The 57,671-nt window shown below is 73.1% G+C and carries 39 protein-coding genes (1 of these 39 running past the window's edge); 21 read left to right on the top strand and 18 right to left on the bottom strand.

Annotation, left to right across the window (positions count from 1 at the left end):
* Window positions 1–493, top strand: the 3' end of a protein-coding gene (gene murB / locus FJ694_RS21795; protein ID WP_157269433.1) for a UDP-N-acetylmuramate dehydrogenase. It extends 536 nt beyond the left edge of the window; only the last 493 of its 1,029 coding nucleotides appear in the window; its start codon lies beyond the left edge, outside the window; it ends in the stop codon at window positions 491–493.
* A gap of 22 nt (window positions 494–515) precedes the next feature.
* On the opposite strand, the gene FJ694_RS21790 is transcribed toward murB, so the two are convergent.
* The 3 genes from FJ694_RS21790 to FJ694_RS21780 all read right to left on the bottom strand — a co-directional run bounded on the left by FJ694_RS21790 (window position 516) and on the right by FJ694_RS21780 (window position 4,320).
* The gene (locus FJ694_RS21790; protein WP_157269426.1) at window positions 516–2,849 is read right to left on the bottom strand and encodes an ATP-binding protein; all 2,334 of its coding nucleotides are present in this window, start codon (window positions 2,847–2,849) and stop codon (window positions 516–518) included.
* Between the two features lie 264 nt (window positions 2,850–3,113).
* Entirely contained in the window at window positions 3,114–3,695 is a 582-nt protein-coding gene (locus FJ694_RS21785; RefSeq protein ID WP_157269425.1) for a DUF924 family protein, read from the bottom strand.
* 73 nt (window positions 3,696–3,768) lie between these two features.
* Complete coding sequence (locus FJ694_RS21780; protein ID WP_157269424.1) at window positions 3,769–4,320, bottom strand: YaeQ family protein; 552 nt, start codon at window positions 4,318–4,320, stop codon at window positions 3,769–3,771.
* Window positions 4,321–4,434: 114 nt separating this feature from the next.
* Here FJ694_RS21780 and FJ694_RS21775 point away from each other — a divergent pair, with 114 nt between their 5' ends.
* Window positions 4,435–5,355 (top strand): ion transporter, encoded by a 921-nt coding sequence (locus FJ694_RS21775; protein ID WP_157269423.1) that lies wholly within the window; start codon window positions 4,435–4,437, stop codon window positions 5,353–5,355.
* 31 nt (window positions 5,356–5,386) lie between these two features.
* Complete coding sequence (locus FJ694_RS21770) at window positions 5,387–6,130, top strand: 2OG-Fe dioxygenase family protein (RefSeq protein ID WP_157269422.1); 744 nt, start codon at window positions 5,387–5,389, stop codon at window positions 6,128–6,130.
* Window positions 6,131–6,171: 41 nt separating this feature from the next.
* Here the strand turns inward: FJ694_RS21770 and FJ694_RS21765 are convergent, their stop codons facing one another.
* The gene (locus FJ694_RS21765; protein WP_232540165.1) at window positions 6,172–7,416 is read right to left on the bottom strand and encodes an MFS transporter; all 1,245 of its coding nucleotides are present in this window, start codon (window positions 7,414–7,416) and stop codon (window positions 6,172–6,174) included.
* Between the two features lie 169 nt (window positions 7,417–7,585).
* Between FJ694_RS21765 and FJ694_RS21760 the strand changes: the two genes are divergently transcribed.
* On the top strand, window positions 7,586–8,158 hold the full coding sequence (locus FJ694_RS21760) for a 2'-5' RNA ligase family protein (protein ID WP_157269421.1): 573 nt from the start codon (window positions 7,586–7,588) through the stop codon (window positions 8,156–8,158).
* 22 nt (window positions 8,159–8,180) lie between these two features.
* Here FJ694_RS21760 and FJ694_RS21755 read toward each other — a convergent pair whose 3' ends face one another.
* Together FJ694_RS21755 and FJ694_RS21750 are read right to left on the bottom strand one after the other, a co-directional pair.
* On the bottom strand, window positions 8,181–8,948 hold the full coding sequence (locus FJ694_RS21755; protein WP_157269420.1) for an SDR family NAD(P)-dependent oxidoreductase: 768 nt from the start codon (window positions 8,946–8,948) through the stop codon (window positions 8,181–8,183).
* A 57-nt stretch (window positions 8,949–9,005) separates the two neighbouring features.
* On the bottom strand, window positions 9,006–9,644 hold the full coding sequence (locus tag FJ694_RS21750; protein WP_157269419.1) for a pseudouridine synthase: 639 nt from the start codon (window positions 9,642–9,644) through the stop codon (window positions 9,006–9,008).
* 261 nt (window positions 9,645–9,905) lie between these two features.
* Between FJ694_RS21750 and FJ694_RS21745 the strand changes: the two genes are divergently transcribed.
* Complete coding sequence (locus FJ694_RS21745) at window positions 9,906–10,118, top strand: cold-shock protein (protein WP_157269418.1); 213 nt, start codon at window positions 9,906–9,908, stop codon at window positions 10,116–10,118.
* A gap of 119 nt (window positions 10,119–10,237) precedes the next feature.
* Here FJ694_RS21745 and FJ694_RS21740 read toward each other — a convergent pair whose 3' ends face one another.
* Window positions 10,238–10,789: a protein-tyrosine phosphatase family protein gene (locus tag FJ694_RS21740; protein ID WP_157269417.1), complete on the bottom strand. Its 552-nt coding sequence runs from the start codon at window positions 10,787–10,789 to the stop codon at window positions 10,238–10,240.
* A gap of 25 nt (window positions 10,790–10,814) precedes the next feature.
* Window positions 10,815–11,813: a Tim44 domain-containing protein gene (locus FJ694_RS21735; protein WP_157269416.1), complete on the bottom strand. Its 999-nt coding sequence runs from the start codon at window positions 11,811–11,813 to the stop codon at window positions 10,815–10,817.
* A gap of 117 nt (window positions 11,814–11,930) precedes the next feature.
* Between FJ694_RS21735 and FJ694_RS21730 the strand changes: the two genes are divergently transcribed.
* A complete protein-coding gene (locus tag FJ694_RS21730) occupies window positions 11,931–14,174 on the top strand; it encodes a TonB-dependent receptor plug domain-containing protein (RefSeq protein ID WP_198320929.1) in 2,244 nt (747 codons plus the stop codon).
* Window positions 14,175–14,181: 7 nt separating this feature from the next.
* Here the strand turns inward: FJ694_RS21730 and FJ694_RS21725 are convergent, their stop codons facing one another.
* Both FJ694_RS21725 and FJ694_RS21720 read right to left on the bottom strand, forming a co-directional pair.
* Window positions 14,182–14,436, bottom strand: coding sequence for an RNA-binding S4 domain-containing protein (locus FJ694_RS21725; RefSeq protein WP_375140245.1), 255 nt, complete (start codon window positions 14,434–14,436; stop codon window positions 14,182–14,184).
* The gene (locus tag FJ694_RS21720) at window positions 14,433–15,449 is read right to left on the bottom strand and encodes an LLM class flavin-dependent oxidoreductase (RefSeq protein WP_157269414.1); all 1,017 of its coding nucleotides are present in this window, start codon (window positions 15,447–15,449) and stop codon (window positions 14,433–14,435) included. Before FJ694_RS21720 ends, FJ694_RS21725 begins: the two co-directional genes overlap by 4 nt.
* Window positions 15,450–15,551: 102 nt before the next feature.
* Here FJ694_RS21720 and dbpA point away from each other — a divergent pair, with 102 nt between their 5' ends.
* From dbpA to FJ694_RS21695, 5 genes are all read left to right on the top strand, one after another.
* A complete protein-coding gene (gene dbpA, locus FJ694_RS21715; protein ID WP_157269413.1) occupies window positions 15,552–16,973 on the top strand; it encodes an ATP-dependent RNA helicase DbpA in 1,422 nt (473 codons plus the stop codon).
* A 43-nt stretch (window positions 16,974–17,016) separates the two neighbouring features.
* Window positions 17,017–18,945, top strand: a complete 1,929-nt coding sequence (locus FJ694_RS21710) for an ABC transporter ATP-binding protein (protein ID WP_232540164.1) — start codon at window positions 17,017–17,019, stop codon at window positions 18,943–18,945.
* Between the two features lie 167 nt (window positions 18,946–19,112).
* Window positions 19,113–21,164 (top strand): TonB-dependent receptor plug domain-containing protein, encoded by a 2,052-nt coding sequence (locus FJ694_RS21705; RefSeq protein ID WP_198320928.1) that lies wholly within the window; start codon window positions 19,113–19,115, stop codon window positions 21,162–21,164.
* Window positions 21,164–21,709, top strand: coding sequence for a YfiR family protein (locus FJ694_RS21700; RefSeq protein ID WP_157269410.1), 546 nt, complete (start codon window positions 21,164–21,166; stop codon window positions 21,707–21,709). The genes FJ694_RS21705 and FJ694_RS21700 overlap by 1 nt, the downstream gene beginning before the upstream one ends.
* Window positions 21,710–21,980: 271 nt before the next feature.
* The gene (locus FJ694_RS21695; RefSeq protein ID WP_157269409.1) at window positions 21,981–22,745 is read left to right on the top strand and encodes a ParA family protein; all 765 of its coding nucleotides are present in this window, start codon (window positions 21,981–21,983) and stop codon (window positions 22,743–22,745) included.
* 9 nt (window positions 22,746–22,754) lie between these two features.
* Here the strand turns inward: FJ694_RS21695 and FJ694_RS21690 are convergent, their stop codons facing one another.
* The gene (locus FJ694_RS21690; protein ID WP_232540163.1) at window positions 22,755–24,077 is read right to left on the bottom strand and encodes a PQQ-dependent sugar dehydrogenase; all 1,323 of its coding nucleotides are present in this window, start codon (window positions 24,075–24,077) and stop codon (window positions 22,755–22,757) included.
* 198 nt (window positions 24,078–24,275) lie between these two features.
* Here FJ694_RS21690 and FJ694_RS37810 point away from each other — a divergent pair, with 198 nt between their 5' ends.
* The 3 genes from FJ694_RS37810 to FJ694_RS37805 all read left to right on the top strand — a co-directional run bounded on the left by FJ694_RS37810 (window position 24,276) and on the right by FJ694_RS37805 (window position 36,824).
* Window positions 24,276–26,258: a calcium-binding protein gene (locus tag FJ694_RS37810; RefSeq protein WP_157269407.1), complete on the top strand. Its 1,983-nt coding sequence runs from the start codon at window positions 24,276–24,278 to the stop codon at window positions 26,256–26,258.
* Window positions 26,259–26,346: 88 nt separating this feature from the next.
* Window positions 26,347–27,588: a glycosyltransferase family 4 protein gene (locus FJ694_RS21680; RefSeq protein WP_157269406.1), complete on the top strand. Its 1,242-nt coding sequence runs from the start codon at window positions 26,347–26,349 to the stop codon at window positions 27,586–27,588.
* 128 nt (window positions 27,589–27,716) lie between these two features.
* A complete protein-coding gene (locus tag FJ694_RS37805; protein ID WP_157269405.1) occupies window positions 27,717–36,824 on the top strand; it encodes a putative Ig domain-containing protein in 9,108 nt (3,035 codons plus the stop codon).
* Window positions 36,825–36,837: 13 nt separating this feature from the next.
* On the opposite strand, the gene FJ694_RS21670 is transcribed toward FJ694_RS37805, so the two are convergent.
* Window positions 36,838–38,061, bottom strand: a complete 1,224-nt coding sequence (locus FJ694_RS21670; protein WP_157269404.1) for an aminotransferase-like domain-containing protein — start codon at window positions 38,059–38,061, stop codon at window positions 36,838–36,840.
* 151 nt (window positions 38,062–38,212) lie between these two features.
* Here FJ694_RS21670 and FJ694_RS21665 point away from each other — a divergent pair, with 151 nt between their 5' ends.
* The 4 genes from FJ694_RS21665 to FJ694_RS21650 all read left to right on the top strand — a co-directional run bounded on the left by FJ694_RS21665 (window position 38,213) and on the right by FJ694_RS21650 (window position 46,433).
* Window positions 38,213–39,622: an aminotransferase-like domain-containing protein gene (locus FJ694_RS21665; RefSeq protein ID WP_198320927.1), complete on the top strand. Its 1,410-nt coding sequence runs from the start codon at window positions 38,213–38,215 to the stop codon at window positions 39,620–39,622.
* 59 nt (window positions 39,623–39,681) lie between these two features.
* Window positions 39,682–39,912 carry an addiction module protein gene (locus tag FJ694_RS21660; RefSeq protein ID WP_157269402.1) on the top strand — a complete coding sequence of 77 codons (231 nt, stop codon included), beginning with the start codon at window positions 39,682–39,684 and terminating at the stop codon, window positions 39,910–39,912.
* A gap of 384 nt (window positions 39,913–40,296) precedes the next feature.
* Window positions 40,297–42,759, top strand: coding sequence for a YgiQ family radical SAM protein (locus FJ694_RS21655; RefSeq protein WP_157269401.1), 2,463 nt, complete (start codon window positions 40,297–40,299; stop codon window positions 42,757–42,759).
* Window positions 42,760–43,007: 248 nt separating this feature from the next.
* The gene (locus FJ694_RS21650; RefSeq protein WP_157269400.1) at window positions 43,008–46,433 is read left to right on the top strand and encodes a DUF4347 domain-containing protein; all 3,426 of its coding nucleotides are present in this window, start codon (window positions 43,008–43,010) and stop codon (window positions 46,431–46,433) included.
* A 13-nt stretch (window positions 46,434–46,446) separates the two neighbouring features.
* Here the strand turns inward: FJ694_RS21650 and FJ694_RS21645 are convergent, their stop codons facing one another.
* The 3 genes from FJ694_RS21645 to FJ694_RS21635 are packed head-to-tail and all read right to left on the bottom strand — an operon-like array spanning window position 46,447 to window position 48,533.
* Window positions 46,447–47,013, bottom strand: a complete 567-nt coding sequence (locus FJ694_RS21645) for a nucleotidyltransferase family protein (RefSeq protein ID WP_232540166.1) — start codon at window positions 47,011–47,013, stop codon at window positions 46,447–46,449.
* A gap of 5 nt (window positions 47,014–47,018) precedes the next feature.
* Window positions 47,019–48,035 (bottom strand): XdhC family protein, encoded by a 1,017-nt coding sequence (locus FJ694_RS21640; RefSeq protein ID WP_157269398.1) that lies wholly within the window; start codon window positions 48,033–48,035, stop codon window positions 47,019–47,021.
* A 39-nt stretch (window positions 48,036–48,074) separates the two neighbouring features.
* A complete protein-coding gene (locus FJ694_RS21635) occupies window positions 48,075–48,533 on the bottom strand; it encodes a metallophosphoesterase family protein (protein WP_157269397.1) in 459 nt (152 codons plus the stop codon).
* A 169-nt stretch (window positions 48,534–48,702) separates the two neighbouring features.
* Between FJ694_RS21635 and ypfH the strand changes: the two genes are divergently transcribed.
* The 3 genes from ypfH (at window position 48,703) to FJ694_RS21620 (ending at window position 51,275) form a co-directional block, all read left to right on the top strand.
* Window positions 48,703–49,401 (top strand): esterase, encoded by a 699-nt coding sequence (gene ypfH / locus FJ694_RS21630; protein WP_157269396.1) that lies wholly within the window; start codon window positions 48,703–48,705, stop codon window positions 49,399–49,401.
* Between the two features lie 144 nt (window positions 49,402–49,545).
* Window positions 49,546–50,331, top strand: a complete 786-nt coding sequence (yaaA, locus tag FJ694_RS21625; protein ID WP_157269395.1) for a peroxide stress protein YaaA — start codon at window positions 49,546–49,548, stop codon at window positions 50,329–50,331.
* Window positions 50,332–50,417: 86 nt separating this feature from the next.
* A complete protein-coding gene (locus FJ694_RS21620) occupies window positions 50,418–51,275 on the top strand; it encodes a 2OG-Fe(II) oxygenase (protein ID WP_157269394.1) in 858 nt (285 codons plus the stop codon).
* Window positions 51,276–51,302: 27 nt separating this feature from the next.
* Here the strand turns inward: FJ694_RS21620 and FJ694_RS21615 are convergent, their stop codons facing one another.
* From FJ694_RS21615 to FJ694_RS21605, 3 genes are all read right to left on the bottom strand, one after another.
* Window positions 51,303–53,456: an HlyD family efflux transporter periplasmic adaptor subunit gene (locus FJ694_RS21615; RefSeq protein WP_157269393.1), complete on the bottom strand. Its 2,154-nt coding sequence runs from the start codon at window positions 53,454–53,456 to the stop codon at window positions 51,303–51,305.
* Complete coding sequence (locus FJ694_RS21610) at window positions 53,453–54,757, bottom strand: efflux RND transporter periplasmic adaptor subunit (RefSeq protein ID WP_157269392.1); 1,305 nt, start codon at window positions 54,755–54,757, stop codon at window positions 53,453–53,455. Before FJ694_RS21610 ends, FJ694_RS21615 begins: the two co-directional genes overlap by 4 nt.
* Window positions 54,758–54,857: 100 nt before the next feature.
* Window positions 54,858–57,671: Ig-like domain-containing protein (locus tag FJ694_RS21605; RefSeq protein WP_157269391.1), on the bottom strand; the 2,814-nt coding region annotated here is incomplete at its 5' end.

The following is a 57,671-nucleotide window of genomic DNA, read 5'->3' as shown; positions in this document are numbered from 1 at the left end:
GAGCCTCATCACGCGCGTGCGCTTCAGGCTGCCGCGGCCCTGGCAGCCGGTGCTGGGCTACATCGACCTGGAAAAGAAGATGGCCGAGACCGGCATCCGCGAACCCGACGCGCGCCAGATCGCGGACTGGGTCTGTGCCATCCGCAAGATGAAGCTGCCCGACCCGGCGGCGCTGGGCAATGCCGGCAGCTTCTTCAAGAACCCGGTGGTCAGCGCCGAGCAGTGCCGCGACATCATCGGGCGCGACCCGCACATCGTGCATTACCCGCTGGCCGACGGCCGCGTCAAGCTGGCCGCGGGCTGGCTCATCGACGCCTGCGGCTGGAAGGGCAAGAGCATCGGCCGCGCCGGCGTGTACGAGAAGCAGGCGCTGGTGCTGGTCAACCGCGGCGGCGCCAGCGGCGCGGAGGTGCTGACGCTGGCGCGCGCGATCCAGGAAAGCGTCTACGGCCGCTTCGGCATCCGGCTGGAGCCGGAGCCGGTGGTGGTGTAGGGCGCCTTGCGGCGACCCTCCCTCAAACCGTCGCGTCCGGCGCGGCGGCCAGCAGCCCGCACTGCCGCAGCGCCTCGCGCGTGGCCGGCAGCAGCGCGCCCCAGCGCTGCAGCGAGGCCAGCAGCGCGGCCGGCTCGGCGCCGGCGGCGCTCTTCTCGATCTCCAGCGCGGCCTGCGCCAGCCCGGGCAGCCCCAGGTTGAGCGCGGCGCCCTTGGCCGCATGCGCGGCCTCGCGCAGCCCGGCGCGCAGCGTCGGCGCCTGCGCGCGCACCTCGTCGGCCGCGGCCAGGTCCACGCCGGACTCGCCGGCTGCGGCCGCCTCTTCCGCGGCCTGCGCGTCCTGCAGCGACTGCACCTGCGCATTCAGCCCGGGCAGCTGCGCGGCCAGGTCGTCGAGGTAGCGCTGCACCAGCGAGCGGTAGTTGGCGGCCGAGAGCACCTGCGCCACGCCGTTGGCGGTGGCCTCGTCCACCAGCACCGGGGCGGCGCCGGGGGCGGCAGCGGCCGGGGCGGCCGGCGCGGCGGCGGAAGCGCCGCCCTCGGCCGGCACGCCGTGGCCTTGGCGGGCGTGCGCCTGGCGGCGCATGACTTGGGCGAGTTGTTGCAGCGTCACGGGTTTGGTCAGTACGTCGTTCATGCCGGCGCCCAGGCAGCGCTGGCGGGTTTCGGGCAGGGCGTCGGCGGTGAGCGCGACGATGGGCACCTGGCCGGCGGGGGCGGGCAGGGCGCGGATGGCCTGCGTGGCGCCGGCACCGTCGAGCACCGGCATGTGCAGGTCCATCAGCACCAGGTCGAAGCGCTGCTCGGCCACGGCCTGCACCGCGTCCACGCCGTTGCGCACGATGCGCGCGCGGTGGCCGAGCCGGTCCAGCAGCGCCCCCAGGTAGCGGCGGTTGATCTCGTGGTCTTCGGCCACCAGCACGCGCAGCCCCGTCACCGGCAGCCGCTCGTCGGCTTCCAGCGCGGCCGGTGCCTGCGCCTCCACCAGCGGCAGCACCAGCGTGAAGGTGCTGCCCGCGCCGGGGCTGCTCTGCACCAGCAGGTCACCGCCCATGAGCCGCGCCAGGTGGCGCGAGATCTCCAGACCCAGCCCCGTGCCGCCCTGGCGGCGCGGGCCGCCGGCCTGCACGAAGCGCTGGAACAGCCGGCTCAGCGTGTACTCGTCCATGCCGATGCCGGTGTCGGTCACGGCGCATTCCAGCGTGCCGCTGACGTTGCCCAGGCGCACCTGCAGCGTCACGGAGCCGCTGTCGGTGAACTGGATGGCGTTGTTCATCAGCTTGGTGAGCACCTGCTTGAGCCGCGTGCCGTCGATCTCCAGCGCCGCGGGCAGCTCCGGGGCCACGTGCACGCGCAGCGCCAGCCCCTTGGCCATGGCGCGCGGGCGCATCACCTGCTCGACCTCGCCCACCAGCGCGCGCAGGCTCACCGACTCGGCCAGCAGCGCCAGCGTGCCGGCCTCCAGCTTGGACATGTCCAGGATGTCGTTGAGGATCGACAGCAGGTGGTCCGCCGCCTCGTTGGCCGTGCGCAGGTACTCCTGCTGGCGCGGCTCCAGCGGCGTGTCGCGCAGCAGCGCCAGCATGCCCAGCAGGCCCTGGAAGGGGGTGCGGATCTCGTGGCTCATGTTGGCCAGGAAGGCGCTCTTGGCCTGGCTGGCGGCCTCGGACTCCTGGCGCGCCTCGCGCAGCCGCTGCGCCAGCAGCTCCACGCCGGCGCTGCGCTGGTCGAGCATGCGGCGCTGGCGCAGCAGCGCCAGCGCCAGCGCGCCGACGGCCACCACCAGCAGCGTCGTCAGCAGCAGCTCGACGCGGCCATGCGCGTCCACGGCGTCCTGGCGCTGCGCGATCTGCGCCGCCACTTCCTGGCCGCTGGCCCCGGCCAGCGCGACGATGGGGTCGTCCAGCGCTTCGAGCTCCTGCTGCAGCGCGCGGTGCGATTCCTCGCCCAGCCGCGCCTTGGGGTTCGGGCCCAGGTAGAGGTCGGCGCGGGCCACGAAGTCGCGCAGCATGCGCGCGGCGTGCTCCAGCTCCGGCCGGCGCGCCACCAGTGACTGCAGCTGCGCGCGCTCCAGCAGCGCGACGCGGCCGGAGAAGGTCTCATAACGCTGCTGCAGCGTCTCGCCCAGGGCTTGCGGCCCCACCGGCGCGCGCCACTGGCTGCGCAGCTCCAGGTAGTCGGTGCGCAGCTGCTGCAGTTCCAGCAGCAGCGCGTCGTCCTGCATGTCGGCCACGCCGCGCAATTGCCGCAGCTGGTGCCACTGCACCATGCCCACGCCCACCAGCAGCATCAGCGCCACGGCCAGCCAGCGAGCCAGCCGCACGCGCTGGCTGTTGCGCGAGGGCGAGGCGTTCACGGCATGAGCGCCCGCAGCGGGCGCTGCGGGATCGGTACGGGATGCGGCGCCCTCGGGGTCGCAACGCCGGCCGGAGAAGTGAGACAGCAACTCTGGACTCTCAAGGCTCGGGTACTCCAGGTGCACGGCGCCGGTGCACAACCCGCCGATTATGGCCGCCACCGGTGCGCCTTCCGGTGCACGGCCGGCACGGCCCTGCGCAGCGCGCGTGTGATCGGCGCTTCACACCGCGGAACGTCTCAGGCTAACACAATTGGTTACTCTTCAGAACCGCGACCCGGGCTGCTTCAGGAACTCGATTTCCTCCGGCGTCGAGTCCCGCCCCAGCACGGCGTTGCGGTGCGGGAAGCGGCCGAAGCGCTCGATGATCACGTGGTGCTTGCGCGCCCAGGCCTCGCTGTCGGCCTGCGCCGGGTCGGCCGCCGTCAGCGCGGCGAAGAGGCGCAGGCCTTCCTCCTGGGCCTGCAGATCCTCGGCGTGCTCGAAGGGCAGGTAGACGAAGCCGCGCTGCACGGGCGCCAGCGCCTGGTCGAAGCCGCGCGCCACCATGTCGCGCGCGCCGGCCAGGGCCTGCGCGTCGCCGGCAAAGGCGCGTGGCGTGTCGCGGAAGGCATTGCGGGTGAACTGGTCGAGCAGCAGCAGCCGCGCCAGTGCCGATCCAGGCTCGGCCTGCCAGGCGTCGAGCCCGCCGCGCAGCGCAGCTTCGATCAGCGCGCCGAAGCGCTCGCGGATCAGCGCGTCGAAGGCGGCGTCCTTGGTGAACCACTGCGGCCGCGGCGCGAAGGGCGCGTCGCCGAACCAGAAGGCCAGCACGTCACGGGCCGCGGCGTCGGAAAGGTCGGTCATCGGCAGCACTCTCGAAAGCGAAGGGTGCCGGCGATTGTGGCGCCGCAGGTGTTGCAGGCGCCGCGGCCCGCGCTCAGGCCGTGAGCTTCACCGGCTCGATCTGCACCGAGCGCTGGCCGTCGCCGACCCAGACGATGCCGTCCTGGACCGTGACCTGCAGGCTCATGCCGCGCTGCGCCAGCGCCGCCAGCGCCTGGCTCTGGTCGGCCGGCACCTGCCACACCGTGACGTTGGACGCGCGCGCGAGCTTGCCCTTGAGCGGGCCCCACCACACCGGCGTGGAGGCGGCGTAGGAGATCACGGTGACGCGCTCGGCACGCCCGGCAGCCTTGAGCAGCCGGCGCTCGTCGGGCTGGCCCAGCTCGATCCAGTGCAGCAGCTGGCCGGTGAGGTCCTTGTGCCAGAGCGCGGGCTCGTCCGCGTCGGACAGGCCCTTGGTGAATTCGAGCTGCCCGTGCGCGTCGTCGGCGGCCACGTGCAGCGCGAAGGCCAGCACGCGCATCATCAGCCGCTCCTCGTTTTCCGAGGGATGGCGCGCCAGCGTCAGCGCATGGTCGGCGTAGACATGGCGGTCCATGTCGGCCAGCTGCAGCTGGGCCTTGTAGATGGTGGATTTCAGCGCCATGCGCGCGCTCCGGCGGGACGGGAAGACATCGGGGAAACTGCTTGGGGTTGCGTTGGGACAGCGGGGCGCGACTGTGCCACAGCCGAAAATCCGGCCCTGATCGCGCCCATGCCCATGGAACAGTCCCGCCACCATCCCCTGCTCGAAGCCGCCACGCAGTCCGAGGCGCAGCGGCTGGGCCGCCCGCTCACCGGCTGGCGGCTCAAGCTCTACACCATCATCTTCGAGGCCGACACGCCCGCCGGCCGCGCCTTCGACCTCGTGCTCATCGGCCTCATCCTGGCCAGCGTGGCGGTGGTCATGCTCGACAGCGTGGACAGCTACCGCCAGCGCTGGGGCTGGCTCTTCGACACCCTGGAGTGGGGCTTCACGCTGCTGTTCACGGTCGAGTACCTGGCGCGGCTGTCCTGCGTGATGCACCCGCTGCGCTACGCGCGCAGCGTCTTCGGCGTCATCGACCTGCTGGCCATCCTGCCCACCTACCTCTCGCTGCTCGTGCCGGGGCTGCACGCGCTCATCGACGTGCGCGTGCTGCGGCTGCTGCGGCTGTTCCGCGTGCTCAAGCTCGGCGCCTACGTCGAGGAGTACGGCATGCTGGGCCGGGCCCTGGTGGCGAGCCGGCGCAAGATCCTGGTGTTCCTGTCCTTCGTGCTGCTGGTGATGGTGGTGATGGGCACGCTGATGTACGTGGTCGAGGGCCCGGACAACGGCTTCACCAGCATTCCCGTGTCGGTGTACTGGGCCATCACGACCATGACCACCGTGGGCTTCGGCGACATCACGCCCAAGACCGAGTTCGGCCGCTTCATCGCCTCGGCCATGATGCTCGTGGGCTGGGGCACGCTGGCCGTGCCCACGGGCATCGTCAGCGCCGAGTTCACGGCCCAGCGCATCCGCGTGCGGCCCACCACGCGCACCTGCCCGGCGTGCCTGAGCGAGGGCCACGACCCCGAGGCGCGCTTCTGCCGCGACTGCGGCGAGAGGCTGCCGCCGTACTTCGCCGGCCAGGGCCGCGCGGTGCCGCCCTATCCTTGACGGCTTTTTCGGACACGAGGTTGTACTTCCCATGCTGGCCCCGCCCTTCACCGATCCCGCCCGGCTCGACGACGTCCTGCGCAGCCAGGGCCACGCGGTGCTGTCGCCGCAGGCGCTGCAGTCGCTGCTCGATGCCGCGCCCGGCGCGCTGTCCGCCTGGCGCCCGTTCTGGGACCGGCTGCCCCCCGACGCCTACCTGCGCGACGGCGGCCGCTACCGGCGGCGCCGTCACGCCAACTACGTCGTCACCGGCGAGCGCGTGCAGCCCGTGCCGCACCGCGCGCACTGGCAGCCGGTGGACTACAACGCGCTGCACGGCGGCATCGAGCGCTGGTTCGAGCCGGTGGAGCCGGCGCTGGAAGCGCACCCGCTGTGGCAGCCGCTGCTACGGCTGCTGGCGCGCCGCGCCGACGCGCTGCGCGGGGCGCAGCCCTGGTACGTCGAGGCCCACGCCTTCCGCATCGACACCACCGACGGCATCGGCCGGCCCACGCCCGAAGGCGCGCACCGCGACGGCGTGGACCTCGTGGCGGTGCTGCTGCTGCAGCGCCAGGGCGTCAAGGGCGGCGAGTCGCGCGTCTTCGACGTCCACGGCCCGCAGGGCCTGCGCTTCACGATGAGCGAGCCGGGCACGCTGCTGCTGCTCGACGACACCCGCGTCATCCACGAGACCACGCCGATCCAGCCCGACGGCGAGGCCGGCTGGCGCGACACCCTGGTGGTGACGCTGCGCCGCGGCGGCTTCCAGGGGCCCGAGGACCCGCTGCACGAGTGAGAGGGCTGGGCGGCGCGAGCGCTCGCGCCGCCGTGCCCAGGTCACTTCGGCGTCGCCAGCGTCTCGCGCTGGGCCAGGGCCGGGAAGAACCGGAACCACAGCGCCACCACCAGCAGCGTGCCGAAGCCGCCCAGCACCACCGAGCCCACCGGGCCGAAGGCCGCGGCGGTGGCGCCGGACTCGAACTCGCCGAGCTGGTTGCTCGCGCCGATGAAGATGGAATTGGCCGCCGCCACGCGCCCGCGCATCTCGTCGGGCGTGTCCAGCTGCACCAGCGTCTGCCGGATCACGACGCTGACCATGTCCGCCGCGCCCGACACCAGCAGCGCCGCGAAGGACAGCGCGAAACTCTTCGACCAGCCGAACACGAGCATCGACACGCCGTACACGCCCACGGCCAGCAGCATCTTGCGGCCCACGCCGCGCTCGATGGGCGCGCGCGTGAGCCACACCGACACCGCCAGCGCCCCCACCGCGGGCGCGGCGCGCAGCAGGCCCAGGCCCCAGGGCCCCGTGTGCAGCACGTCGCGCGCGAAGATCGGCAGCAGCGCCGTGGCGCCGCCCAGCAGCACGGCGAACAGGTCCAGCGACAGCGCGCCCAGGATCACCGGGCGCTGCCAGATGAAGCGCAGGCCCGCCAGCATCGTGGTCCAGCTCGCCGGCTCGCGATGCGCCGGCCGCGCCACCGGCGTGATGCGCAGGATCAGCACGCAGCCCACGGCAAACAGCAGCGCGCACGCGCCGTAGACCACCGTGGCGCCGGCTGCATAGAGAAAGCCGCCCAGCGCCGGCCCGGCCACCACCGCCGCCTGCATCGCGCCGGAGCTGAAGGCCAGCGCCCGCGGCAGCACGGCCGCCGGCACCAGCGTCGGCGCCAGCGCCTGCTGCGAGGGCATCTGGAAGGCGCGCGCTACGCCCAGCAGCAGCGACAGCCCCAGGATCAGCTCGCGGCCGACCCAGCCGCCGGCCGAGCCCAGCGCCAGCAGCAGCCCCACCACCAGCTGCAGCCCCAGGCAGAGCGCCAGCAGCAGGCGGCGGTCGTGGCGGTCCACCACGTGGCCGGCGGGCAGCGTCAGTACCAGCGCCGGGATGAACTGCAGCAGCCCGACCAGGCCCAGGTCCCAGGCGCTGCCGGTGAGCTCGTACATCTGCCAGCCCAGCGCCACCATCAGCATCTGCGCCGCCGTGGTGCCGGCCAGCCGTCCCCACCAGAAGCGCATGAACGAGGTGAAGGAGTGCAGCGAGGGCAGCGGCGCGTCGGCGGCGGGAGCGGGTACGGCGGTCATGGCAACAGCACGGCTGCGCCGCGCGGCGTCGGCCCGCGGCAGCGGCAACGGAAAAGGGAGCGCCTGAAAGCGGATGCACCGGCGCGAAGCCGGTGCAGCGCCTTCGAGAGGCAGGGAAATGTGACGTAACAGCTTACGCCAGGGGCGCCGGCCGGCTAGGGTAGGGGGCATGCCAACGCTGTCCGCATCCGCCGTGCCTTCCGACCATGACTCTTCCGCACCGGCCCCCGCCGCGGCCGGGGCCCAGGCCCGTCTCTTCATCGGGCTGTGGCCCGACGATGCCCAGCGCTGGGAGGCGCGCGCACACCAGCAGCTCTGGCGCTGGCCGCCGCAGGCGCGGCCCACGCCGGCGTCCAAGCTGCACCTGACGCTGCACTTCATCGGCGAGGTGCCGCTGGCGCAGGTCGAGCCGCTGGCGCAGGCCATGCCGGCCTCGTTCACGGCCGCGGAGCTAACCTTCTCGCACCCGGCGCTGTGGCGCGGCGGCATCGCCGTGCTGGAGCCCGAGGCGGTGCCGCCGTCGCTGCTGTCGCTGCATGCGCAATTGGGCCTGCGGCTGCGCCAGCTCGGCGTGGCACTGGAGGCGCGCCCGTGGCGCCCGCACCTGACGCTGGCGCGCCAGGCCCAGGGCGCCAAGACGCCCACCAACCCGCCGCCGCTGCACTGGCGCCTGGCGCAACTGGCGCTGGTGCAGTCCGAGGGCGGTTTCTACAAGGTGCTGCGGACCGCGGAAGCGGTGTGAGCGCCGGCGCCGGTGGCGGCGCTCAGGCGTCGCGCACGTCGGCCACCGGCTGCGCGCCGAAGTCCGGCCGCTCCAGGTAGGCCAGCAGCTTCGCGGCGGCGCCTTCCGGGCTGTCGAGCTGGCCCTGCGCGCGCAGCTGCACGAAGCGCTCGCGGTCCGGGAAGCGCGCCGGGTCGGCACCGCGCAGCTGCACCTGCATGTCCGTGTCGATCACCCCCGGCGCCAGCGACACCACGCGCGCGCCCATGGGCTTCAGCGTCTCGTCCAGCGCCAGCGCTCGCGTGAAATGGTCCAGCCCCGCCTTGACCGCGCAGTACGGCGCGCTGGCGGCCATGGCGCGGCGGCCGAGTCCCGAGGAGATGTTGAGCACCTTGCGCGCCACGCCCCAGGGCCCGGTGGCGCGCAGGAAGGCGCGCGTGAGCAGCACCGGCGCTTCCAGCCCCACGCGCAACGCCGCTGAAAGCTGATCCGCATCCACGCCTTCCACCGGGCCCGGCGGCGTGAGCAGCGCGGCGTTGTTGACCAGCACCACCTCCGACACCGGCGCGCCGTCCTGGGCCTGGAGCCAGTCTTCGAGGCGCTGCGCCGCCGCTGCCGGCTGCGCGAGGTCGAGTGCCCATTGCTCCAGCGTCGTGCCGGCGCCGTGCGTCTCGGACTCCAGCGCCGCGTCGGGCCGGCGCGACAGCGTCAGCAGCCGCGTGCCGTCGCGCTTCAGCAGCGCCACCGCCAGCGCGCGCCCCATGCCGCGCGAGGCGCCGGTGAGGATGACCATTCGATTCGTGCCGGCCATGCCGTCTCCTTGTTGCGTCAAAGCAGCCGGCCATGATGCCGCCGCCCGGCGCCTCGTTCAGAACGGCGCCGGACTGGCGAAGCGCAGGACCGCGCCGTGCGCCGGGTGCGGCAGCGCCAGCTCGGCCGCGTGCAGCAGCAGCCGCGGCGCGCGCGCCTGGTCCACGGGTGCCGCGTACAGCTCGTCGCCCAGGATCGGGTGCCCAAGCGCCGCCAGGTGCACGCGCAGCTGGTGCGAGCGGCCCGTCACCGGCTCCAGCTCCACGCGCGTGGCGGCCCCCGCGCGGTCCTCGTGGCCGAGCACGCGCCAGCGTGTCAGCGACGGCTTTCCCTGCACGGCATCGACCATCTGCCGCGGCCGGTTCGGCCAGTCGCAGCGCAGCGGCAGCCCGATCTCGCCCCAGCCGCCTTCGGGCGCATCGAGCCGGCCCGCCACCACCGCCACGTAGCGCTTGTGCACGCGGCGCTCGGCGAAGGCGATGCTCAAGCTGCGCTGCGCCGCCGCGCCGCGGCCCATGGCGATCAGCCCGGAGGTGGCCATGTCCAGCCGGTGCACCACCAGCGCGTCGGCGAAGCGCGCCTGGGCGCGCGCGGCCAGGCAGTCGGGTTCGGTGCGCCCGGGCACGGCCAGCAGCCCGGCGGGTTTGTCGAGCACGAGCAGGAAATCGTCAGCGTGCAGCAAGGAAATATCGTCCATGGGGGCGCAAGCATAAATCGCCGGATTTACCGCCCGAAACCGGCCGGGGTCGCTGTGTAGAATGCCCGGCACAGGATTGCCAAGTTCGTTATTGCCGGTCTTTCCTCTGCCGCAGGCGCGGTGTCCCTGGCGGACATCGGCGCGGGCCCGCTCCGGCGGGTTGGGTTCGAGTTTCCGAAATGCGTTTCTTGACGGTTTCTGTTCCGGCGCGTGCGGAACACGGGCCGGGTTTCTTGATCAACAACAAGGTTTCGCATTTCCATGAGCACTCAGCAGACCGGCATCGTCAAATGGTTCGACGATGGCAAGGGTTTCGGCTTCATCACCCCGGACGACGGCAGCAAGGACCTGTTCGCGCATTTCAGCGAAATCCAGGCCAAGGGCTTCAAGAGCCTGAAGGAAAACCAGCGCGTCGAATTTGAAGTGCGCCAGGGCCCCAAGGGCCTGCAGGCCGCCGCGATCCGCCCGCTGTAAGCACGGGACTTTCGCCCATGAAAAACGCGGCCCGCGGGCCGCGTTTTTTCTTGTCCGCCGCAAATCCGGCGGATGCCGGGGGGCGGGGATTCGAGGCGCCGTTTCAGCGCTTCAGCGCTTCAAAAACGCTCCACCAGCCCCGTCTGCTGGGCGGTCTGCGGGTTGGAGCCGGCGTCGCGCACGCGCTGCAGCGCCTCCTCGGTGGGCAGGCCCAGCGACTTGAGCAGGCAGGCCGCGGCGCTGCCGGTGCGCCCCAGGCCGGCGGCGCAGTGCAGCAGCACCGCGTCGCCGGCGCGCAGCGCGCCGGCCGCCTGCGCGATGCCGTCATGGAAGTCCGGCAGGTCCGGCGGCAGCCCGTAGTTGCGCATGGGCAGGTTCAGCCAGCGGAAGGGCAGCGTGCCCTGCGTCACGGCCGTGCGGTAGGCCGGCGACAGCACCGCCAGCTCGTCCAGCGGTGCCAGGCACAGCACCAGGCCGACGTGGTGGCGCCGCGCCTCGGACAGGAAGGTCTTGAACGGCTCGAAGCGCCCGGGCATGGCCGACAGCCACAGCCGGCCCGGCACGCCGGGCGGCAGCGGCACGCCGCGCAGGATCGCGGCGGCGCCGCCGAGCACGCGCGCCGCGCCGGCGGGCGGCGTGCGGTTGGCGCAGATGCCGGCGGGACTGCTCATGCCTTCAGCGCTCCTTGTCCCAGGCTCAGTGCGAGTACTGCTGGATGCCGGCGATGGCCCAGTCGCGGCTGCCGTCGTTGGGCTTGACCAGGTGCCAGATCTCGTCGAAGTCGGCAGCCGGGGCGTCGCGCTCCTCGCGCACCAGGCCGCTGTAGCGCACGCTCACCACCTGCTGGTCGCGCTCCTGGGCCCAGTCGAGCACCTGCGCGTCCACGCGCACCACGTCGGTCGTCTGCGGCTTGCCGGCGCGTTCCTGCAGGTCCAGGCGCAGCGAGGCGAACAGCTCCGGCGTCGTGAACTGGCGCAGGTCGTTGAGGTCGGCGGCGTCGTTGGCGGCCTGCATGCGGATAAAGATCATCTTGGCCGCGCGCTCGAAGGCCGCCTGGTCGAAGTCGGCGGGCAGGTTCGGCTTGTAGGCCGCGGGCGCCATCGCGCCGGCAGCGGCACCGGCACCGGCCGGGGTGAAGCCGCCACCCATCGGCGCGGCGGCGGGCTCGGCGGCCTGGCGCTGCAGCGGCGAGCTCAGGCCCTGCTGCTGGTTCCACGGCGAGGCCATGGAGTTGGCGCCGGCACCGGCGCCGGCACCCGCGAAGGCCGGCTGCGCGCCGTTCTTCTTGGCGGCGAAGCGGCTGACCAGGAAGCGGATCAGGAAGATCGCCGCCACGGCCATCAGCGCCATCATCACGAAGTTGGCCACCGCCTCGCCCATGCCGAAGTGGCTCAGCAGCGCGGCGATGCCCAGGCCCGCGGCCAGGCCGGCGATCGGGCCCATCCAGTTGCGCTTGGGCGTGGCCGCGGCGGCGGCGGCGGCCGGTGCGGCGGCGGCCGCGGGCGCGGTGGCCTGCTGGCCCGGGGCCTGTTGTGCCGGGGCCGACTGCGGCGGGCTGCGATCCGGCGTGCTGCGCTGCATGCCCGCCGAGTTGCCGCCGCCCAGGCGCTTGGCTTCCACCGCCAGGGGGGTGAACGATGCGGCCGCCACGGCCAGCATCAGCGCACCCAGCAGTCCAGTCCTCGTCTTGCTCATGTGTGGTCTCTCTCTTCGGTCTGATATCCGGACAAAGGTCCGGCCTTGTGGCTCTGAATGATGGGGGCACCCCAAAGTTCCCCAATAAGGGTGAATGACAATTTCGGGATGTCCCCGATGTCGTTTCGTCCTTCCTTCCACCGCCTGGGTCTTCTCGCCGCCGCTGCCGCCATGGCCTGCGGCCTGGCCGGTGCCGCGCGGGCCCAGACCGCGCCCAACGCCGCCGTGCCGCCGGCGCCGCCTCCACCGCCCGCCACCGACGCCGCGCCGCAGCGCGTGGAGATCACCGGCGACCGCGCCGGCGGCAGCGACGTGCGCGAGCGGCGCGAGTCCACGGTGGCCAGGACCGTGGTCGGGCGCGAGGACATCGAGCGCTTCGGCGACGCCACGCTGGGCGAGGTGCTGCGGCGGCTGCCCGGCGTGACGCTCGACGGCGCGCCCGGGCGCGGCGGCAACCCGCGCCTGCGCGGCCTGGGCGGCGGCTACACGCAGATCCTGCTCGACGGCGAGCGCGTGCCCCCGGGCTTCGAGATCGACTCCCTGGCGCCGGAGCAGATCGAGCGCATCGAGATCCTGCGCGCGCCCACCGCCGAGACCGGCGCGCGCGCCATCGCCGGCACCATCAACATCGTCACGCGCGACAGCGTGCGCCGCCGCCTCAACGACCTGCGCCTGTCGGCCAACCTGGAGCATGGCCGCTGGAGCCCGGGCCTGAACTGGACGCGCAACGGCAGCGCCGACGCGCTGTCCTGGACCTTCACGCTGAGCGCGACGCAGACGCGCGGCAGCGCGCACAGTGACACCACCCTGGAGCGCGAGGCCGTGGGCGAGCCCGTGCTGCGGCGCGAGGAAGGCGCCGACGCCCGCAACGAACGCCTGCGCCTAGGGCTTAACGGCCGGCTGCAGTGGCGCCTGGGCGAGGGCGAGGCCTTCACGCTCACGCCGGTCATGTTCTGGACCGACAACGACAGCCGCCGCAGCGCCGTGCTGGCGCAGCCCTCCGATCCGGCCAGCGCGCCCTGGGCCGGCGCCGCCACCGAGGGCGGCAGCCGCTTCGGCCTGGGCCGGCTGAGCGCGCTGCGCACGCAGCGCCTGGCCGACGGCACGCGGCTGGAATGGCGCGCCAGCGTGGGCCACTGGGAATCCCGCAGCGACAGCCGGCGCACCGAGCGCGACGCCACCGGCCGCCTGCTGCGCACCTACGACGACCGCTCGCAGGGCCGGGACGACAGCTGGAGCGCCGGCGTCAAGGCCAGCACCCTGCTGGCCGATGCGCACAGCGGCGTGGCCGGGCTGGAGCTCGAAGGCATCCGGCGCGAGGAGACGCGCAGCAACCTGCTCGACGGCGTGCCGCGCTTTCCCGCCTTCGCCGACGGCGTGCAGGCCCGCTCGCAGCGCATTGCCGCCTACGTGCAGGACGAGTGGGAGATCAGCCCGCACTGGGCCGCGCACGCCGGGCTGCGCTGGGAAGCGATCGAGACCCGCGGCGACGGGCCCGACGGCGAGCAGGGCAGCAACCGCTCCAGCGTCTGGAGCCCGCTGCTGCACGCGGTCTGGAAGCCCGACCCCAAGGGCCGCGACCAGCTGCGCGCGAGCCTCACCCGCAGCTACCGGGCGCTGACGCTGGGCAGCCTGCTGGGCCGCGTCGTGCCCAGCACGCTGAACTCGCCCACCAGCCCGGACCGCAGCGGCAACCCGGCGCTGCGCCCGGAGCTGGCCACCGGGCTGGACCTCACCTACGAGCACTACCTGGGCGGCAACGCCGGGCTGCTCAGCGCGGGCGTGTTCCAGCGCGAGATCAGCGGCCTGGTGCGCAACGAGACGCGGCTGGAGACGCTGCCCGGCGCCGGCACGCGCTGGGTGAACCGGCCCTACAACGTCGGCGACGCCACGGTGCGCGGGCTGGAGCTGGAGGCGAAGTTCCCGCTGCGCGTGCTGCTGGCCGGCGCGCCGGCGGTGGACCTGCGCGCCGGCGCGAGCTTCTTCCGCTCGCGCGTGCACGACGTGCCGGGTCCGGACAACCGGGTCGAGCGCCAGCCGGGCCGCACGGCCAGCCTGGGCGCGGACTGGAGGCTGCGCGCCGTGCCGCTGACGCTGGGCGCCAACCTGGCCTGGACGCCGGGCTACGTGACGCGGCTGTCGGCCACCGAGCTCGACATCCAGGGCCGCAAGCCGGCCTTCGACGCCTATGGCCTGTGGACCTTCAGCCCCACGCTGGCGCTGCGGGTGTCGGCGACCAACCTCTCCGCGCCCGACTGGCTGCGCGGCAACGTCTACGACTCGGCCTCGCTGCGCGAGGCGTCGCAGACGGTGAGCCGCAGCTACGTGGACTGGCTGGTGCGGCTGGAGATGAAGCTTTGAGCAAGCGCTAGGCGGCGTCCTGGCCGCCCGGGCCCGTCCCCGGCGCCAGGAGGCGCACCCGCGCCCCCGCGATGGCCACCACCTGCCCGGCGCGCAGCTTGGCCGTCTTGCGCAGCTCCTGCCGGCCGTCCACCTCCACCTTGCCGGCGGCCACCATCGCCTTGGCCGCGCCGCCGTTGTCGGCCAGGCCGGTGGCCTTGAGCAGCGCATCCAGCGGGATGAACTCGCCGCGCAGCTCGAAATCGATCTGTTCCATCTTCATCGGGCCGCTCCGGCCAGGTTGAATTCGCGTGCCAGCAGCGCGTAGGAGCGCCGCCGCACGGCCGGGTCGAAGGCCCAGGTGTTCACCACCAGTTCATCCAGCTCCAGCGCCGCGGCCAGCGTGCGCAGCCGCGCGCCCACGTCGGCCGGCGTGCCCACGAAGGCTTTCCGGCGCATCGGCACCAGGCGCTGCTGCTCGACCTCGTTGAAGCCGCGCCTGGCGATCCCGTCCGGCGGCTGCAGCGCCCCGAACACGCCGCGCTCGCGGTCCAGCCGCCAGCGCTCGCGCGACAGGGCGTGGTGCTGCGCCTCTTCATCCGTTTCGTCCACCAGCGCCCAGACGCAGATGGTGGCCTGCGGCTTCGGGTGCCGGGGGCTTGGGCGGTAGAGCGAGCGGTAGAGGTCGAGCGCCTGCTCCACGCCCTGGCCGTCCATGAAGAAGTACGCGAAGGCGTAGGGCAGCCCCAGGTGCGCGGCGAGCTGCGCGCCGTAGTCCGAGCTGCCCAGCACCCACAGCTGCGGCGCGCGCTCCGGGCCGGCGTTCTCCGGCGGGCGCGGGTGCGCGGCGATGCCGTGCAGCGGCTGCCCGCCGACCCAGGCCTGCAGCGCCTGCACCTGTTGCGGAAAGTCTTCCGCCGCCGCCGCGGCGTTGGGGTTGAGCGCGCGCGCGGTGCGCATGTCGCCGCCCGGGGCGCGGCCCACGCCCAGGTCGATGCGCCCGGGCGCGAGCGCGTCCAGCACCCGGAACTGCTCGGCCACCTTCAGTGCCGAGTAGTGCGGCAGCATCACGCCGGCGCTGCCCAGGCGGATGCGCGTGGTGCGCGCGGCGATGGCGGCCAGCAGTAACTCCGGCGCACTGCCGACGATGGTGTGCAGGTTGTGGTGTTCCGAGCACCAGAAGCGCTCGTAGCCCAGTGCCTCGCAGTGCACGGCGAGGTCGAGCGTGTCGCGGATCGCGGCGTCTTCCCCGGCGCCGGCCAGGGACACGGATTGGTCGAGAACGGAAAGTTTCATGGGTGGAGCCTGCAAGGCCGCGCAATCTACCGCGGCATCAGGGTTGTCCCGGCAAGGCCCTTGCCAGGATGGCGGCGCCGGGGGCTCCGGATAATCGACCCAATGACCGAATCAAGCATTTCCGCCGCCGGCCCGGGTTTCGCTCGGCTGGCGCTGCCGCCCGCGCTGCTGGACAACCTTGAACAACTCGGCTTCACCGCCATGACGCCCATCCAGGCCGCGGCGCTGCCGCTGGCGCTGGCCGGGCACGACCTGATCGCGCAGGCGCGCACCGGCAGCGGCAAGACCGCTGCCTTCGCGCTGCCGCTGCTCACGCGCCTGGACACGGATCGCTTCGAGGTGCAGGCCCTGGTGCTGTGCCCCACGCGCGAGCTGGCCGAGCAGGTGACGCAGCAGATCCGGCGCCTGGCGCGCGCCGAGGCCAACGTCAAGGCGCTGAACCTGAGCGGCGGCAGCCCGATCAAGCCGCAGGCCGAGAGCCTGGCGCACGGCGCGCACGTGGTGGTGGGCACGCCCGGGCGGCTGCTGGACCACCTGGAGCGCGGCAACCTGCGCCTGGACGCGCTCACCACCCTGGTGCTCGACGAGGCCGACCGCATGCTCGACATGGGCTTCTTCGACGACATCGCCGCCGTGGCCGCGAAGTGCCCGAAGCAGCGCCAGACGCTGCTGTTCTCCGCCACCTACCCGGAAGGCATCGCCAAGCTGGCGCAGCGCTTCCTGCGCGAGCCCAGGGAAGTGAAGGTGGCCGAGCCCAAGGCGGCCGCGCGCATCGCCGAGCACTGGTTCGAGGTCACGGAAAACGAGCGGCTGCACGCCGTGTCGCAGCTGCTGGCGCACTACCGGCCGCAAAGCAGCATCGCCTTCTGCAACACGCGCCAGCAGTGCCGCGACCTGGTGGAGGTGCTGCGCGCGCAGGGCATCGAGGCGCTGGCGCTGCACGGCGAGCTGGAGCAGCGCGAGCGCGACCAGGTGCTCATCCGCTTCGCCGGGCGCGCCTGCTCGGTGCTGGTGGCCACCGACGTGGCCGCGCGCGGCCTGGACATCGAGGGGCTGGACGCGGTCATCAACGTCGAGATCACGCCCGACGCGCAGCAGCACGTGCACCGCATCGGCCGCACCGGGCGCGCCGACGCGCCGGGCCTGGCGCTGAACCTGGCCACGCTCGACGAGATGGGCCGCGTCGGCCTGATCGAGCAGCAGCAGGGGCGCGAGTCGCAGTGGGAGAAGCTCGACGCGCTGCGCGAGGCGCCCGGCGGGCCGCTCCAGCCGCCGATGCACATGCTGCAGATCCTGGGCGGGCGCAAGGACAAGATCCGCCCCGGCGACGTGCTGGGCATGCTCACCGGCGAGGGCGGCCTGGCCGGCGCGCAGGTCGGGCGCATCCACGTCGGCGACTACCACACGCACGTCGCCGTGGCGCGCGAGGTGGCCGCCGCCGTGGTGGCGCGGCTGGCCCAGGGCAAGCTCAAGGGCCGGCGCGTGAAGCTGCGGCTGCTGCAGGACCCGCCGCAGGACGCCTGAGCGCAGCCGCCACCGCCCGCCCCACCGCAGGAGACCGATGCCCTTGTTCCGCTCATTCGCCGCGTTCTTCGAGCGCCTGGTCGATCCCTATCCGGAAGGTCCGCCGCCGGCGCCGCCGAAGAACTTCTTTGCCTTCCTGTGGGCCTGCTCGCGCGGCATGCGGCCGTGGCTGCTGGGCATGACGCTGCTCACCGCCGTCATCGGCGCCTTCGAGGCGCTGCTGTTCGGCATGCTCGGCCGCATGGTGGACTGGCTCGCCGACGTGCCGCCCAATGAGCTCTGGGCGCGCGAGAAGTGGACGCTGCTGGGCCTGGCCGCCATCGTCGCCTTCAGCCCGCTGGTGGTGGCGGTGCAGACCGCCTTCAAGCACCAGACGCTGGCGGGCAACTTCCCGATGCGGCTGCGCTGGGATTTCCACCGCCGCATGCTTGGGCAGAGCCTGGCCTTCTACCAGGACGAGTTTGCCGGCCGCGTCGCCGCCAAGGTGATGCAGACCGCGCTGGCGGTGCGCGAGGCCTGGTTCACGCTGGGCGACATCCTGGTCTTCGTCACCATCTATTTCGTCACCATGGTGGCCGTCGTGGGGGCGTTCGACCTGCGCCTGGTCGGCCCGTTCCTGGTGTGGGTCGTGCTCTACGCGCTGGCGCTGTGGTACTTCGTGCCGCGGCTCGGGAAAGTCTCGCGCGCGCAAGCGGATGCGCGCTCGCTCATGACCGGCCGCATCACCGACGCCTACGCCAACATCGCGACAGTGAAACTCTTCTCGCACGCGCAGCGCGAGGCGGGCTACGTGCGCGGCGCGATGAAGGAGTTCATGGTCACGGTGCACGGCCAGATGCGGCTGGTCAGCGGCTTCGAGGTCGTCAACCACAGCTTGAGCATGCTGCTCATCGGCAGCACCGCCGGGCTGGCGCTGTGGCTGTGGCTGCAAGGCCAGGCCAGCGTCGGCGCGCTGGCCGCGGCCACGGCCATGGCGCTGCGCCTGAACGGCATCTCGCACTGGATCATGTGGGAGATGGCGGGCCTGTTCGAGCACGTCGGCACGGTGCAGGACGGCATCAACACGCTGAGCCGCTCGCGCACGGTGGTGGACGCGCCCGGCGCGCCGCCGCTGCGCGTGGCGCGCGGCGACATCCGCTTCGAGCAGTTGCGCTTTGCCTATGCCGGCGCCGGCGGCGATGCCGGCGTGCCGCTGCTCGACGATTTCAATTTGCACATCCGCCCGGGCGAGAAGATCGGCCTGGTCGGGCGCTCCGGCGCGGGCAAGAGCACGCTGGTGAACCTGCTGCTGCGCTTCTACGACGTGCAGGGCGGGCGCGTGCTCATCGACGGCCAGGACATCGCCCAGGTCACGCAGGACAGCCTGCGCGCTCAGATCGGCATGGTCACGCAGGACACCTCGCTGCTGCACCGCTCGGTGCGCGACAACATCGTCTACGGCCGCCCCGACGCCAGCGACGCGCAGGTGCTCGCCGCGGCCAGGCGCGCCGAGGCGCACGACTTCATCCAGGGCCTGCACGACGCCTCGGGGCGCACCGGCTACGACGCCCACGTCGGCGAGCGCGGCGTGAAGCTCTCGGGCGGGCAGCGCCAGCGCATCGCCATCGCGCGCGTGATGCTCAAGGACGCGCCGATCCTGCTGCTCGACGAGGCCACCAGCGCGCTGGACTCCGAGGTCGAGGCCGCCATCCAGGCCAGCCTCTACAAGCTCATGGAGGGCAAGACGGTGGTGGCCATCGCGCACCGCCTGTCCACCATCGCCGCCATGGACCGGCTGGTCGTGCTCGACCGCGGCCGCATCGTCGAGGAGGGGGACCACCGCAGCCTGCTGGCGCGCGGCGGCATCTACGCGCGGCTGTGGGCGCACCAGAGCGGCGGCTTCATCGCCGAGGACGAGGACGAGGCCAGCGTGGTGCCGCGCAGCGGCGACGCCGACGAGGCCGAGGAAGAGGCGCCGCGCCCGGCGCTGTGAGCGCCGCGGCGCCGGGACCGCGGGCGGTCCGGGCCGCCCGGATTTCACGCTCGTGCGTTGTTTGCGCGTGACAGGTTGCCGCGCGCGCTCAAGTGCGCGCCGCCATGGCCGATGCTGCGGGGTTGCCGGCCCCGCGCCGAAACATGGTCCCGAACCGCATTTCCTCCATGCCTTGTCATACCCAACGCCCGCGCCGCGGGACGCAGCGGCTGTCGCTGCTGGTGGCGGCCGGCCTGCTGGCCGCGCCCGCGGCCCGTGCCGAGCTCGCGCCGCTGCTGCAGCTGGGCCTCGAAGAGCTGATGAAAGTGGAGATCGTCTCCGCTTCGCGCCGTGCCCAGACGCTGGGCGACGTGGCCGCGGCGGTGCACGTGATCACGCGCGAGGACATCCGCCGCGCCGGCGCGCGCTCGCTGCCCGAGGCGCTGCGCCTGGCCCCGGGCATGGACGTGGCCCAGGTGTCGGGCGCGTACCACGCCGTCACGGCGCGCGGCTTTCCCGGGCGCTACGCCGACAAGCTGCAGGTGCTCATCGACGGGCGCAGCCTCTACTGGGAGATGTTCTCGGGCGTGCAGTGGGAGGCCGAGCGCGTGCCGCTGGACGACATCGAGCGCATCGAGGTCATCCGCGGCCCGGCCGGCGCGGTGTGGGGCGCCAACGCCGTCAACGGCGTGGTCAACGTCATCACGCGCGCGGCGGCCGACACCCACGGCACGCGCGTGCAGGCGCGCGCGGCCACGCGCGGCGAGCACGCGCTCACGCTGGAACACGGCTGGGGCGCCGGCGACGCCACGGGGCCGGACGTGCGGCTGTACGCGCAGCGCGAGGGCAGCGGCGCGCTGCGCACCGACGCCGGGGCGCCGGCCAACGACCGCACCCGCGCCACCTCGGCCGGGCTGCGCGCGGACTGGCAACTGCCCCGGGGGGCGCGGCTGAGCCTGCGCGGCGACGTGGTGCGCTCGGAATCCGGCGCTGTCTGGCGAGTGCCGCTGCTGGTGCCGCCCTACCGCACGCTCCTTCCCGCGCCGCAGCGCGTGGAGCGCGCCACGCTGGGCTCGACCTACGAGCGCGCGCTCGCGCCCGACCTGGATCTGGCGGTGCAGGGCAGCCTCTCGGCGGCGCGGCTCGACAACGGCAGCCTTGGCCGCTACCACGGGCGCAGCGCCGAGCTCGACGCGCGGGGCCACTGGCGCCTGGGGCCCGGGCACAACCTGATCCTGGGCGTCGGCGGGCGCTGGACCGGCAGCGACTTCAACACGCCCGCCGACTCGCTGCTGCTGCGCTTCGACCCCGCCTATCGCTCGATCACGGAGTGGGGCCTGTACGTGCAGGATGAGCGCGTGCTGGCCGAGCACTTTCGGCTCACGCTGGGCGGGCGCATCGACCGCCACAGCCTCACCGGCACCTCGCCGCAGCCCAGCGCGCGGCTGCTGTGGAACCTCAGCGAAAGCTCCAGCGTCTGGACCGCGCTGTCGCGTGCCGTGCGCGTGCCCTCGCGGCTGGAAGCCGACGCCATCAGCGGGCTCGGCGTCGTGCCGCCGAGCGCGTCCACGGGCGGCCTGCCGCTGCTGGTGGCCGCGCAGCGCGGCGCCTTCGGCGCGCTGTCGGCCGAGACCGTGGACGCGCTGGAGGCGGGCTGGCGCACGCAGTGGTCCCCGACGCTGTCGCTGGACGTCGCCGCCTTTGCCAACCGCTACCGCAACTCGGCGCTGGGCAACAGCGGCCTGGGCGCGCCCACGTTCGTGGCGCGGCCGCAGCCGCACCTGCTGGCGCTGGTCGAGCAGCGCACGGGCAGCGTGCGTTCCAACGGACTGGAAGTGGCGGTGGACTGGCGCATCACGCCCGGCTGGCGCCAGCAGCTGAGCTGGAGCGGGCTGCGCTTCAACGGCGCCGCCGATGCGCTGCCGCTGGCGGCGCAGGCCTCGCCACGCCAGATCATCCAGTTGCGCAGCTCCATCGACCTCGACGCCAACACCACGCTGGACCTGATGCTGCATCACAACGCCGAGCGCGGCACGACGGCACGGCCCGACAGCCACACGCCGGCGCTGACCGAGCTCGACGCGCACCTGGTCTGGCGCGTGTCGCCGACGGTGGACCTCACGTTCAGCGGGCGCAACCTGCTGCACCGGTCGCGCGTGCAGGTCATGCCCGACTTCGGGCTGTACGAGCCGGTGCGCATCGAGCGCAGCTTCGGCATCGGGCTGCAGGCGCGGTTCTGATGCGCCGGCTCTCCACCTGGTTGCGCTGCCGTCTCGCGGTGGCGCTGGCGCTGGCGCCCGCACTGGCGCCGGCGCCGCTCCAGGCCGCGCCGGCGGCGCAGGAGTCGGAGCTGCAGGCGGTGTTCGTCATCAATTTCCTGCGCCTGACCGAGTGGCCCGCGGGCACCTGGACCCAGGCCGGCGCGCCGCTGGTGCTGTGCGTGGATGCCGCGCGCGAGCCGCTGCTGGCGGCGCTGCGGCACACGGGCGTGGACATGGTCCGGGGCCGGCCGCTGCAGCTGCGGCCCTTGCGCCGCCACGAGGGCACGCGCGAGTGCCAGGCGCTGTTCCTCGACACCTTCGAGCCGCAGCGCGTGGGCGCAGGGCAGCTGAGCATCGGCGACGCGCCGGGCTTTGCCGTCGCCGGCGGCGTCATCGGCCTGGTGCGCCTGGACAACCGGCTGCGCTTCGAGGTCAACCAGGAGGCCGCGCAGCGTGCGCAGCTGCGCCTGGGCTCGGAGCTGCTGAAGCTGGCGCTGCCGCCGGACAGCACGCGCCGGCCCTGATACACGAAACGGACTTATCCGTCAGACCCATCCTCCCGTTCGCCCTGAGCCTGTCGAAGGGCAGGCGCTCGGGACGCTGCCAGGGGGGCATCGGCAAGCTCAGCCCGAACGGGCTTTTTTTGTCCGTTCCGCATGAGCCCTGTTCCCGGCCGGGCGCCGTGCCTTGATCTGGCGCGGCGGGCCGCGCGTTTGCCGCACTGCACAATACGCGGTTCGCCGCCCCGGGCGGCCGCCGCATCAGCATCCACCAGGGAACCAGGAGCCAAGGTCCATGCGCTACGTCGTGTTCAACCAGAAGGGCGGGGTGGGCAAGTCCACCATCACCTGCAACCTGGCCGCCATCAGCGCGCAACAGGGGCTGCGCACCCTGGTGCTGGACCTGGACCCGCAGGGCAACTCCACGCACTACCTCATGGGCGACGCGCCGCCGGACGAGGAGCGCAACCTGGGGCGCTGGTTCGAGTCGGTGCTGAGCATCTTCAACGAGCGCAGCCTGCAGAGCTGCGTGGTGCCCACGCCCTTCGAGCACCTGGACCTGCTGGCCTCGCACCCGATGCTGGAGGAGCTGCAGGGCAAGCTGGAGTCGCGCTACAAGATGAACAAGCTGCGCGACGCGCTGGCGGCCATCGCCCCGGCGTACGACCGCATCTACATCGACACCCCGCCGGCGCTGAACTTCTACACGCGCTCGGCGCTCATCGCCGGCGGCGGCTGCCTCATACCCTTCGACTGCGACACCTTCTCGCGCCGCGCGCTCGACGCGCTGCTGGCCAGCATCGAGGAGATCCGCAGCGACCACAACGCGCCGCTGCGCGTGGAAGGCATCGTCGTCAACCAGTTCCAGCCGCGCGCCAACGTGCCGCAGCAGCTGGTGCAGCAGCTCATCGACGACGGGCTGCCGGTGCTCAAGCCCTACCTGAGCGCCTCGGTCAAGATCCGCGAGTCGCACCAGCGTGCGCAGCCCATGGTGTTCCTGGACCCGCGGCACAAGCTCACGCGCGAGTTCCAGCAGCTGCACGAGGCGCTGCCGGCGTGAGCCGGGGCCTCACTGCGCCGCCGTCACCCGCCACACCGTGTTGCCCACGTCGTCGGCCACCAGCAGCGCGCCGCGGCCGTCGAGGGCCACGCCCACCGGGCGGCCCTGTGCGTCGCCCTTGCCGTTGACGAAGCCCGAGAGCACCGTCTGCGGCGCGCCCGCCGGGCGGCCGTTGGAGAAGGGCACGTACACCACCGAGTAGCCCGACAGCGGCTTGCGGTTCCAGCTGCCGTGCTGGCCGATGAACATGCCGCTGCGCAGCGAGGCCGGCAACGCCGCGGCCTGCTCGCCGCTCCACGCCAGCCCCAGCGCCGCCACGTGCGCGCCCAGCGCGTAGTCGGGCTTCAGGGCCTTGGCCACGGCCTGCTCGTTGACGGGCTTCACCCGCGCGTCCACGTTCTGGCCCCAGTAGCTCCAGGGCCAGCCGTAGAAGGCGCCGTCGCGTACCGAGGTCAGGTAATCGGGCACCAGGTCGTTGCCGATCTCGTCGCGCTCGTTGGACACCGTCCACAGCAGGCCGGTCGTGGGCTCCCAGGCCATGCCGTTGGGATTGCGGATGCCCGTGGCAAAGAGCCGCTTGCGTCCCGTGGCGCGGTCGATCTCCCAGATCGCGGCGCGCCCCTCCTCGGCCTGCAGCCCGTTCTCGGCGACGTTGGAGTTGGAGCCCACGGTGGCGTAGAGGCGCTGCCCGTCGGGGCTGGCGATCAGGCTCTTGGTCCAGTGGTGGTTGAGCGGCCCGCCGGGCAGGTCGGTGAGCGTCTGCGGCGCGCCGGCGGCCTGCGTGTCGCCCGGGCGGTAGGGCAGCCGCACCACGGCGTCGGTGTTGGCCACGTACAGCTCGTTGCCCACCAGCGCCATGCCGAAAGGCGAGTTCAGCCCCTGCGCGAACACCGTCTTCGTCTCGGCCACGCCGTCGCCATCGGCGTCGCGCAGCAGCGAGATGCGGTTGGGGCTGGGCACGCCGGCGCCGGCCTTGTCCATCACCTTCTTCATGACCCAGCCCCGGAAGCCCTTGTTGCCCTCGGACTTGGGCGGCGCGTTGGTCTCGGCCACGAGCACGTCGCCGTTGGGCAGCACGTGCAGCCAGCGCGGGTGCTCCAGCCCGGTGGCAAACGCCTTCACCTGCAGCCCGGGCGCGGGCGTGGGCGCGGCGCCGCTGGGCCAGCCCACGGCCGGGGCGATGTCCACGGTCGGGATGAGCGTCTTGCGGGGCGGCGGCAGCGTGGGGTCGGGGCCGGTCATGTCGGCCGCGACCAGGCGCGGCGTGTCGCTGCCGCAGGCCGCCAGCACGGCGGTCACGGTGGCAGCCAGCAGGGCGGGGCGCAGTGTCACGGGAACTCCTGTCACGGGTGGAGAGGTCAGCGCCCCTTGGGCAAATCCCGGGCCGGCCCGGGCGTTCCGGCAGACGTCCAGTCCGGGTGCAGGGGTTGACTGCAACATAATGAAAAAAGACCTCGCCGCTTTCATGGCAGTGAAGCGGCAGGCCATAGCGGAAGAAGAGAAGCGATCGCAGATCAGGGGAGCACAGGAATGGCCAGCAACGTTGCATCCGCCGCCACCGCGGCAGCGCCCACGACGGCGGGCGTGCGCTGGTACGGCACGGACGGCAACGACGCCAAGACCGGCACCGCTGGCAACGACATGCTCCAGGGCTGGAGGGGCGCCGACACGCTGCGGGGCGGTGCCGGCAACGACTGGCTCACCACGACGAACAGCAGCGTCGATTACGGCGGCGACGACCAGCTCGACGGCGGCGAGGGCAACGACACCCTCACCAGCGGCAGCGGCCGCGACAAGCTGTGGGGCGGCGCCGGCAACGACTTCCTCGACGGTGGCCTCGGCAACGACACGCTCTGGGGCGGCCTGGGCGCCGACAGCCTGGTCGGCGGCGAGGGCGACAACGTGCTGATGGGCGAGGCCGGCAACGACCAGCTCGTGACGCAGGCCAGCGCCGGCAACAACCGCCTCGACGGCGGCGATGGCGACGACCGGCTCTTTGCCGGCGCGGGCCGCGACACGCTACTGGGCGGCATCGGCCTCGGCAACGACACCCTGGACGCCGGCGCCGGCGACGACAGCCTCGACGGCGGCGCCGGCCGGGACCAGCTCTTTGCCGGCGCGGGCCGCGACACGCTGTGGGGCGGCGCGGACAACGACTACCTCGCAGGCGGCGCCGGCGACGACAGCCTCGACGGCGGCAGCGGCACCGACTCGGTGGCCGGCGGCGACGGCAACGACACGCTGCGCGGCGCCGAGGATGCCGACATCCTGCAGGGCGAGGCAGGCAGCGACCTGCTCGACGGCGGCCTGGGCAACGACCAGCTCGCCGGCGGCGACAACAACGACACGCTGGTCGGCGGCGACGGCAGCGACACGCTGGCTGGCGGCGCCGGCAGCGACCGCCTCGATGGCGGCGCGGGCAACGACCTGCTGAGCGACGCCGCGGGCAGCGACACGCTGGTCGGCGGCGCCGGCAACGACCAGCTCAGCAGCAAAGGCAACGCCAGCGCCTGCCGGCTCGAAGGCGGCGACGGCAACGACGCCGTCGTCGGCGGCAGCGCGGCCGACACGCTGCTCGGCGGCAGTGGCATGGACACGCTGCTCGGCGGCGACGGCAACGACAGCCTCGACGGCGGCGACGACGGCGACGACATGAACGGCGGCAGCGGCGACAACACCCTCGCCGGCGGTCTCGGCAACGACGTGCTGAGCGTCACCGGCAGCGCCGGCCGCAACCTGCTCGATGGCGGCGGGGACAACGACTCCATCGTCGGCGGCAGCGGCCTCGACACCCTCGTGGGCGGCGCCGGCAAGGATGTCCTGAACGGCGCCGCCGGCGACGACAGCCTCGATGGCGGCAGTGGCGCCGACTCGGTGGCCGGCGGCGCCGGCAACGACACGCTGCGCGGCGGCGACGACGCCGACGTCCTGCGGGGCGAGGCAGGCAATGACCTGCTCGATGGCGGCCTGGGCAACGACCAGCTCGCCGGCGGCGACGGCGACGACGACCTCGACGGCGGCAGCGGCGACAACACCCTGGCCGGCGGCCTCGGCGCCGACGTGCTGCGCGTCGCCGGCAGCACCGGCAGCAACCTGCTCGACGGCGGGGACGGCACCGACCGGCTCAGCGGTGGCCAAGGCAGCGACACCCTCGTCGGCGGCCTGGGCCTGGACACCCTGGACGGCGGTGCCGGCCAGGACGTCTTCCGCTTCACCGGCGCCATCGCCGGCGGTGCCAGTGCCGACACGATCCTGGACTTCAACGCGGCGGACGACCGGCTGGAGTTCGACCGCGCCGTCTTCGCCGGGCTGGGCAGCGCGGGCGCGGCGGTGGACGCGGGCGCCTTCGTGCTGGGCACCAAGGCGCTCGATGCCAACGACCGGCTGATCTACACCCAGGCCACGGGCGAGTTGCGCTATGACGCCGACGGCAGCGGCGCCGGCGCGGCCGTGCTCATCGCCAAGCTCGGCGTCAACACGGCGCTGACGGCCGCGGACCTGTTCGTGGTCTGACGCGCCGGGCCTGGCCCGAGTCGGCCGGTCGCTGCCCCCATGGCGCACGGGGCGGCGACCGGCTTTTCCGCTTTCAAGGAACCGATCGATGCGCGTGTGCTTCATCCACCAGAACATGCCGGCGCAGTTCCGGCACCTGATCGCGGCGCTGCTGCAGCGCGGCGACGAGGTGCTGGCCGTGGGCGAGCGCGGCGCCGTCGAGCGCTGGGGCGCGCGCCACGCGCGGCTGAGCGTGTTCGGCTACGGGCTGCCCGACCCGAAGCAGTTCGCCGCCACGCCGGCGCACCTGCGCGAGCTCGACGCGCAGGTCGCGCGCGGGCACGCCGTGGCGCGCGCGCTGCGCACCTTCAACGCCAAGGGCCTGCGGCCCGACCTGATCGTGGTCCACCCCGGCTGGGGCGAGGCGATGTTCATCCGCGCCGAGTGCCCGGACACGCCGATGCTGGGCTACTGCGAGTTCTTCTACCGCGCGCGCGGCGCCGACGTGGGCTTCGACCCCGAGTTCCCCAGCGGGCCTGACGCGCTGGCGCGGCTGCAGCTGCGCAAGGCGCCGCACCTGCTCGCGCTCGACGACATCGACGCCGGCGTGTGCCCCACCGAGTGGCAGCGCGCGCAGTTCCCGGCCGGCTTCCAGCACAAGCTCGCCGTGGTGCACGAGGGCGTGGACACGCGGCTGGTGCGCCCGGACCTGGAGGCGGTGTTCGAGCGCGACGGCCTGCGCCTGCGCCGCGGCGACCCGGTGGTGACCTACGTCGCGCGCAACCTGGAGCCCTACCGCGGCTTCCACACCTTCATGCGCGCGCTGCCGGCGCTGCAGGCGCGCGCGCCGCACGCGCGCGTGGTGGTGGTCGGCGGCGACGAGGTCAGCTACGGCCAGCGCCTGGCGCCGGGGCAGACCTGGCGGGCACGGCTGCAGGCCGAGCTGGGCGCGCGCGTGGACTGGTCGCGCGTGCACTTCACCGGCAAGCTGCCCTACGCGCAGTACCTGAAGCTGCTGCAGGTCTCGGCGGTGCACGCCTACCTGACCTACCCGTTCGTGCTGTCGTGGTCGATGCTCGAAGCCCTGGCCAGCGGATGCGCCGTGGTGGGCTCGCGCACGGCGCCGGTGCAGGAAGTGATCGAGCACGGGCGCAACGGCTGGCTCACCGACTTCTTCGACGCCGAAGCGCTGGCCGGGAAGCTCGCGCAGGTGCTGCGCGGCGGCGCCGAGGTCGAGGCCGCGCGCCAGGCCGCCCGCGCCACGGTCGTCGAGCGCTACGACCTGGCCACGCGCTGCCTGCCCGACGGGCTGGCGTTGCTGGAGCGGGTCGCGGTGCGGCGCGCGGGTTGAGGGCGCGGCCGGCGGCACCCCCCACAAAGCTCCCTCCGCGGCACCCCGAAGCGCCCCACAAAGCTCCCGGTCCGGCCCGTCGCTTCCTCCCATGCCCGGCACAGGGGCGCGTGTGAGATTGCCCATCCATGGCAATCCAAGGCACCAACGATCCCGACGTCCTGGCCGGCGGCTCCGGCAGCGACGACCTCAACGGCCTCGACGGGGCCGACACCCTCTACGGCGGCGGCGCGGCCGACACGCTCACCGACCTCAGCAGCGGCAACCTGATCTGGGGCGACCGCTACGCCGACGCGCCCCATGACCGCGCCGACGCCGGCGACGACACCATCCGCGCCGGCCTGGGCAACACCGTCCACGCCGGCGGCGGCAACGACTCGGTGCTGGGGCTGGGCAGCGACACCCTCGACGGCGGCCTGGGCAACGACACCCTGGTCGCGCTCTCCGGCACCAACTGGGTCGTCGGCGGCCTGGGCGCCGACGTGATCCGCGCCACCGGCACCATCTTCACCGACGACAACGACGCCACCACGCCGCTGGAGGGCGGCGACCGCGTCGTCGCCTCCTACGCCGACCGCATCGTGCACGGCGTCTACGACGTGCAGGACTTCAAGCCCGGCGCCGGCGGCGACGTGCTGTCGCTGCACGAGGTCTTCGCCGACCTGGCCGCTGCGGGCTACGACGGCCTGAACCCGCTCCTCGACCAGCAGCGCTTCGCGCTCGACGGCACGCGCGTGGTGCAGTCAAGCGCCGGCGTGCTCGGCGGCAACGGCTGGCTGCGGCTGCGCCAGCAGGGCGCCGACACGCTGGTGGAGGTGGACGCCACCGGCGGGCTCGACGGCTCGGTGTACCAGACGGTGGTGATCCTGCGCGGCGTGGCACTGGGCAGCCTGCAGCAGCACAACTTCGACCCGCCGTTCCGGCTCGACGGCGCCGTGGTGCACGCCGACCTCGACGGCACGCCGGGCAACGACAACTTCTTCGTCCTCGACGGCAACGACACCGTCCGCGCCGGCGCCGGCGACGACCTGGTGCGCAGCACCTACGGCAACGACAGCGTGGACGGCGGCCTGGGCAGCGACACGCTCTACGGCGGCTGGGGCAACGACACGCTGCGCAGCGGGGCTTCCAGCGCCGGGGTGGATTTCCTCCACGGCGAGGGCGGCGACGACCTGCTGCAGGGCGACTCGCGCATGGTCGCCGACGGCGGCAGCGGCAACGACCAGCTGCTGGGCAGCGACGGCGACGACGAACTGCGCGGCGGCAGCGGCAAGGACACGCTCGCCGGCGGCGCGGGCAGCGACTACCTCTTCGGCGACGCGCAGGACGACATGCTCGACGGCGGCACCGGGCGCGACTGGCTCAGCGGCGGCGACGGCGACGACCGCCTCTGGTCCGGCGTCACCGGCGTGAGCTTCGGCACCAGCCGCACCGACGTGCGTTTCACCGTCACCGACACCGATGTCCTGGGCGACTCGCTCAGCGGCGGCAGCGGCGCCGACACGCTGGTCAGCGGCGCGGGCGACGACACGCTCAACGGCGGCGACGGCCAGCTCGTGGCCTTCGCCGGTGCCGGCGCCGACCTCGTCATCGCCGACGGCAGCGGCCACCACGTGGATGCCGGCACGGGCGACGACACCCTCAGCGTGGGCGGCTCCTCCACGCTCATCGGCGGCGAGGGCCACGACCGCATCGCCGTGCGCGACGCCGGCAACGCCGTGCAGGCCGGCAGCGGCAACGACGTGGTGGCCTTCGAGTCCAGCCCCGCCATCCACGGCACCGGCGTGGCCGCGCTGGGCAGCGGCGCCGACACGGTGGCGCTGTCGCTGCGCTCGCGCGAGCTCGGCCGGGCCGCCGCGCAGGTCAGCGACTTCAAGGTCGCCGAGGGCGACCGCATCGACCTCGACCCCGTGCTCGGCCGGCTGTGGGAGCTGGGCTACGACTACGCCAATCCCTTCACCCAGGGCTGGGTGCGCCTGGTGGCGGCCGGCACCGACACGCTGGTGCAGGTGGACACCACGGGTTCGGCCAACGCCGGGCAGTGGCTCGACATCGCGCGGCTGAGCGGCGTGAGCCCGGCGGCGCTGGACCAGCCCAGCTTCGTCTGGAGCATCGACCCGCAGGGCGACCTGCTCGCGCGCCGCCTGGCCGGCACCGGGGGCGCCGACACGCTGCACGGCGGCGACGCCGGCGACAGCCTCTCGGGCCTGGGCGGCGCCGACTGGCTCGACGGCGCCTTCGGCGGCGCCGACACGCTGCTCGGCGGCGAGGGGGCCGACACGCTATTCGGCTTCAGCGGCGCCGACTCGCTCGACGGCGGCGACGGCGACGACGTGGCCTTCGGCGGCTACGGCAACGACGTCATCGATGGCGGCGCCGGCGACGACGCCGCCGTCTTCCTGCAGACCTACAAGGGCCGCGCCTACCAGGCCGCGGGCCTGAGCGGCGAGGAGGGCGACGACACCGTCTCGGGCGGCGACGGCCACGACGTGATCGACGGCGGCACCGGCAACGACCTGCTGCGTGGCGACGCCGGCAACGACCGGCTGCTGGCCGACGACGCCCCCCGCGCCGGCCAGACCGACCACGACTCGCTCAGCGGCGGCAGCGGCAACGACACCCTCGACGCCGGCCACGGCAACGACACCCTGCGCGGCGACGCCGGCAGCGACGCCCTGGCCTTCGACCGCGACGACCGCGACCGCGGCAGCGCCTGGACCGTGCTGCTCGACGGCGGCGCCGATGCCGACACGCTGCTGCTGCACTCCACGCGCAACAGCACGCTGCTGGGCGGCGACGGCGACGACGTCATCACGCTGCACGGCGCCGCCGCCGCCAGGGCCGACGGCGGCGGGGGCAACGACCGCATCGACGCCGGCGCCGCCGACGCCGACCTGCGCGGCGGCGGCCTGCGCTGGCGCAACGACGACGCCACGCTGCTGGGCGGCGCGGGCGACGACACCCTCCTGGCCTCGGGCGAGCGCCTGGTCATCGACGGCGGCGCGGGCAGCGACCTCATCGACCTCGCGGCCTACGACAACGCCTGGGGCCTGGTGCGCACCGGCAGCGGCAGCGACACGGTGCGGCTGTCGCTGCGCAGCGCCGAAGCCGCCCACGCCCCCCCGGTCATCGCCGACTTCACCCCGGGCCCCGGCGGCGACCGGCTCGACGTCTCCGCGGTGCTGGGCCGGCTCGCCGAGGGCGGCTACGACTACGGCAACCCCTTCGCCGGCGGCTGGCTGCGGCTGCAGCCGCTGGACGGCAACCTGCTGCTGCAGGCCGACCTCAACGGCCCGGCCGGCGGCGGGCAGTGGATCACGGTGGTGGTGCTGCAGGGCGTCCCGCCCGGCGCGCTGGACCTGGGCGCCAACTTCATCCCGCCCCTGGGCGGCGACGGCGAGCTCATCACCGGCACCGCGGGCCACGACGCCCTCACCGACACGCTGCCCGTGGTCGGCGTCAGGACCACGGGGGGCAACGACACCGTGTACGGCCTGGCCGGCAACGACACGCTCGACGGCGGCAGCGGCGGCGCCGACCGGCTCTTCGGCGGCGACGACGACGACCTGCTCTTCGGCTTCGACGGCGCCGACTCGCTCGACGGCGGCGCCGGGCGCGACGTCGTGCTCGGCGGCTTCGGCGACGACACCGTGCTCGGCGGCGCGGGCGACGACGGCGGCACGTCCGACGCCTGGCATTACCGCGGCACCTACAAGGGCCGCGTGCTCGACGCCGTGGGCCTCAACGGCGAGGAGGGCAACGACTGGATCGACGGCGGCGACGGCCGCGACCTGATCGACGGCGGCAACGGCAACGACACGCTGTTCGGCGGCGCCGAGGCCGACGTCATCAACGCCGCCAACGCCACGCCCGGGGTTGGCGACGCCGATTCCGCCAGCGGCGGGCTCGGCGACGACACGATCCAGGGCGGCGGCGGCAACGACACGCTGCGCGGCGACGCCGGCGCGGACTTCATCGAGTTCGACCGTACCGCCACCGAGCGCGCCGCCAACCGCGTCGTGCTGCTCGACGGCGGCGCCGACGCCGACAAGCTGCTGCTGTGGCACACCAGCGCCAGCACCGTGCTCGGCGGCACCGGCGACGACACGCTGCAGGCCCGCGGCAGCACCGGCGCGCTGCTCGACGGCGGCGACGGCCACGACCTGATCGACGCCAGCAACCGCAGCGGCGGCCTGTCGCAGCCGGTCTGGGTCAACGACGCCGCCACGATCCGCGGCGGCGGCGGCGACGACACCATCCTGGCCTCGGGCGCCAGGCTGCGCATCGAGGGCGGCGCGGGCCGCGATCTCATCGACCTGGCCATCAGCGAGGGCGCCTCGGCCACCGTCGCCACCGGCGACGGCGCCGACACGGTGCGGCTGTCGCTGCTGAGCGTGGAAGGCGGCTTCGCGCTGCCCGCGATCACCGACTTCAACCTCGGCGCCGACCCCGACCGCCTCGACCTCGCGCCGGTGCTGGGCCGGCTGTGGGCGCTGGGCTACGACTACGCCAACCCCTTCACCGGCGGCTGGCTGCGGCTGACGGCCTCGAACGGCGACACGCTGCTGCAGGCCGACCTCAGCGGCCCGGGCAACGGCGGGCAGTGGCTCACGCTGGCGCTGCTGCGCAACACCGCGCCGCTGGGCTTCAGTGCCGACAACTTCGTCTACCAGATCGCGCCCACGGGCTTCGCGGCCGGGCAGTTCGTCAACGGCAGCGAGCGCGCCGACGCCCTGGCCGGTGCCGACGGCCACGACAGCATCGCCGGCCTGGGCGACAACGACCTGCTCGACGGCGCCTTCGGCGGGCGCGACACGCTGCGCGGCGGCGAGGGCGACGACACGCTCTTCGGCTTCAGCGACGCCGATTCGCTCGACGGCGGGCTGGGCGCCGACGTGGTGCTCGGCGGCTACGGCAACGACACCATCCTGGGCGGCTCGGACGACGACGCCGCCCCCTACAAGGCCACCTACAAGGGCCGCGCCTACGAGGTCTGGGGCCTCAACGGCGAGCAGGGCGACGACTCCATCGACGGCGGCGACGGCAACGACCGCATCGACGGCGGCAGCGGCAACGACACGCTGCTGGGCGGCACCGGCAACGACCTCATCGCCGCCGACGGCGGCAGCCCCGCCGAAACCCGCGACGCCGACTCGGTGCTCGGCGGCGACGGCGCCGACACCCTGCACGGCGGCTGGGGCAACGACACGCTGCGCGGCGAGGCCGGCAACGACACGCTGCTGTTCGACCGCAACCAACAGGAGCGCAGCCTGCCGCGCAGCGCGCTGCTCGACGGCGGCGCCGACAACGACACGCTGCGCCTGAGCTTCACCCGCGGCAGCACGCTGCTGGGCGGTTCGGGCGACGACCTGCTCACCGTGCAGGGCAGCCTGAGCGCGCGCGTGGACGGCGGCGAGGGCGACGACCTGCTCGACGCCGCGCTGGGCGCGGGCCACGCCAACGACGCGTCCTGGGAGAACGACGCCGCCACGCTCGTGGGCGGGCTGGGCAACGACACCATCCGCGCCGCCGGCGAGGCGCTGGTCATCGACGCCGGCGCGGGCGACGACCTCGTCGATCTCGCGGTGGACGAGCGCGCCGCGGCCACCGTGACCACCGGCACCGGCCGCGACACGGTGCGGCTGTCGCTGGCCAGCGTGATCGACCGCGGCTACGCGCCCGCCGTCATCACCGACTTCAGCACCGGCGCCAGCGGCGACCGGCTCGACCTCTCGCCCGTGCTGGGCCGGCTGTGGGCCTTGGGCTACGACTACGGCAACCCCTTCACCGGCGGCTGGCTGCGGCTGGTGCAATCGGGCGCAGACACGCAGCTGCAGGCCGACCTGAACGGCCCGGTGGACGGCGCGCAATGGACCACCGTGGCGCTGCTGCGCGGCACCCAGGCCACGGCCTTCACGCGCGACAACTTCGTGGACCGCATCGCGCCCGCGGGCGACACGGCGCCGCGCACCGCCGACGGCACGCTGGCACCCGACACCCTCGTCGGTGCCGACGGCGCCGACAGCCTGGCCGGTGCCGGCGACGACGACCTGCTCGACGGCGCCTTCGGCGGCGCCGACACGCTGCGCGGCGCCGAGGGCAACGACCTGCTCTTCGGCTTCGATGGCGGTGACCTGCTCGACGGCGGCCTGGGCAACGACGTGGTCTTCGGCGGCTTCGGCAACGACACCATCCAGGGCGGCTCGGGTAACGACGCGGGCTGGTTCAGCGGCACCTACAAGGGCCGCGCCTACAACCAGGCGGGCCTCAACGGCGAGGAAGGCAACGACTTCATCGACGGCGGCGACGGCGACGACCGCATCGACGGCGGCCGCGGCGGCGACACGCTGCTGGGCGGCGCCGGCGCGGACGTCATCAAGACCGGCACGGACTCGGACCGCGACTCGGTCAGCGGCGGCGACGGCGCCGACGACATCAATGGCGGCAGCGGCAGCAACAGCGACGGCGCCGACACGCTGCGCGGCGACGCGGGCAACGACTACATCTTCTACCTCGGCGGCAAGGGCGGGCTCGTCGACGGCGGCGCCGACCACGACACCCTGGTGCTGCTGGCCAGCGACAGCACCGTGCTGGGCGGCGCGGGCAACGACACGGTGTCCGTGCCCATGAACGGCGCGCGGCTGAGCGTGGACCTGGGCGATGGCGACGACCAGCTCACCGGCAGCGGCGACGCCAGCACGGTGCTGGGCGGCCTGGGCAACGACACCATCGACTTCGCCGGCACCGCGCTGGCGATCGACGCCGGTGCCGGGCGCGACCTGATCGTGCTGTCCAGCGGCAACGGGGGCTCGGGGCGCATCAGCACCGGCGCCGATGCCGACGTGGTGCGGCTGGCCTGGCGCGCGCCCGGCGAGCTGCGCCCCGCGCCGGTGCTCACCGACTTCACGGCCGGCGCGGGCGGCGACCGGCTCGACCTCTCCGCCGTGCTGGCGCGGCTGCCGCTGTCCGCCGGGGCCGACCCCTTCGCCAGCGGCCACCTGCGCCTCACGCCCGCGGGCAGCGGCACGCTGCTGGAACTCGATGCCGACGCGGCGGGCAACGGTGCGCGCTACGTGGCGCTGGCGCTGCTGCAGGGGGTGGCCCCGGGCAGCCTGACGGCGGCCAACTTCGTGCAGGCGCTGGCGCCGCGCGTGGGCACCAACCCGGCCGCGCCCACCGCGCAGGACGACAAGACCGTGCTGCTGCTGGAGGACGCCGCGGCCACGCCGCTGGGGCTGACCGCGCCCAGCGACCCGGACGGCGGCATGCCGACCATCCGCATCGACGCGCTGCCGTCGCCTTCACTCGGCATGCTCACGCTGGCCGACGGCAGCGCCGTGGCCAGCGGCCAGGCACTCAGCGCCGCGCAGCTCACCGGGCTGCGCTTCACGCCCCAGGCCCACCAGAACGGCGCCCTGGGCGGCTTCGCCTACAGCGTGATGGACGACGAGGGCAGCGTGATCACGCGGCAGGTGCAGTTCCAGGCCACGCCGGTCAACGACGCGCCGACGCTGACGAACCTGTTCGAGCGCACCTTCCTCGACAGCGGCGACCAGCCCTTCACCCTGGACCTGGACGACCTGGGTCACGACATCGAGGACGACGCGCAGCTGGCCTTCGGCGTCACGCTCGCCAGCGGCCAGCCGCTGCCCTCATGGCTGCGCTACGACGCGGCCACGCACGTGCTCTCGGGCACCGCGCCCTACGCCACGACCGGCGCCTGGACCCTGGCCATCAGGGTCACCGACCCGCAGGGCGCCAGCGCCACCGGCAGCTTCGTGCTGCGCAGCAGCCCGGGCACCTTCCGCTTCGGCACCGAGGCCGCCGACACGCTGCTGGGCGGCTCCGGCCATGACGGCCTCTACGGCTACGGCGCCGCCGACCGCATCGAGGGCCGCACCGGCAACGACACGCTGTTCGGCGTGGACGGCGACGACCTGCTCCTGGGCGGCGAGGGCAGCGACCGGCTCGAAGGCGGGCAGGGCGCCGACACGCTCGACGGCGGCAGCGGCGCCGACCAGATGATCGGCGGCGCCGGTGCCGACACCTACTGGGTGGACAACGTGTCGGACGGCGTGGATGAGTCCTCCGCCGTGGCCGGCGAGACCGACACGGTGCGCTCCTCGGTGAGCTGGACGCTGGGCCTCAACCTGGAAAACCTGGTGCTCACGGGCACGGCCGCCGTCAGCGGCACGGGCAACGGCGCGGCCAACGCCCTCACCGGCAATGCCGCGGCCAACGTGCTCGACGGCGGCGCCGGCCTCGACACCCTGAGCGGCGGCGCGGGCAACGACACCTACGTCGTGGACAGCGTGCTGGACAAGGTGGTCGAGACCTCGACGCTGGCCGCCGAGACCGACACGGTGCGGTCCTCGGTGAGCTGGACGCTGGGCGCCAACCTGGAGCACCTGGTGCTGCTGGGCAGCGCGGCGATCAACGGCACCGGCAACACGCTGGCCAACCACATCACCGGCAACGCCGCGGCCAACGGCCTCAACGGCGGCGCCGGGGCGGACACGCTTTCCGGCGGCGCGGGCAACGACACGCTCAACGGTGGCACCGGCGACGACGCCCTGGCCGGCGGCAGCGGCAGCGACACCTTCGTGGTGGACAGCCTGCTCGACAAGGTCACCGAGGATGCCGGCGCCGCGGGCGACATCGACACGGTCCAGTCCACGGTGACGTGGGTGCTGGGCGCCAACCTGGAGAACCTGGCGCTCACCGGCATCGCCGCCGTCAACGGCACGGGCAACGCCGGCCACAACCTCGTCACCGGCAATGGCGCGGCCAACGTGCTCAGCGGCGGCGCCGGCAACGACACGCTCGACGGCGGCCTGGGCCACGACTCGCTCGCGGGCGGCACGGGCAACGACTTGCTCGCGGGGGGCGTGGGCAACGACACGCTCGCCGGCGGTGCCGGCCAGGACACGTTCCGCTTCAACGCCGCGCCCAATGCGGCCAGCAACGTGGACCACCTCACCGACTTCCTGGCGGTGGACGACCGGCTGGAGTTCGACGACGCGGTGTTCACCAGGCTGGGTGCGGTGGGCGCGGTCAAGGCCGGCGCCTTCGTGCTGGGCACCAAGGCGCTCGATGCCGATGACCGGCTCATCTACATGCAATCCACCGGTCAGCTGCTCTACGACGCCGACGGCAGCGGCGCCGGCGCGGCGGTGCTGGTGGCGCGGCTCGCGGCGGGCACCACGCTGACGCTGGGCGACCTGTTCGTGGTGTGAGGGGCGGGCGCCGTCAGCCGCCGCGCGCGGCGCGCCAGGCCGCGTGCAGCCGCGCCACGCCCTCGCGCAGCCGCTCGGGGCTTTCCGTGGTGAAGCTCAGGCGCAGCCGGTCGCGCGGCGCGCCCTCGGCGTAGAACGCGTCGCCGGGCACGAAGGCCATGCCGGCATCGAGCGCGCGCGGCAGCAGCGCGCGCGTGTCGGTGCCGTCGGTGAAACGCGCCCACACGAACATGCCGCCTTCGGGCTCGTCGAATTCCAGCGCCGCGCCGAAGGCGTCGGTGAGCGCCCGGCACAGCGCGCGGCGGCGCTCGCGGTAGGCCTCGCGCACGCGCGCCAGGTGCGCGGGCAGCCGGCCGCTTTCCAGGTAGCGCGCGGCGACTTCCTGCGCGAAGGACGAGGTGTGCAGGTCCATGGCCTGCTTGACGCGCGCCGCGGCCTCGGCCAGCGGCCTGGGCAGCACCAGCCAGCCCAGGCGCAGCCCCGGCGCCACGGCCTTGGACAGCGTCGAGGTGCGCCCGCACCAGGCGCGCGCGCCGGGAACCTCCTGCGCCAGCGCGGTGAGGCTCGGCAGCTCCTGCCCCTCGGTGCGCAGCACGCCGTAGGGGTCGTCCTCCAGCACCAGCACCTGGTGGCGCGCGGCCCAGGCCAGCAGCCACTGGCGCCGGCGCAGCGACAGCGAGGCGCCCGACGGGTTGGCAAAGGGCGAGACCAGGTAGACCAGCTTCGGCCTGGCCGGCAGCGCCAGCGTCTCCAGGTCCTCGACCCGCGCGCCCTCGGCGTCCTCGTCCAGTCCCACGCAGCGCGCGCCGGCCAAGGTAAAGGTCTGGAGGGCGGCCAGGTAGCTTGGGCGCTGCACCACCACCACGTCGCCCTCGTCGAGCAGCAGCCGCGCCACGATGTCCAGCGCCTGCTGCGAGCCGGTGGTCACCAGCAGCTCGCGGCCAGCCATGTCGATGCCGCGCCCGGCCTCGTGGGTGCGCAGCGCGGCGCGCAGCGCGGGCTGGCCCTCGGTCAGGCCGTACTGCAGCGCGGCGACTCCGGCACCCTCGGCCAGCGCGGCCTGCGTCGCGGCGCGCAGGCCCTCGGTGTCGAACAGCTCCGCCGCGGGCAGCCCGCCGGCCAGCGAGATCACGTGGGCCTGCTGCGCGGCCTTGAGCAGCTCGCGCACGTCGGAGCTGCGCAGCGCGGCGGCGCGGGTGGACAGGGGATAGCGGGGCGTGTCGGCGGTGGAACTCATGGCGGCAGGCAGGTGTCCAGGGCAGCAGGGAGCCGAAGGCTAAGGCGGCACCGTTGCACCGTCCCGGTACGGCGACCGTAACGGTCGGCGAACTGTTTGGCGCGCGGACCAGAACGGTTACCGTGGCGGCCATGCTTGAATGCCGCTCGCCATGTTCACCCTGACGAAGGACGCCGCCGTTCCGCTGACCGAGCAGATCGTGCGCCACTTCGCGCAGCGCATCGACGAGGGCGCGCTGCTGCCCGGGGCGCGGCTGCCCTCGGTGCGGCAGCTCGCGGCGCGGCTGGAGGTCAGCGTGCACACCGTGCTGGCGGCGCTGGACCGGCTGGCCGGCCAGGGCTACGTCGCCTCGCGCCCGGGCGCGGGCTACTACGTGCAGCGACCGGCCGGGCGCGCCGCGGTGCAGGCGCCGCCGCCGCCGCGGGCCGAGCCGGCCACCACCACGGCCGGCTTCACGCACAGCGCGCTGTCGGCCGACGCCACGCTGCTGCAGGCCGGCTCGGGCTACCTGCCGCGACACTGGTACGAGGACGCCATCGCCCCGGCCACGCTGGCGCGCAGCCTGCGCGAGAGCGCCGAGGCCGCGGTGGTGCCGCCGGTGCAGGGCCTGCCCGCGCTGCGCGAGCAGCTGGCGCAGCGCCTGGCCCGGCGCCAGATACCGGCCAGCGCCGCGCACGTGGTCACGGCCTTCGGCGCCTCGCAGGCGCTGCAGCTCGCCGCGCGCGTGCTGGCCGCGCCGGGCGACGTGGTGCTGGTGGACGACCCGGGCTACTTCCTGCTGCACAGCCAGCTCGCCGCGCTGGGGCTGCGCGTGGTGGGCGTGCCGCGCGAGGCCGAGGGGCCGGACCTGGACGCGCTCGCCGCGCTGGCCAGCGAGTACCGGCCGCGCGCCTTCTTCACGCAGACGCTGCTGCACAACCCCACCGGCGGCAGCACCGTGCCGGCGCGCAGCCACCGCATCCTCAACCTGGCCGAGGCCCACGACTTCATGCTGGTCGAGGACGACGTCTACGGCGACCTGGCCGGCGACGCCGGCGTGCGGCTGGCGCAGATCGACGGCCTGCGCCGCGTGGTGCAGGTGGGCAGCTTCAGCAAGCTGCTCAGCCCCAGCCTGCGCGTGGGCTGGCTGGCCGCACCGGCGCCGCTGGTGGAGCGGCTGGTGGCGCTGAAGCTCATGGACGTGCTCTCGGGCTCGACGCTGGAGGAAGCGCTGGTGGCCGAGGTGCTGCGCAGCGGCCGCTACCACCGCCACGTGCTGCGCCTGCGCGAGCGGCTGGCGCGCGCGCGGGGCGCGGCCATCGCCGCGCTGCAGCGCTGCGGGCTGCGCTTCGACGCCGACGCGGCGGGCGGCGGGGGCGTGTTCCTGTGGGCGGCGCTGCCGCCGGGCGTGGAGGCGCCGGCCGTGGTGGAGGCCGCGCGCGAGGCCGGCATCGTCATCGCCGGCGGCCACATGTTCTCGCGCCGCGGCGCGGGGCTGGACCGGCTGCGGCTCAACGCGGCATGGGGGACGGACGCGCGGCTGCTGGGGTTCCTGGAGGAAAGGTTGCGGCAGGGCAGCTGAAATGAAGGCCGTGAGGCGGTACTACGATCGGGACCCGGATATGTCTTCAAGGAGTGGCCGTGCCTGATCGAGTTGCCGAATTGGTCCAGCACGGGCTGGCCCTCTCGCCGGAAGACCGGCAGCGCCTCGTGGACCGGCTGCTGGAATCGCTGAACGAACCGGCAGCCTCGCAGCTGGATTCGGCCTGGGCGCCGGAGATCGAGCGGCGCCTGGCCGAGTACGACCGGGGCGAAGTGCAGGCGGTCGATGCCGATGAGGTCTTTGCCAAGGCTCGCCGGATCGCACAGTGAAGGTCCGCTTCCTGCCCGCTGCGCAAGCCGAGTTGCTGGACGAAGTCGGGTACTACTCCAAGGCGCGCACCGGCACGGGTGTTCGGTTCCAGGCGGCCGTGGAAGCCGCGGTCGCGCGTGCGGCATCGCACCCCTTGGGAGGCGCCCCTTCCTGACAGGAAACCCGCAGCGTCCTGGTGAAGGGCTTTCCGTTCAGCGTGGTCTACCGCGTGTCGGCACGGGAAATTCTCGTGATCGCCATTGCGCCCCATCGGAAGCGGCCGCGTTACTGGGCATCGCGCGTCGATTGACGCACTCCGGCTGGCGCGGCCACCGGGCACGAAGCCCCAGTCCCGGCAGCAGTACACAACCCCAGTCGCCGCCCGCACGGGTCAAGCACGGACAATGTGGGGTTTGCCCGCATCAAGCCCCTCCGCCGTGACCCAAACCCTCCCCACCGCCAAGCCGATCACCTCCTGGCGCCCGTACTGGGCCAAGCGGTTCGGCACGGCCAGGTTCCTGCCCACCAGCCGGGCGGAAATGGACGAACTGGGCTGGGACAGCTGCGACGTGGTGCTCGTCACCGGCGACGCCTATGTGGACCACCCCAGCTTCGGCATGGCCGTGATCGGCCGCGTGCTGGAGGCGCAGGGATTCCGCGTGGGCATCATCGCCCAGCCCGACTGGCACAGCGCCGATCCCTTCCGGGCGCTGGGCAAGCCGAACCTGTTCTGGGGCGTCACCGCCGGGAACATGGATTCGATGATCAACCGCTACACCGCGGACCGGAAGATCCGCTCCGACGACGCCTACACCCCCGGCGGCGAGGGCGGCCGGCGCCCGGACCGCGCCTGCCTGGTGTACGCGCAGCGCTGCCGCGAGGCCTTCCCCGATGTGCCCATCGTCATCGGCGGCATCGAGGCCTCGCTGCGCCGCATCGCCCACTACGACTACTGGCAGGACAAGGTGCGCCGCTCCATCCTGGTGGACGCCAAGGCCGACCTGCTGCTCTACGGCAATGCCGAGCGCGCGCTGGTCGAAGTGGCGCACCGCCTGGCGCGGCGCGAGCCGGTCGAGGCCATCACCGACGTGCGCGGCACCGCCTTCATGCGCCGCACGGGCGACCCGACCGCCGCGGGCTGGTTCGAGCTCGACTCCACCGAGGTGGACCGCCCCGGACGCATCGACGATCACATCAACCCCTACCTGACCACCGAGGAGCAGGCGGCGGAGAAGGGCGGCACCTGCGCCAAGGAATCCGGCGCGCAGGCCGAATCCGAAGATGCCGGCGTGGCCGTCATCGCCATGCCCGTGAGCCGCAAGAGCGGGCGCATCGCCATGCCGCCGCGCGAGCGCACCGTGATCCGGCTGCCGAGCTACGAGCAGGTGAAGTCCGACCCGGTGCTCTACGCCCACGCCAACCGCGTGCTGCACCTGGAGACCAACCCCGGCAACGCGCGCGCCCTCGTGCAGCGCCACGGCGAGCGCGACCTGTGGATCAACCCGCCGCCGATCCCGCTGACCACGGCGGAGATGGACCACGTCTTCGACCTGCCCTACGCGCGCAGCCCGCACCCGCGCTACGCCGACGAGAGCGGGCGCCACGACGGCGCGACCAAGATCCCGGCGTGGGAGATGATCCGTTTCTCGGTCAACATCATGCGCGGCTGCTTCGGCGGCTGCACCTTTTGCTCGATCACGGAGCACGAGGGCCGCATCATCCAGAGCCGCAGCGAAGACTCCGTCATCCGCGAGATCGAGGAGATGCGCGACAAGGTCACGGGCTTCACCGGCGTCGTCTCCGACCTGGGCGGCCCGACCGCCAACATGTACCGGCTGGGCTGCAAGAGCCCCGAGATCGAGGCCGCCTGCCGCAAGCCCAGTTGCGTCTATCCGGACGTGTGCCAGAACCTGCGCACCGACCATGCCCCGCTGATCAAGATGTACCGCCGCGCCCGCGCGCTGCCGGGCGTCAAGAAGATCCTCATCGGCTCGGGCCTGCGCTACGACCTGGCGGTGAAGTCGCCGGAGTACATCAAGGAGCTGGTCACGCACCACGTCGGCGGCTATTTGAAGATCGCGCCGGAGCACACCGAGGGCGGGCCGCTGTCGAAGATGATGAAGCCGGGCATCGGCACCTACGACCGCTTCAAGCAGCTCTTCGAGCAGTTCAGCGCCGAGGCCGGCAAGCAGCAGTTCCTGATCCCGTACTTCATCGCCGCGCACCCGGGCACCAGCGACGAGGACATGATGAACCTCGCGCTCTGGCTCAAGCGCAACGGCTTCCGCGCGGACCAGGTGCAGACCTTCTACCCCTCGCCGATGGCCACGGCCACGGCCATGTACCACTCGGGGCAGAACCCGCTCAAGGGCATCAGCCGCGACCCGGCCAAGGGCGAGAAGGTGGACATCGTGCGCGGCGAGCGCCGGCGCCGGCTCCATAAGGCCTTCCTGCGCTACCACGACCCCAACAACTGGCCGCTGCTGCGCGAGGCGCTCAAGGACATGGGCCGGGCCGACCTGATCGGCAACGGCAAGCACCACCTGATCCCCACCTTCCAGCCCGCTACCGACGGCACCTACCAGAGCGCGCGGCGCAAGAACAGCACGGCGCCCGGGGCCAGGACCTCGGTCGCGAAGCCGCTGGGCAAGCCGATGGGCGCGCAGGGTGCGGGCGCCACCGTGTCGAAGCTCTCCGGCGGCAAGGCCGCGCCGGCCAAGGGCGGCGCGGTCAGCTACGCCAGACCGGCCGGCGCGGCACCGAAGCGCGGCACGGTGCTGACGCAGCACACGGGGCTGCCGCCGCGGGAGACGGGCGGGCGCGCAGGCGGCCCGTCCAAGGCGGCGGGCGGGCGCAAGGGGCGCTGAACCCCGGCAGCCCGCCTGGATCAGCAGGGCAGTCAGCCCTGCGTCCCTGCCGAGGCCCGCGTCGGAGCGATCCGCGCGGGCCTGCGCACATCCACGCGGCCCGCCATCGCCGTCTTGCCCGTTGTTGTCCATGCGGGTTTGCCGGGTCCTGGAACAGCACCGGAGCGCTGAAAGCTGATCGTTAGTATCTGTAAACGATTGCTTTCCAGGGAGGCGCCGGCTTTCCAAGGGCCGGCGTGGACAGGCAGATGGCAAAGAAAGTGGTGTTCATCGACGCGCGCGTCGCCGGCCTTGCTTCCATCGTCAGCCAGCTCGTTGCGGATACCGAGGCCATCATGCTCGACGCCCGCCAGGTCGGCCTGCTGCAAATGCAGCGGGCATTGGCGGGGCGCGGCGGCCTGGACAGCATCCACGTCGTCAGCCACGGCGCGCCTGGAGCGCTGCAGTTGGGCTCGACGCTCGTGGACACCGCCGCCCTGGCTGGCCACGCCGCCGCGCTGCGGTCCATGGGCCAGGCGCTCACGGCCAGCGGCGACATCCTGCTCTACGGCTGCGGCGTGGCGCAGGGCGCGCTGGGGCAGGCTTACGTCGGCGCCTGGGCACGGGCCACGGGCGCGGATGTGGCGGCGTCGGTCGATGCCACCGGCCCGGCGGCTTGGGGCGGGAACCTGCGGCTGGAATCGACAGTGGGTGCCGTCGAAACACAGGCACTGGCATTGAATGGCTTGAATGGCCTGCTTGGGGCCAATTCGGCTCCAACGTTTTCCGGCGCGGATGGGAAAGTGGTGACCGACCTGGGCGGCAGCGAATGCCTGAGATCGATGGCCGTGCTGAAGGACGGCCGCATTCTCCTGATGGGCAACGAGGGCGACAACGGCTCGGGCCGGATTGCGTTGGCCCGGTATCTGTCCAACGGTACGCTGGACACGAGTTTCGACGGGGATGGCAAGCTGCTTCTCGCTGCGGTCGGGCAAACGGGGAATGCAAGTGGGCCAGTTTATTACCAGCCGGGATATGGCTGTACCGTCACGCTGCAGCCGGATGGCAAGATGCTGCTGCCTGGGTTTGTTGACGGCCGCGTGGTGCTGACGCGACTGAATGCCGATGGCAGCCAGGATGCTGGTTTCGGGGTTGGGGGAAAGATTGTTTCCTCTCTTTCCGGATCGTATGCAGATGGCTCGCAAGTGGCCTTGCAGGCAGACGGCAAGATACTGCTGGCGGCACCCGGCGGTTTCGTCGTGGCGCGCTACAACACTGACGGCACGCTGGACACCAGCTTTGGCCGGAGTGGAAAGGTTGGTCCTTATTATGGCTACGATATCTCTACGCGGGATATATTGGTATTGCCGAACGGAAACATATTGATGGTCGGACTGGTCGACTACAAGTTGGTCATGGTTCAATACAACGCCAATGGCAAGGCGAATTTGAAGTTCGGCGTCGACAGCATGGTTGTTTCGGGCCTGGGTTCGCACAGTTACGACGGGGCCGTGGCCGTGCAGGCTGACGGAAAAATAGTGGCGGTAGGCTATGCGCAGAGAGATATTGCTGTCAAGTGTTACAACGCTGACGGCAGCTTGGATGCTGGTTTTGGAAATCAGGGATTGGTCACTACCCGTATTGTGGCCCATGACTACGATTATTCCGAGGCTTTCAGCGTTGCCTTGCAAGCGGATGGAAAGATCGTGGTGGCCGGTGAGAGCCATGGTGACGTCGTCGTGGTGCGATATCTTCCCGACGGCCGCCTGGACACCAGTTTCGATGGCGACGGCAAGGTCATCACGAAACTGACATGGGACGTGGACAGGACGGGCATCAACTACAGCGTTGCGATTCAAGCGGACGGCAAGATACTGGTTTCCACCTCGCGAGGAGAGGGATACGAGACACAGGACTTCCAGCTGCTTCGCTACAACACCGACGGCAGCCTGGACCTGAGCTTTTCCCCCGCAGGAGACACGCTGCCCTTCGTCGCCACCTACAGCGAGCCCACGCTGTACCCATCAAATTTTCCGGTCGAACTGTCTCCTGGCGTCCATGTCTTCGATGCCCAATTGAATGCGCGAGGAAATTATGGTGGCGCCACGCTGACGCTGGCCCGCCATGGCGGAGCGGACGTCTCGGACGTGTTCTCCACGACGGCCGATTCCACGCTGTCGGCCCTCGTGGCGGGAAATCAGTTTTCGGTCGATGGCGTGATTGTCGGCAGGGTGCTGAAGAATGCCGGCGGGCAACTGGTGCTGAGCTTCAACACCTCGGCCACCCAGACCTTGGTGGACCGCGCCCTGCAGCAGATCGGCTATTCCAACAGTTCCGACGCGCCGCCGGCGCAGGTGCGGATTGACTGGATATTCAGCGACGGCAATACCGGTTCTCAAGGCACGGGCGGGGCACTGAGCGTGTCCGGCAGCAGCACGGTGCGCATCATTGCCGCCAATGATGCGCCCGTGGTCTCCAACCCGCTGCCGGACCGCAGTGCAACGGCTGGAAGAGTTTTCGAATTCAAGCTGCCGGCCAACAGCCTCATTGATCCGGACCGCGACGCCCTGACATTTGCGCTTGCCATGTCTAATGGCTCGGGAGTGCCACCCTGGCTGAAATTCGATACGGCCACCGGCACGCTGCGCGGCACGCCCGGCAGTGCCGATATGGGCACCTATCATCTGCGGCTGACCGCCCGGGATGGCCAGGGCGCCAGCGTTCACGATGATTTCCAGTTCACGGTCACACCGGCCAATGTGTTCAATGGCACTTCGGGCAACGACAATATCGTCGGTCAGGCCAGCAACGACATACTCAACGGCCTGGCCGGCGATGACACCCTCGACGGCGGCGCCGGCAGTGACACCATGACGGGTGGCGACGGTTCGGATATCTATTATGTTCGGGATACCGGCGATACCGTGACGCAAACCAATGCCACCGCTGCCGGCGGCATCGACACGGTGTGGAGCTTCCTGAATGCCCATGTGCTGGGTGCAAACATCGAGAACGGCCGCATCCTGCTGCCCGGCGCGGCCGGGCTGACGGGCAACAACTTGAACAACGTGCTGTTTTCCGGTGCCGGCGACAACGTTCTCGATGGCGCTGCCGGTGCCGATACTGCCAGTTATCTCTACGCCGCTGCCGGCGTCACGGTGAATCTGGCATCGGCGCTGGCCCAGGATACCGGCGGCTCCGGCATCGACACGCTGCGCAATATCGAGAACGTTACCGGCTCCAAAGGCGACGACATCCTGCTGGGCAATGCCGGCGCCAACACGATCGACGGCGGGGCGGGCGCGGATTTCCTGGTCGGCCGCGATGGCCACGACACACTGGCCGGCGGCGCCGGGCTGGACACGCTCGTCGGCGGCAGCGGCCAGGACGCCTTTCGCTTCGCGGACCTGCCTACCGTCGCAACGCTGGACGCGATTGCCGACTTCAACACCGTGGACGACCGGCTCGAATTCGACGACGCGGTGTTCAAGGCCCTGGGCCCCGTCGGCGCGGTGGCTGCGGGCACCTTCGTGCAGGGCCGCGCGGCGCTGGATCGCGACGACCGGCTGCTCTACGACCGCGCCAGCGGCGAGTTGCGCTATGACGCCGACGGCAGCGGCACGGGTGCCGCGGTGCTGTTCGCCAGGCTGAGCGCCGGCACGGCGCTGAACGCGGTCGATTTGTTCGTGGTCTGAACGAACGGCTTGGTCAATCGGCGGCGGCTTGCAGGTCGCCCGGCCGGTCGATGTCCAGCAGCACCCCCGCGTCTTCCACCGCCAGCCGCCGCAGCGGCAGCGTGGCGAGCAGCGCCCCGGCGCCGCGGTCGCCGCTGAGTCCGAGAAGCAGCGGCCGGCAGTGCGCCGCGAAGCCCACCGGGTTGCCGCGCCGCGCGCCAAAAAAAGGCGCCACCACCTCGGCGCCGGCCGCCAGCTCATCCGCCAGCGCCCGCAGCGTGTCGCGGCGGATGAAGGGCATGTCCGCCAGCCCGACCAGCACCGGCCCCGGCGGCAGCAGCGCCGCGGCCTGCGCCAGCGTCGCGCCCAGGCCCTCCGCGCTGCGATCGCAAAGCACCGGCGCGCCGCCCAGCGCCCGCACGCGCTGCGCCAGCGCGGCGTCGTCGCCGCGCAGCGCCACGAACACTTCCCCCAGCGCCTGCCGCCACAGCGCCACGCTGCGCTCCAGCAACGTGTCGCCTTCGGGCAGCGGGACGAAGCGCTTGTCGGCGCCGAAGCGCACGGAGAAGCCGCCGGCCAGCAGCAGCGGCCGCACCGTCACGGCGCTCAAGGCACCACCCGGCAGCCATCGGCGCCGCCCTCCAGCGCGGCCGCGGCGGCGCGGCGTTGGCGCGTCTCCTCGGCGCGGCAGCACTGGATCAGCTCCGCCGCGATCGCCACCGCGATCTCCGGCGGGGTGCGGCTGCCCAGGTCCAGCCCGATCGGCCCGCGCAGCCGCGCGATGGCTTCGGGCGCCAGCTCGAACAGCGCCAGCCGCTCGCGCCGCGCCTCGGTGCTGCGCAGCGAGCCCATCGCGCCGACGTAGAAGGCCGCGCCGGGCAGCGCCTCCAGCAGCGCCAGGTCGTCGAGCTTGGGGTCGTGCGACAGCGCCACGACGGCGGTGCTGGCGTCGGGTTTCAGGGCCGCCAGCGCGTCGTCGGGCATGTCGGCCATCAAGCGCGCGGGAATCTGCGCCGGCCAGCCGTCGAGGTACTCGCGGCGCGGGTCGATGACGACGACCTCGAAATCCAGCGTGCGCGCGATCGGCGCCAGGTAGCGCGACACCTCCGCCGCGCCGACGAGCACCAGCCGTCGCCGGGGCCCCAGGCGCTGCGTGAACCGGCCTTGAGCCTCGTCGAGCGCGCTCGCGTCGCCGGCGTGAGCGGCCCGCACGCCCGACGTGCCGTCGGGCAACAGGATCTCGCGCACGCAGCCCTGGCCGGCGTCGATGAAACGCAGCACCTGTTCAAAGTCGCTCAGCGGCGCCGGCTCGGCCCACAGCTCCAGCGTGCCGCCGCAGGGCAGCCGCAGCCGGGCGCGCTCCGCGTCGCTGCGGCCATAGACCAGGCGCCGCCCGGCGTCCAGCCCGGTGGCGTCGGCGCGCAGCAGCGCCAGTAGGTCGTCCTCGACGCAGCCTCCCGACACCGAGCCGGCCACGCGCCCGTCCTCGCACAGCAGCGCCATGGCGCCCACCGGGCGCGGTGCCGAGCCCCAGGTGCGCAGCACCGTGGCGCTCCAGCAGCGCCGGCCCTCGCCCGTCCAGGCCAGGGCGGCGCGCATGAGCTCCAGATCGACGGCTTCCATGCTTTGCAGCTCCCTTTGTCGTGATGAAGGCGGCCGGTTTCAGACCGCCAGCGTGTGCAGCTCGACCTCGACCCGGCTGCCCGACACCCGCAGCTCGCCCACCGACACCGGCAACCTGAAGCGCCGCGGCCCGGCGCTGCCGGGGTTGACCCACAGCACCCCGCCGCGCTCGGCGCAGCCGGGCTTGTGCGAGTGCCCGGCCACGACCACGCGCACGCCCGGCGGCAGCGGCGCGGGGACTTCCTTGACGTCGTGCACCACGCACACCCGCACCCCTTCCACGTCCAGCAGCGCGCTGTGGGGCAGGGCCAGGGCCCAGTCGGCACGGTCGTTGTTGCCGCGCACGACGGTCAGCGGCGCGATCGTCTCCAGCCGCCGCAGCAGTTCCTCCGGCCCGATGTCGCCGGCGTGGATGAGCGCGTCGCAGCCCTGCAGCGCGGCCAGCGCCTGCGGGCGCAGCAGGCCGTGGGTGTCGGAAATCAGGCCGATGCGGGTCATGCGGACCGGGGCGGGCGGTGGGCGCCAAGCGTGGAATGCGGTGATGGTAGGCCGCCGCTCCCTGGCAAGCCCCGGGCCGGCCCGGGCTGCAAGCATTTTCAATGGCGCCCGGAGCAGGGCTTTGGCGCCCGGGCGGGGTGCGCGGATGACGGTCCCGCACAATCCCCGGATGAATGAGTGCATCGAATTCCTGCCCCCCAACGACGGGGTGCCGCCGCAGCTCATGGTGCTGCTGCACGGCGTGGGCGGTGACGCCGCCTCGATGCTGCCCCTGGCGCAGGCACTGCGCGCGGAGTTCCCGCAGGCGGCGCTGCTGATTCCCGAGGGCTTCGACGCCTTCGACGGCGGGTCGGCCGGGCGGCAGTGGTTCTCGGTGAACAGCATCACCGAGGAGAACCGGCCGGCGCGCGTGGCCGCGGCGCGCGAGCGCTTCGTCAAGTGGCTGCATGCAACGCAGGCGCGGCTGCGCGCCGAGCCGGCCGTCACGGCGCTGGTGGGCTTCTCGCAGGGCGCGATCCTGGCGCTGGAAACCGCGCAGGCCGAGGACGGCCTGGCCGGGCGCGTGCTGGCCTTCAGCGGCCGCTACGCCGTGCTGCCCGACCATGCGCCGCGGCTCACCACGCTGCACCTGCTGCACGGCGGCGCCGACACGGTGATGCCCGCGCGCCACGCGCGCGAGGCGCTGGACCGGCTGGCGCTGCTGGGCGGCGACGCCACGCTCGACATCGCCGAGGGCGTCGGCCACGAGCTGCACCCGGCGCTCATCGCCGAGGCCATCCACCGGCTGCGCACCCACATCCCGCACCGCACCTGGCAGGCGGCACTGGGGGCGGTGCCGGCGCTGCAGCGTGGCGGCGAGCCGCACTGACGGCCGGTACGGCCTGTAACCAGCCCCGGGCTTGCCCCGGGGCCGCGGACGACCGCGCAAAATGCGCTGTTTCCCGCCGCTCCTGGCCCGCGCCCGCCGGGCCGGGTTGCCTCCCGAACCGCCCCGTCCGTTCCATTCGCCCCCATGCTCTTCCTGCTCTCTCCGTCCAAAGCCCTGGACTACGACACCCCCACGCCGGCCGAGGTGCTGCGCCAGGCCACGCTGCCCGCGTTCGTGGACGAGGCCGCGGTGCTGGTGGAGCTGCTCAAGCCGAAGACGCCGGCCGAGATCGCGGCGCTGATGGACCTGTCGGCCCCGCTGGCCGCGCTCAACGTGGCGCGCTTCGGCGCCTGGTCGCGCACCTTCGACGACGACAACAGCAAGCCGGCCATCCTGGCCTTCAATGGCGACGTCTACGACGGGCTGGAGGCCAGGACGCTCGCCGCCGACGACCTGGCCTGGGCGCAGCAGCACCTGTGCATCCTCTCGGGCCTGTACGGCGTGCTGCGCCCGCTGGACCGGCTGCAGCCCTACCGGCTGGAGATGGGCACGCGCCTGGCCAATCCGCGCGGGAAGGACCTGTACGCCTGGTGGGGCACGCGCATCGCCGACCACCTGCGCGCGCGCCTGGCGCAGGACCCGCAGCCGCTGCTGGTGAACCTGGCCTCGCAGGAATACTTCAAGGCCGTGGACCGCAAGGCGCTGCCGGGCACGCGCATCGTCGAATGCGTGTTCGAGGACTGGAAGGGCAGCGGCTGGAAGGTCGTGAGCTTCTGGGCCAAGCGCGCGCGCGGCCTGATGGCGCGCTGGGCGGTGCAGCAGCGCGCGGTGCGGGTCGAGGCGCTGCGCGAGTTCGACGCCGACGGCTACCGCTTCGACGCCACGGCCTCCACCGCCGACCGGCTGGTGTTCCGGCGCCGGCCGCAGTGAGCCGCCTACCTTTGAACGAGTCGATGGGGCGCTGACGCCGACGCATCCATCAGGACGGAAACCGACCAGCTTCCCGGGAGCCCGCCATGAGCCAGCAGATCACCCCCGAATTGCGCCAGTGGATCATCGACCAGGCCCGCGCCGGCCACCGCCCCGAGGCCGTGCTGGCGGCCATGCGCGCCAGCGGCTGGGACGAGGCCACGGCCATCGACGCCATGGAGAGCACCCTCAGCGGCTTCATGGACTCGCTGCAGAAGCCCGCGGTGCAGCCCGCGCCGCTGGCCAGGGTGGCCGTGCCCGAGCCGGCGCTGGGCCAGCACCCGAGTGTCGTGAAGGCGCTGGACCGCGAGGTGCAGGTGCTCATGACCATGGAGAACCCGCGCGTGGTGGTCTTCGGCGGGCTGCTGTCGGCGCAGGAATGCGACGAGCTGATCGAGCTGGCGCGCCCGCGCCTGGCGCGCTCGGAGACGGTGGACATCGCCACCGGCGGCAGCGAAGTGAACGCCGCGCGCACCAGCAGCGGCATGTTCTTCGGCCGCGGCGAGACGGCGCTGCACCAGCGCATCGAGGCGCGCATCGCCGCGCTGGTGAACTGGCCGGTGGAGAACGGCGAGGGGCTGCAGATCCTGCGCTACGGGCCCGGCGCCGAGTACCGGCCGCACCACGACTACTTCGACCCGAGCCAGCCCGGCACGCCGGCCATCCTGCAGCGCGGCGGCCAGCGCGTGGGCACGCTGGTGATGTACCTCAACACCCCGGCCCAGGGCGGCGGCACGACCTTCCCCGACGTCGGCCTGGAAGTCGCCCCCTTCAAGGGCAACGCCGTGTTCTTCAGCTACGCGCGCGCGCATCCCGACACCCGCACCCTGCACGGCGGCGCGCCGGTGATCGCGGGCGAGAAGTGGGTGGCGACGAAGTGGCTGCGGGAGCGGGTGTTCGTCTGAGGACGCCTTCGGCCGGGAGACCGGGCTTCAGAACCCCATTTCCCGCACCGCCACGCCCGCCACCACGGTCCAGGCCCGCTCCCAGGCGCTGCGCGCGGGTTGCGGCAGCACGGCGTGGCCGCGCCACTGCCGCGGCGACAGCCGCGGGTCGTCCAGCAGCTCCAGCTCCACGCGGTAGAGCGGCTGCGTCAGCAGCCAGTCGCGGCCCTGCGGCGTGGCCTCCACCGCGCCGCCATGGGCCTGCGCCAGCAGCGGCTCGGCCAGCACGGTGCTGGCGTGCGGCGCGACGCTGACCACGCGCGCGTCCAGGCCGCGCAGCGGCGCGGCGTCGGCGGCGACCCTTGCCGCGTCGCCCTCGCGCAGCGCGCGCGCCGTGCCCTCGCTGGCATAGGCCACCACGCGCCACTGGCCCGGCGCGGCCAGCTGCAGCAACGTCTGCTGCGGCCCCGCCACGCTGCCCGGGCGCGCCGCCTCGTCCACGGCCATGACCACGCCGTCGAAGGGCGCGCGCGGGCGCAGCCGCGCCATCTCCTCCTGCGCCGCGACGGCCTCCTGCCGCGCCGTGGCCAGCTGCTGCTGCAGCGACTGCCACTGCGCCTGCTGCGCCACGTCCACGCTGGCGCCGCCCACCTGCAGCTGCAGCTGGCGGATGCGCACCTGCGCCGCCTGCAGCCGCTGCTCCAGCGCCGCGGCCGAGGCCTCCAGCAGCGGCTCGCCGGCGGCCACGCGCTGGCCCGGCTGCACGTGCACCGCCTGCAGCACGCCGGCCGTGGGCAGCCGCAGCGCCAGGTGCTGCGCCGGCTGCAGCACCGCGCCGGCGCTCTCGCGCCCCGGCAGCGGCACGAAGCCCAGCAGCGCCAGCAGTCCCAGCACGCCCAGGCTGCGGCGCCAGCGCGCGGCACCGGCCCAGGCGGCGTGCCCGGCACGCCAGGCCTTGAGCTCACTGATCACGGGAAGCATCACGAAATATCCCAGTTCCACGGCGAAGAGCACGATGCCCACCGCCTTGATGGCGAAGTGGTAGACCAGCCAGGCGATGCCCAGGTACAGCACCAGCCGGTAGGCCCAGGTGGCGAAGGCGAAGGCGATCAGCGCCCGCCGCATCCCCGGGGACACGTCCTCGGGCACTGGCGCGTCCCAGCCCAGCAGCACGCGCCGCAGCCACCAGCGCGCCAGCTGAAAGCTGCGCTCGTGCAGGTTGGGCTGGTCGAGCAGGTCGCACAGCACGAAGTAGCCGTCGAAGCGCATGAACGGGCTGAGGTTGACGACCACCGTGCTGATCCAGGTCAGCGTCGCGAGCGTGAAGGCGGCGGTGCGCAGCGGGCCGTCGGGCAGCAGCGCCCAGGCCAGCGTGGCCCAGGCGGCGATGCTCAGCTCGGTGCGCACCCCCGCCAGCGCCACCCGCAGCCGCGCGCGCGCGTCGGCCAGGCGCCAGACCTCGGAGGTGTCGGTGTAGGCCACCGGCCACAGCACCATGAAGGCCACGCCCATGGTCGGCACGCGGCAGCCGTGGTGGCGCGCGGTGAAGGCATGGCCGAACTCGTGCGCCACCTTCACGCCCACCAGCGTCACGCCGTAGAGCGCGAGGCCGCGCCACGACAGCATGTCCACCGCCTGCGTGGCGAACGCCGCCCAGTCGCGCGCCACGGCCAGCAGTCCCAGAGCCAGCGCCAGCACCGTGGCCCGGGTGAAGGCCGTGCCGCCCAGCCGCCGCGCCCAGGGCAGCAGCCGCTGCAGGAGGGCGTCGGGGTTGCACAGCGGCACGCGGAAGAACAGGTAGTGGTGCAGCAGCCAGGTCAGCGCCGCGCGCAGCGGCGTCTGGTAGCAGGGCGTGCGCGGCGCGGCGGCCGGCTCGACCAGCTCGTTGCGGCGCGCGAATTCGAGCACCTGCCGCACGTGGCCGGGCTCCAGCGCCAGCGTGGTGTGGGTGTTGACCTGCTCGGCGATGAGCGCCGCGTCGGCCAGCCACCAGCGGCGCAGCACCTCGTAGGTGATCCAGTCGATGCGCGTGAAGCGGTGCCGCACCGGGTCGTGCAGCGTCCAGCTCGGGCTGCCGTCGGCCAGCGCCGGCGCGTGGTGCAGCTGCAGCTCCTGGCGCAGCGCGGGCCAGGGCGGTTCCTGGTCCGGCGTGGCGCCGCGCGGCGCCGGCGCCGCCACCTGCGCCGCCACGTCCGCCGTCACCACCCCGTGGCCTCGCGCAGCGCGGCCAGCGGGCGGCGCAGCACCCAGTACGCCAGCGGCACGCGCGCGCCATCCACGTGCACCGTGCCGCGCGCGCCCAGCCGCTCGGTCGCCGCGCCGTCGAGCTTGCCGCGCAGCCGGTAGGCCAGGCCGCCCTCGGGGCGCGGCGAGGCCTCGTAGGCGTAGAGGCGCAGCTGCGCCCGCACCGGGCTGGCCGGGCGGCTGCTGAGGAACAGGCTCACCGGGCTGCCTTCGGGCAGCTCCACCGCGTCGGCCACCGGCAGCCAGGCCTCGACCTCCTGGTCCTCGGGCTTGGCCAAGCGCAGCAGCGGCTCGCCGGCGGCCACCGTGCGGCCGGCGAAGCTGCCCGGGTCGTCCACCAGCACCACGCCGTCATGCGGGGCGCGCAGCTCGGTGCGGCGCACCTGCTCGCCCAGGTAGGCGACCTCGGTGCGCTTTTCCTCGACGCGGCCCTGCGTCACGGCCAGCTGCGCCTTGGCGCGCGCGTCGCCCAGCGCCTGCTGCGTGGTCTGGCGCCACTCGGCCTCGGCCGTGGCCAGCGCCTGGCGCGCCACCTGCAGCCGGCTCGCGGCGGCGGCGTCGTCGAGCTCGGCCAGCAGCTGCCCGGCCTGGACCACCTGGTTGGGCTCGACCAGCAGCCGCCGCGCCATGCCGTCCACGCTGGCGCGCAGCACGGTGGGCTCGCGCGGCACGATCTCGCCGGGCGCGCGCACCGTCAGTCGCACCGGCAGCGCCAGCAGCAGCGCCACGGCGGCCAGCGCCAGGGCGTTCCTGCCGCGCGGGCGCCACTGGCGCAGCCGCTGGCGCAGCAGGCCCAGGTCGATGGCGCGGCGCGGCGCCTGCGCGTCGGCCGCTGCCTCGGCCAGCTGCCACAGCTCGAACCAGTCGGCCAGCGCGTCGATCTCGGCCCGGCTCCAGGGCAGCTCGCGCGCGAGCAGCAGCACGCGGCCCTGCGCGCCCGGCAGCGACAGGGCATAGGGCGGCCACCACTCGTCCCAGGCGCCGGCCAGGGCGGCGGGAAGCTCGGCGGCCTCGAAGGCGCCGGGCGTGCGGGCGCGCTCGCGCGCCAGGCGCTGCAGCCACTGGCCGTAGGGGCCCAGCGCATCGACCTGGCTGGCGCCGGAATGGCCCAGCAGCGCGCCGTCCTGCCACAGCGCGGCGGCGTGGTAGGGCAGCTGCTCGCGCGTGCGGTTGAGCAGCGTGAAGCGGCGCGCCGCGGCGCCGTCGGCGGCGCGGGTCTCGGCCAGCAGTTGCAGGGCGGCCTGGGAATCGAGGCTCATTGGGGTGTCGCGTGGATGAGGCGCGCATGAAACCACGCAGGCCGCCCCTCGGGAAATGGCGCGGCGGCGCGTGCCTCGTGCCGCCGCGTCAAAGTTGGCGTCAGGCGCCGCGGCGTGCCGCCACGTCGCGCTGGGCCATGGCCTGGCCGTTGCGCTGCGACTGCCACAGGCCCTGGCGCTGGGTCAGGGCGTCGCCGCGCATGAGCTGCGCGTCCAGGCCGCCGCGCGCGCCGATGCCCGCGCGCAGCTTGGCGGCCGGCGCCTCCGTGCCGTTGGCGGCATCGACCTCGGCCGGGCCGTCCGTGCGCTCCGCCGCGGCCTCGGTGCCTGACTTGATGCGGAACATCGCGTTGGCCTCGCGGCCCTGCGAGTCGCGGCCCTGCACCTTGATGCGCAGGTCCAGCGCCTGGCCCGCGGGCGGCTCGCCCTTGAAGGTGCCGGCCTTGCCGTCGAACTGCAGCCACGACGGCAGCGGGCGGCCGTCGGCCAGCGTGGCCGTGAGCGTCACGGTCTCGTTGGCCTGGGTGTGCACGAAGGCGTCAGCGGGCACCTGCAGGTTGAGCTGCTTCGCCGCGGGCACGACCTGGTCCTCGATGCCGCGGAAGGTGCGCAGCGTGGGCTCGTTGGCCGGCGCGACCATGGCGCGGAAGCCGCTGGAGCGGGTGTAGATGTCACCCACGTCCGTCGATTCCACGACCACGGTGCGCGCCGTGCTGTCGATCACCACGGCGGCCCGGTCCAGGACCGGGTGCGCGACCAGCGTCGAGTCGAAGCGCTGCACCGGCGCGGGTGCGGGCGCGGGCGGCGGGGCGACCGGCTCCGGTGCGGGCGCGGGCGCCGGCGCCGGCGCGGGCACGGGCTTGGGCACGGGCGGCTTCTCCACCGGCGTGACGGTGATGGTGGCCGTTGCCGTGGCGGTGCCGCCGTTGCCGTCGGAGACGGTGTAGGTGAACGAGGTGGTGCCGGAGAAGCCAGCCGCGGGCGTGAAGCGCACCGCGCCGTTGACCAGCGTGACCGTGCCGGCGCCGGCGCCGGGCTGCGTCACGGCCACGACGCCGAGCGTCTCGCCGCTGTCAGGTCCGGTGCCGTCGTTGCCCAGCACGTCCACCACCGCGGTGCCGCTGTCCTCGGCCACCGTGAGGGTGTCCGGGCGCGCCACGGGCGCGTCGTTGACCGGCGTGACCGTGACGGTGGCGGTGGCCGTGGCGGTGCCGCCGTTGCCGTCGGAGACGGTGTAGGTGAACGAGGTGGTGCCGAAGAAGTCGGGCGCGGGCGTGAAGCGGACCACGCCGTTGACCAGCGTGACCGTGCCGCCATGGGCCGGCTGCGTGACGGCGGTGACGGTCAGCGTCTCGCCGGTGTCGGGGCCGGTGTCGTCGTTGCCCAGCACGTCCACCACGGTGGCGCCGCTGTCCTCGGCCACCGTGAGGGTGTCCGGGCGCGCCACGGGCGCGTCGTTGACCGGCGTGACCGTGACGGTGGCGGTGGCCGTGGCGGTGCCGCCGTTGCCGTCGGAGACGGTGTAGGTGAACGACGTGGTGCCGAAGAAGTCGGGCGCCGGCGTGAAGCGGACCACGCCGTTGACCAGCGTGACCGTGCCGCCATGGGCGGGCTGCGTGACGGCGGTGACGGTCAGCGTCTCGCCGGTGTCGGGGCCGGCGTCGTCGTTGCCCAGCACGTCCACCACGGTGGCGCCGCTGTCCTCGGCCACCGTGAGGGTGTCCGGGCGGGCCACGGGCGCGTCGTTGACCGGCGTGACCGTGACGGTGGCGGTGGCCGTGGCGGTGCCGCCATTGCCGTCGGAGACGGTGTAGGTGAACGAGGTGGTGCCGAAGAAGTCGGGCGCGGGCGTGAAGCGGACCACGCCGTTGACCAGCGTGACCGTGCCGCCGTGGGCGGGCTGCGACACGGCCGTGACGCTGAGCGTCTCACCCGTGTCAGGACCGGTCGTGTCATTGGCCAGGACGTTGAGCACCGTGGCGCCGCTGTCCTCGGCCACCGTGAAGGTGTCCGGGCGGGCCACGGGCGCGTCGTTGACCGGCGTGACCGTGACGGTGGCGATGGCCGTGGCGGTACCGCCGTTGCCGTCGGAGACGGTGTAGGTGAACGACGTGGTGCCGAAGAAGTCGGGCGCCGGCGTGAAACGGACCACGCCGTTGACCAGCGTGACCGTGCCGCCATGGGCCGGCTGCGTGACGGCGGTGACGGTCAGCGTCTCACCCGTGTCAGGACCGGTCGTGTCATTGGCCAGGACGTTGAGCACCGTGGCGCCGCTGTCCTCGGCCACCGTGAAGGTGTCCGGGTTGGCCAACGGGTTGTCGTTGACCGGGGTGACGTTGACGTTGACGGTGGCCGTGGCGGTGCCGCCGTTGCCGTCGGAGACGGTGTAGGTGAACGAGGTGGTGCCGAAGAAGTCGGGCGCGGGCGTGAAGCGGACCACGCCGTTGACCAGCGTGACCGTGCCGCCATGGGCCGGCTGCGTGACGGCGGTGACGGTCAGCGTCTCGCCGCTGTCGGGGCCGGCGTCGTCGTTGCCCAGCACGTCCACCACGGTGGCGCCGCTGTCCTCGGCCACCGTGAGGGTGTCCGGGCGGGCCACGGGCGCGTCGTTGACCGGCGTGACCGTGACGGTGGCGGTGGCCGTGGCGGTGCCGCCATTGCCGTCGGAGACGGTGTAGGTGAACGAGGTGGTGCCGAAGAAGTCGGGCGCGGGCGTGAAGGCGACCACGCCGTTGACCAGCGTGACCGTGCCGCCATGGGCCGGCTGCGTGACGGCGGTGACGCTGAGCGTCTCCCCCGTGTCAGGACCGGTCGTGTCATTGGCCAGGACGTTGAGCACCGTGGCGCCGCTGTCCTCGGCCACCGTGAAGGTGTCCGGGTTGGCCAACGGGTTGTCGTTGACCGGGGTGACCGT

It is taken from the genome of Azohydromonas aeria, from assembly GCF_009760915.1.
In the GTDB taxonomy this organism is placed as follows: Bacteria; Pseudomonadota; Gammaproteobacteria; order Burkholderiales; family Burkholderiaceae_C; genus Azohydromonas; species Azohydromonas aeria.
The sequence above is the reverse complement of the archived record's forward strand: the minus strand, read 5'-3'. Positions and strand labels throughout refer to the sequence as shown.

Excerpts from the sequence above, each read along its gene's own strand:
- FJ694_RS21785 (WP_157269425.1), bottom strand. The coding sequence starts at position 3,695 with ATGACCGACCTTTCCGACGCCGCGGCCCGTGACGTGCTGGCCTTCTGG.
- FJ694_RS21780 (WP_157269424.1), bottom strand. The coding sequence starts at position 4,320 with ATGGCGCTGAAATCCACCATCTACAAGGCCCAGCTGCAGCTGGCCGAC.
- FJ694_RS21775 (WP_157269423.1), top strand. The coding sequence starts at position 4,435 with ATGGAACAGTCCCGCCACCATCCCCTGCTCGAAGCCGCCACGCAGTCC.
- FJ694_RS21770 (WP_157269422.1), top strand. The coding sequence starts at position 5,387 with ATGCTGGCCCCGCCCTTCACCGATCCCGCCCGGCTCGACGACGTCCTG.
- FJ694_RS21765 (WP_232540165.1), bottom strand. The coding sequence starts at position 7,416 with ATGACCGCCGTACCCGCTCCCGCCGCCGACGCGCCGCTGCCCTCGCTG.
- FJ694_RS21760 (WP_157269421.1), top strand. The coding sequence starts at position 7,586 with ATGCCAACGCTGTCCGCATCCGCCGTGCCTTCCGACCATGACTCTTCC.
- FJ694_RS21755 (WP_157269420.1), bottom strand. The coding sequence starts at position 8,948 with ATGGCCGGCACGAATCGAATGGTCATCCTCACCGGCGCCTCGCGCGGC.
- FJ694_RS21750 (WP_157269419.1), bottom strand. The coding sequence starts at position 9,644 with ATGGACGATATTTCCTTGCTGCACGCTGACGATTTCCTGCTCGTGCTC.
- FJ694_RS21745 (WP_157269418.1), top strand. The coding sequence starts at position 9,906 with ATGAGCACTCAGCAGACCGGCATCGTCAAATGGTTCGACGATGGCAAG.
- FJ694_RS21740 (WP_157269417.1), bottom strand. The coding sequence starts at position 10,789 with ATGAGCAGTCCCGCCGGCATCTGCGCCAACCGCACGCCGCCCGCCGGC.
- FJ694_RS21735 (WP_157269416.1), bottom strand. The coding sequence starts at position 11,813 with ATGAGCAAGACGAGGACTGGACTGCTGGGTGCGCTGATGCTGGCCGTG.
- FJ694_RS21730 (WP_198320929.1), top strand. The coding sequence starts at position 11,931 with ATGTCGTTTCGTCCTTCCTTCCACCGCCTGGGTCTTCTCGCCGCCGCT.
- FJ694_RS21725 (WP_375140245.1), bottom strand. The coding sequence starts at position 14,436 with ATGAAGATGGAACAGATCGATTTCGAGCTGCGCGGCGAGTTCATCCCG.
- FJ694_RS21720 (WP_157269414.1), bottom strand. The coding sequence starts at position 15,449 with ATGAAACTTTCCGTTCTCGACCAATCCGTGTCCCTGGCCGGCGCCGGG.
- dbpA (WP_157269413.1), top strand. The coding sequence starts at position 15,552 with ATGACCGAATCAAGCATTTCCGCCGCCGGCCCGGGTTTCGCTCGGCTG.
- FJ694_RS21705 (WP_198320928.1), top strand. The coding sequence starts at position 19,113 with ATGCCTTGTCATACCCAACGCCCGCGCCGCGGGACGCAGCGGCTGTCG.
- FJ694_RS21700 (WP_157269410.1), top strand. The coding sequence starts at position 21,164 with ATGCGCCGGCTCTCCACCTGGTTGCGCTGCCGTCTCGCGGTGGCGCTG.
- FJ694_RS21695 (WP_157269409.1), top strand. The coding sequence starts at position 21,981 with ATGCGCTACGTCGTGTTCAACCAGAAGGGCGGGGTGGGCAAGTCCACC.
- FJ694_RS37810 (WP_157269407.1), top strand. The coding sequence starts at position 24,276 with ATGGCCAGCAACGTTGCATCCGCCGCCACCGCGGCAGCGCCCACGACG.
- FJ694_RS21680 (WP_157269406.1), top strand. The coding sequence starts at position 26,347 with ATGCGCGTGTGCTTCATCCACCAGAACATGCCGGCGCAGTTCCGGCAC.
- FJ694_RS37805 (WP_157269405.1), top strand. The coding sequence starts at position 27,717 with ATGGCAATCCAAGGCACCAACGATCCCGACGTCCTGGCCGGCGGCTCC.
- FJ694_RS21670 (WP_157269404.1), bottom strand. The coding sequence starts at position 38,061 with ATGAGTTCCACCGCCGACACGCCCCGCTATCCCCTGTCCACCCGCGCC.
- FJ694_RS21665 (WP_198320927.1), top strand. The coding sequence starts at position 38,213 with ATGTTCACCCTGACGAAGGACGCCGCCGTTCCGCTGACCGAGCAGATC.
- FJ694_RS21655 (WP_157269401.1), top strand. The coding sequence starts at position 40,297 with ATGTGGGGTTTGCCCGCATCAAGCCCCTCCGCCGTGACCCAAACCCTC.
- FJ694_RS21650 (WP_157269400.1), top strand. The coding sequence starts at position 43,008 with ATGGCAAAGAAAGTGGTGTTCATCGACGCGCGCGTCGCCGGCCTTGCT.
- FJ694_RS21640 (WP_157269398.1), bottom strand. The coding sequence starts at position 48,035 with ATGGAAGCCGTCGATCTGGAGCTCATGCGCGCCGCCCTGGCCTGGACG.
- FJ694_RS21635 (WP_157269397.1), bottom strand. The coding sequence starts at position 48,533 with ATGACCCGCATCGGCCTGATTTCCGACACCCACGGCCTGCTGCGCCCG.
- ypfH (WP_157269396.1), top strand. The coding sequence starts at position 48,703 with ATGAATGAGTGCATCGAATTCCTGCCCCCCAACGACGGGGTGCCGCCG.
- yaaA (WP_157269395.1), top strand. The coding sequence starts at position 49,546 with ATGCTCTTCCTGCTCTCTCCGTCCAAAGCCCTGGACTACGACACCCCC.
- FJ694_RS21620 (WP_157269394.1), top strand. The coding sequence starts at position 50,418 with ATGAGCCAGCAGATCACCCCCGAATTGCGCCAGTGGATCATCGACCAG.
- FJ694_RS21610 (WP_157269392.1), bottom strand. The coding sequence starts at position 54,757 with ATGAGCCTCGATTCCCAGGCCGCCCTGCAACTGCTGGCCGAGACCCGC.